This is a genomic window from Paraburkholderia dipogonis (assembly GCF_046027395.1).
In the GTDB taxonomy this organism is placed as follows: Bacteria; Pseudomonadota; Gammaproteobacteria; order Burkholderiales; family Burkholderiaceae; genus Paraburkholderia; species Paraburkholderia dipogonis_A.
On sequence record NZ_JAQQEG010000035.1, the window covers coordinates 1 to 57,671 of the forward strand.

Genomic DNA, 57,671 nt, shown 5'->3' on the forward strand with positions numbered 1-57,671 from the left:
GCCCGAAGTGCCCGAAGTGCCCGAAGTGCCGGAAGTGCCGGAAGTGCCGGAAGTACCCGAAGTACCCGAAGTACCCGAAGTACCCGAAGTACCCGAAGTGCCCGAGGTCCCCGACCCACTAGACCCACCAGAAGTCCCCGACCCCGACGTACCGCCCAAACCGCCCCCGCCGAGCCCGCTACCTGGGGTGTTAAGCGTCGATCCGCAACCGTACAGCGCGAGTAGTGCAGACGTGGCAACAGCGATGGCTGTCCGACCGGCAAATTTCTTCATGATATCCCCGTTGAACGACTATTGGTGGGGACATTGCTGCAAGTTGCACGCCAATGTAAATTATGGCTTGATCACGCGTCCGGAACGCAGATACATCGAAAAAACAAAACAAAACGAGAATTTACCCCGACGAAATCGCGGTTTCGTCTCAATGGCGAATCCATGTTCCGCCCGCGTGCTACGTAACGTGCGCGCCCGACGTAACGGGCAAAACTGTCACCAATCACCAGCCGGCACCGTCACATAACAACAAAGCCCGTGACGCAAAGCCGAAAAATCAAAACGCAGCTGTATAAATCGCCAAAGCATCCGCCTCGCTAACCGGCCGAGGGTTATTCACCAGCAATCGCGTCTGCAACATCGCATCGCTCGCCATCCGCTCGAGCCCGCTTTGTTCGATGCCGACATCGCGCAAACGCGCTGGAATCGCCGTCGCGGCAATCATCTGTTCGAGCCGTTCGATCAGCGCCTGCGTCTTGCTCTCATCACTCCCGGTCAAACCCGGCACGACCACCTCGGCGAGTTCCGCGTACAACGGCGCCGCCGCTTCCGCGTTGAAGCGCAACACATGCGGCAACACGAGCGCGTTCGAAAGACCATGTGGCACGTGATAAATGCCGCCGATCGGATACGCGAGCGCATGCACCGCGGCGACCGGCGAATTCGCAAACGCCTGGCCCGCGAAGGTTGCGCCGAGCAGCATCGCTTCACGCGCGTCGCGGTTGCCGCCATGCTGGCAAGCCGGCAGTAGATTGCGCGACAACAGTTCGAGCGCCTTCACCGCAAGCATGTCGGAAACCGGATTCTTCAGATGCGCGGACGTGTACGCCTCGATGGCATGCACCATGGCATCGACGCCGGTCGCCGCAGTCGCAGCAATGGGCAGGCCAAGCGTGAGCTCAGCGTCGAGAACTGCCAGATCTGCGATCAGTTGCGGCGCGACCACGCCCATCTTTTTCGCTTCGCCCACCGTCACGATCGACACGGCCGTCACTTCGGAGCCGGTGCCCGCAGTAGTCGGCATCTGCACGAGCGGCAGACGCGCTACAGCGATCTTGTTGACGCCGTACATCTCGCTGAGCGCCTGCTGTTGCTGCGGCGCGAGCACGGCGATCAGCTTCGCCACATCCATCGACGAGCCGCCGCCGAGCCCCAGCACGATTTCGGCGCCCGTAGTCCGTGCACGCGACGTCGCTTCGAGCACGATGTGTTCGGGCGGATCGGCGATCACATCGTCGATCACGGTGGTGTCCCAACCGTGCGCCGCGAGGTCGGCGAGCGCCGGGTTCAGCAACCCACTCGTGTGCAGAAAACTATCCGTGACGACGCACAGACGCGTCAGCGCCGGAAATTGCGCGCGCAACAAAGCGCCGACGCGGCGCGCCGCACCGAACTCGACGACGAGCGCCGGCACCGTCTGAAACCGGAACGCGTTCATCATGGCGCGTCTCCGGGCACCATATAGCTTTCGACTTCACGCCGGTCGAGCAGCGGAATGATGGTGCCGAAGCCGAGTCGCTGGAAATGCTCGGTTTCGCGATGATCGGCGAGACCGTCGGCGTCGCTGTACTTCTCGAGAATCACGAAGTGGTCCGCCTCGAGCGGCGAGCGGAAGAATTCGTAGTAAAGGTTTTTCGGCTCTTTCCGGGTAGCCGCGGCGAGTTCCGTGAGGGGCTTCACAATCGCGTCGCCGTTGCCGGGTTTGGCGAAATAATGCGCGATCACTTGCAGGTAAGCATCGGCCATCAATCACTCCAACAGATAGGGTACGTCAACGTTTCAGCGTTTCAACGTTCAGGATCCAGATTCCACAACTCGCTGTCGCTGGTCGAGATCGCGACGGCGCCGTTCTTCAACGCGTCGAACACGTCGCCCTTATTGCAGACGAAACCCGACGTGACGATCGGCGGCAGGGCCTTGCGGTCCTGCTTCGACAGATGCGAGAGCATGGGCGCGGGCATCAGTTGTACCAGATTCGGATCGCTTTGCTCCAATGCCTTGACGCTGCGCGGCCACGTGGAGCGGTCCGTCACGAAGACTTTCTGCATCGTGACGAGACCGGCCCGATTGCCGCGCTGAATGGTCGCCACCCGGGTCGAGACGAGACTGGTCACGCCAATGTCCGCCAGATACTCGACACCGCCTTTGTCCTGCGAAAGCCCGTCGCAACTGTCGATATTGACGATGACGTACTTGCCCGCTTTCGTCAGCGCCGCCACCACCGGGTGCAGTCTGCGCAAATCGACGTTCGCGACGATGGTGATCTCAGCGGCGCTTTCCAGAAAGGTGTCGATCTGCTCGACGCCATACAGCGTCGCGATGACGGGGTGGCGCGTGAGGCGCGCCCCAAGTGACTTGTCCATGTGATTACTGCTTCGCGTCTTGAGCTTGCTCGTCAGTCAGGCCAAGCTTGCCCGGATTGAGAATGTTCTTCGGGTCGAGCGTGCGCTTGACGGCCTGCAGAACGGGAAATGCGCTACCGAGCGATTCGCTCATATACGGCGCGCGCAACAGGCCGACACCGTGATGGTGGCTCAACGCTGCATTGTATTTGATGAGCACCGCGTTCGCGGCATCCCACGCTGCGCGATACCACTTCGCGCGATTCTCCACTTCGACTTCGCCGCGTAGCGAGAAGTAGAGGCACGCGCCATCCACATAAGCGTGCGACTGGTGCGCCGAACCGGCGAGCGTGCCGGGCACCGCGTTGATCGCATTCACCACGTCCGTATAGATGCCCGGCAGGTCTTTCCACGGCCCCGCCATTTCCAGAGTGTCGGCCACGAAGCCGGGGCTGCGCTTGAAACCTTCCGCGCTCTTGCCCGTGAGGTAACGCGTGTCGAGCCACTTCTCGAAGATGACCTTGTCGTCGAGACGCTCGCCCAGTTCCGCGCAGACGCATTCGCTGATCGTGAGCACGGCTTCGACGATTTCGCGCGGGCCTTCGTCGGCGACCAGCAGCACGTTCGATTCAGGCAGGCCGAACTGCACGCCGCTTTCGAGTTCGTCGTACAGACGCAAGGCGGCCGGATTCGCGCCGCGTTGCATGATCTGGCGGCACGCTTCGAGGCCGATCGCAAACGTCTTGAAACCATAGGCAATCGCACGGCCATAGTCCGGCAGTCGATGAAGCTTGAAACGCACGCGCACGATCACACCGAGCGTGCCCTCCGAGCCGATGAAAAGCTGCTGCAGATCCGGGCCGAGCGCCGCGCGCGAATAACCGCCCACGCTGACGAGACTGCCATCGGCGAGCACCACGTCCATGCCGAACACCATGTCTTCGATCTTGCCGTAGCGCGTGGACAGTTGGCCCGCGCCGCGGCACGCCACCCAGCCGCCGACCGTGCTGATCGCGTACGACGACGGCCAGTGGCCCATCGTCATGCCGTAGTCGCGCTGAATCGTTTCTTCGAAGATATCGCCGAACATGCCGGCTTCCACTTCGACGATCTGGCTGTCGTTGTCGAAGCCGATCAATCGATTCAGTTCGCAGACGTCCAGCACGATGCCGCCGCGCACCGGCAGCGCCGCGCCCGTCACGTTGCTGCGGCCCGCCGACACGGTCACCGGGATCGACGCCGCATTGGCGATGAACATGACCGCCTGAATCTGTTCGACCTTCGACACGCGCACGATCACCGCGTGTGGCGTGGCCGGCTTGCCGGCGGTCTCGGTCACCATCGAACCGGCCCACCAGTCGCGCGTCCAGGCCACCACGTCCGGTGCGAGCGTGAGCACGTCATCGGCGACGGCGCGCAGCGCGTCGACCTGTTGCGCGCTCACTTTGACCGGATCGCGTTGCAGACCGGCTTCGCCCGTGGTGTCCTTGAGCGTCGCAGCATAAGCCGGCGGCGTGTGCGCGCCGACAATATAGTTGCCACGGTTGTAGCCACGCTTGATTGCTTCCTTGCTGATCATTCGGTTTCTCCCATAAGAACAGACTTTTCGTGTTCGACGGCGGCGACGTAGTCGCTCACCTGCTTTGCGACGACCGTCCCGGACAAGCCGAGCTCCGTCTGTAAAATTTCGCCGACGCGCGCGGCGGCGCGCGCCGAAGCATCGCGCGCCATCAGGCGTGCGCGGATGCGGCGCGACAGTACGTCGTCCACGCTGCACGCGAGTTCGTGTCTGATGGCGTAAAGGACTTCGGCTTCCGTGTACGGCAGGCCGTCGACGATCGGCTTCAGCAAGCTCGCATCGCTCTCCAGAATGTCGGTGACGAAGCGCGCCTCTGTGCCGTAGCGCTCGCCCAGTTGCGCCGACAAACCACCCGACGCGACGATCGCCTGCGAGTCGTAACCGGCCGCGCCGAGCAGATAGGCGGACTTCGTGCGGCATTTCTCGCGCTTACCGATCACCTTCTGCGCGGCATCGATGGTCTGTTCGGCCATGTGCCGCGAGGTTGTGAGCTTGCCGCCGACGATCGTGACGAGACCATCCGGTGCGATATGGATCTCATGATTGCGCTTCATTTCCAGCGTCTTTCCGCCGGGCGGCCCGACCAAAGGCCGGCAACCGGCGATGCTGCCCACCGCGTCTTCGGCGCACAGATCGGTCTTCAAGGCGGAGCGCGCGCCTTCGATCAGGAAGTCGAGTTCCTGACGCGTGCAGCAGACGTCGTCGAGATTGCCGCGATAGTCTTCGTCGGTGGTGCCGAGATAGGACACGTTGCCCCAACGCGTGATGGTCGCGCGACGGCTGCGGCCTGGCACGGGAATCGTCACTGTGCAGTCGTTGCGAATCTTCAGCCACGGAATCGCGACGTGCACGCCCTTCGCGGGACGAATCTGCAACGCCGCCGGATCGTCCTTCTTGCGGCCGTTCCAGTCGCGCAACCACACGCCGGTGGCCATGACCACCACCCCCGCGCGCACGCGTATCTCGCGCTCATCCGCCTGCACGATTACGCCGTCCACACTGCCATGTCCGTTGCGCGTGATCTCGACGGCCTTCGCGTGATTCACGACGGACGCGCCATGAAACGCCGCCGTGCGCGCGAGATTCAACGTGAGGCGCGCGTCGTCCACGCGGGCGTCGAAATACATGAAGCCGCCGGTGAGGTTCTCTTCGTTGAAGGTCGGGCAGTGTGAGAGAACTTCGGCTTTGCTCAGCTTCTGGTGCAGGATGCCTTCGCGCCAGCCGCCGGCAATGTCATAGGTCCACAGCAGACTCTCGAAGGCCTTGGCGAGGCGCTTGTCGAACACGCCGTCTTTCTCCATGACGGGGAACAGAAACGGCAGGCGTTGCACGAGGTGCCGCGCGTTTCGGCGCAGACGCTGCCGTTCCAGCAGCGAGTGACGCACAAGGCCGAGATTGCCCTGCTCGATATAGCGCAAGCCGCCGTGCACCATCTTCGACGACTTCGACGACGTGCCCGACGCGAAATCGCTCTTTTCCAGCAGCGCCACGCGATAGCCGCGCAGGCTCGCGTCGAGCGCAGCATACGCGCCGGTCACGCCGCCGCCCACGATCACGATATCGAATGCCTCGCTGCCGAGCCGGTCCAGCTGCTCGGCGCGCACCATGCGCAAAGGCTCGGTGCCGGTCATCTCCGAGCGTTCTTTCGAAGCCTTTCTGGAAGGAATAAACAACATGTGTCAGTCCCCACAACCGTTATCGAATGCATTTGCATGAGCGAGTTCCGCCGCGACTCTTGCCTGCCATGACGCGCGCCGCTTCTCGCTCGCCGCGGAATTTGCCGTCGGTTCGAACACGGCGTCGGTGACGGTGGTGGTACGCGCATGTTGCAGCGAATCCCACAGCAAGCCCGACGATCCAGCGAGAAACGCGGCCCCGCGCAGACTCGCGCGATCGCTTTCATGCATGCGCCGCACCGGCATGCCGCTCAGGTCGGCCTGGATTTGCAGCAGCGTGTCGCTGCCGGAGAGTCCGCCGCCGACTACCAGTTCGGACGCGGTGACATCCGCGATCGCCTGGTTCGCGTCGATACACAACGCGACCGAGTGCGCGATGCCCTCGAGGATCGCGTAGGCGATTTCGGCTTGTGTCGTGGCAATGGAAATGCCGCTTAGCGAGGCGCGCGCGTTGGGCTGCAACTGCGGAACACGCAGGCCGGTCAGGGCCGGCAGGAAGGTGACGCCGCGCGACGAATCGACCGTCGCGGCAAGCGCGCTGATTTGCGTGGGATTGTCGAACCAGTGCAGCTTCTCGCAGATCCAGTTCAATGCGGAGCCGGTCGTGGGTACGAAGGTTTCGAGCGAATAGTGCGAGACATTGTGCTGGCGGCGCGCCGTCATCGTCAAAGTGCCGTCGTGCGAGGTCTCGGTCGCACGGGGAATTTGCGTGCCGACCAGCATATCGACGAAGCTGCCCGTGCCATGCACGCACATCGACTGGCCGCGATCCAGGCAGCCGAGGCCGACCGCGCCCGCGAGCTGGTCGCCCGCGCAGGCGAGAATCGGCACGTCGATACCGAGCACGTCGGCACGTGTTCGGCCGAATTCATCGGCATCCTGACGAAGTACCGGCAGCAACGTCTGCGGAAAACCGAGGGCGTCGATCCAGTCGAGACAATAGCGATGCTCGTCGAGCAGATAGGCGCTCGCGGAGGTTGCGTTGGTTGGCGTCGTCACACACAAGCGTTCGGTGGAGAGATGCCACAGCAACCAGGTGTCGATCGTGCCGAACGCGAGGCGGCACTCGCGATTCGCGAGAATCACGGCGGGTGTCGTCTGCAGATGATGGACCGCCCACAGATAAGGCGAGCGCACGCCGGCCGGGCGGCCCACGCGTTCGATCAACGTGCGGTCCCACGCTTCGGCAAGCCGGTTCAGTTCACCCGCGTGGCGCGTGTCCTGCCAGACCATCGCGGGCACGAGCGCGCGGCCGGTGCGGGTGTCCCACAGTACGGCGGTCGCACGTTGCGTCGCGATGCCGAGCGCGACCACATTCAGTTGCTCGGCGGCCGCGCGCGCGAGCGTCGCGCGGCACACGGAGATCGTTTTCTCAAGAATGAGGTTCGCGTCCTGCTCGACCACGCCGGGCCGTGGACTGTCGATCTGCAGCGGCTCATACGTGAGGCAGGAGACCTGGCCGTCGGCGGCCACCACTGCCGCGCGCGTGCCGGACGTCCCTTCGTCGATCGCGAGAATAACGTTTTGATTGGTGGTCATCGCTGGGATTTCTCGATTGCCGGGTTCATGAATACGGATGCCTCTTCCGCGTCGCTTTGGAATTGCGGCGCGCCGGGTTCGTTGTCGGGCGTGATGGTCGTGCGCGTCGGATCCCACTTGACAACGAAGCAGATCACGCTTGCCACCAGAGGCACGATGGCGAGTATCAGGAAAGTTTTGTCGAGGCCGTAATGCTCGCGAAAGAGCGGAAACACCAGCAGGCCCAAGGCCGCGCCGATCGAACCGAGCGCGCCGATCACACCGTTGGCGCCGGCGCGAATCTCGCTGCGAAACGACAGCGAAGAGAGACTCTTGCCGTTCGCGCCGGGCCCGGACGAGTGAAATAGAATGAACAGCGACGGTACGATAACCGCAAGCCACAGCGGCATTTTCGAGCCGAACAGGCCAAGCACGAGCAGCATCACGAAGACCGCCGCAAAGCCGAATGCGGACGCGCGCCGCAAGCCGAAGCGCTTGCCGATCACTGGCGACATGAAGCCGCCGAAGATGCCGAACACGTTGAACAGCAGCGCACCGAGCGTCGCGTAGACGAAATCCTTGCCGAATAGTGCGGCGCTGATGAGCGGCAGATACCAGCCGATCGCGAAGTACTGGATGGACTGCCCGACCTGAACGGTGGCGGCGAGAATAGTGCGCGGCAGATAGACGCCGCGAAAGATCAGCGCGACATTTGCGAGTCCGCGCGTGGCCTGGTTCAACACCGGCACGCGTTCCGCGAGGGGCGCGGCGGCGAAAGGGCGGCCGTAGATGCGGCTCATCGCCGTGGCGGCTTCCACGAGGCGCTCCTTGCGCGCGAGCCAGATCGGACTCTCGACCAGAAACACCAGTTGCAGCACAAGGATCGCGAGACCGAAGACAGCGGTCGCGGCCACGGAGTAACGCCAGATCGAATCACCCACGTGCCACGAGTTGAACAGCAACGCGAGCAGCAGGTTCGAGCAGACGGCCGTGTACCACATGCCTTGCCACGCATTGAGGCGGCTCTTCAGTTTGACCGGCGTGAACTCGGCGAGCATCGCCATGGCGATTGCGAAGTCGATACCGTAGGCCATGCCGACGAAGAAGCGCCCCGCCAGAATGACTTCGAAACCCGGCGCGAACACTACCAGCACCGCGCCGATCACGGCGAGGAATTTGGCCAGCACTAAAGGACGGATGCGCCCCCATCGGTCGGCCATCCAGCCGCCGATCGGATTAAACGCAATAGCCACCCACGACGCGAACGACGTCATGAGCGCAATTTGAGGCGCGCCGAGATGAAGATCTCGCGTCATGGGCCCGAGGCCCGCGCTCAAAGCGGAATTGGAGAATGCGTCGAGAAACAGGCCACCGAGCGCCAGCCACCAGATAACGCCGGCTCTACCGGGAATGCCTGAACATGAGTCGATGAACGAAATGACATCGTCAATGCCACGAATCTTTAGCGCGACTGTTTGCACAATCGGTCTCCTTTAGTTTTTCTGTAAGAGGCCGTTGCTGTTCGCGATGCAAATCGTTTACGCGCAAGAGACCATCTTACAGATAGTCTCTTATCTAGATCTGCAGGCAGACTTTATGATGCGTCTCGAAAAGTGTCAAGCGTTGTCGCGCAGAGTCGAACGCAGTTGTTTCAAGGAAAGGCAGGGATTTCCACTATTGCCTCACGGTTTGAAATGACACGGTTCGGTGGGGATAGTACGGATGCCTAACCTAATTTAACGACTCTTGCCCGGAGCGGCAAACATCGGCCGGTCGTCCTTATGCATTCGGAATCATCAGACAAAGCTATTGGAAATTGTAAGGTTATTCCAAATCTTGATTGAGAATGATTCGCGTTTACGTTAGATTGGTGCCCTGTCCTTTTGAGAAAACGGAGCGAATCTATGGCTGAGGTGCTCGTCCGGCGAGAGCCTTCAACAGCGATGCCGATGTCGGTTCTCAGCGCCGGAAGCGCCTGTCCGCCTGCTTCTCGGCGTGCGCGCAACCAGGAGCGTCCGGTCGATTGGGAGAAGGGCACGCTGCTCGACGTGCTGATCGACAACCGCCCGATGCTCGTCAATCTGGCGCGCGGCTTCGTGGGTTGCGCGAGTCTCGCGGAAGACGTGGTGCACGACGTCTTCATCAAGCTGGTCGACTTTCCGGATCAGGACGCGGTGCGCCAACCGGTCGCCTACGTGACGCGCATGGTGCGCAACGCGTCGATCGACGCCTTTCGCCGCCAGAGCCTCGAAAACACTTATCACGCCGACGAAGACGACGGCCTGCACGTGCCATCGCCGGAACCTTCGCCGGAAGCGGCGCTGCTGGTGCGCGACACGCTACGGCACGTCTGCAACGCGCTCGAGCAATTGCCGCCGCGCAGCCGCGCCGCCTTCGAAATGGTGCGCCTGCGCGAGGAAACGCTGCAGAGCACGGCGCGCGCCCTCGACGTCTCGCAGACGCTGGTGCATTTCATGGTGCGCGACGCCGAGAAGCATTGCGCCGATTGCCTCGACGCCTGCAATCGCGGCGTGGCCGGCCCTGCGTTCTGCAGCGGCCGCGCGCGCCGGCGGTAAAAAAGCGCGCGCATCAAACGTCAACTGAATAGAAGCGGTGCGCGAGCGAGTTGCGGGCGCCGCCGTGCCGGGACATGCCAGCGTGCTGTCTGTCCGGGCGCTTCCTGACCTTTCATCGACAGAGCCTTTCATCATGACGCAAGCACAGCAACTTTCCAGCGCGGCAGCCGGCGACGCGGACGACCTCGTCTACACCGTCGTCATCAACGACGAAGAGCAGTACTCGATCTGGCCGACGTTCCGCGACGTGCCGGCCGGCTGGCGCGAAGTAGGCGTGCGTGGGCCGAAGGCCGAATGCCTCGCGCACATCGAGACTCTGTGGACCGACATGCGTCCAGCCAGCTTGCGCCGACATATGGACGCGGCGGCCTGAAGAACGTGATGGCCTAAAGCACGCGCAGTGCAAATGAGCGGGTCGGCCATGTGCCGGCCAGGCTGCCTTAGCAAAAGGATTCAGAGTATGACCATGCTTTCGATGCCGCTGCCCACGCTCGCCGATTTATCGATCGAGCCGGGTTTGCCGACTGTCGTCTCGCCGCGCGTGGGCGCGGAGATTTCATTGGAGGAAGCGGCGCCGCTGCTGCATGCGATCGTCGACGATACGCTCGAACGCGCGGGCGGCGTGCTGTTCACCGGTTTTCGCGTGACCTCGATCGACGCGTTTCAAAGTTTCGCGGGCTCGTTCGGGCATCCGTTGATCGGTTACGAGTTCGCATCGACGCCGCGCAGCCAGGTGGAAGGCGCGGTGTACACCTCGACGGAATATCCGCCGCATCGCTCGATTCCTTTGCATAACGAGCAGTCGTACACGCGCGAATGGCCGTTGCGGATCTGGTTCCACTGCGCGTTGGCGGCGCGCACCGGCGGCGCGACGCCGATCGCCGATAGCCGTGCAATTTATCGAGCGCTCGATCCGGCGCTGGTCGAGCGCTTTACGAAGCGTGAGCTGCTCTACGTGCGCAACTTCGGGCAAGGGCTCGATCTGCCGTGGGAGCAGGCGTTCGGTTCGGACGACCCGCGCACGGTCGAGCAGATTTGTCGTGCGCGCGGCATCGAATGCGAATGGCGCGACAGCGACGATGGCGAACTGCTGCTGCGCACACGCGAACGCTGCCAGGCGGTAGCGCGCCACCCGCGCACCGGCGAGCCTGTCTGGTTCAATCAGGCGAATCTGTTCCACCTTTCGTCGCTCGATGAAGATATGCAGGAAGCGCTGATCGATTCGGTCGGCCTCGAGAATGTGCCGCGCAATGTGTATTACGGCGACGGCGAACCGCTCGAAGCGGACGCGCTCGCGGAAATCCGCGGCGTGCTCGATCACCAGCGGATTGTGTTCCCGTGGCTGACCGGCGACGTGCTGATGCTCGACAACATGCTCACTGCACACGCGCGCGATCCATTCGAAGGGCCGCGCAAGGTCGTGGTCGCGATGGCGCGCAGCTACAGCGAGGCCGATGGCGAGAAACGGACGGCCGCGCAATGACGAAATCGCCGGGCGCGGCACTCGCGGCGCATTCGCTGACGGTCGGCTACCGCGATCACGTCGTGCTCCACGGTCTGAACCTGAACATCGCCGCCGGCCGCGTCACGGCGCTGTGCGGGCCGAACGGCTGTGGCAAAAGCACGCTGCTGCGCACGCTAGCTGGCTTGCAACCGGCACTGTCCGGCAGCGTCGATGTCAACGGCGTGCCACTCGCTTCGCACCGGCGCCGCGTATTGGCGCGCACGCTCACCATGCTCGCGCAGTTCAACCAGATCCCGTCCGGCCTCACCGTGCGTGAGCTGGTCGCATACGGCCGATACGCGCACGGCGGCTGGCTGCGCGGATTGTCGCGCGCCGATCACGCCGCGATCGACGAAGCGCTCGTCACCAGCGGTCTCGCCGACGACGCCGCGCGCGACGTTGCCGCGCTCTCCGGCGGCGAACGGCAACGCGCGTGGATCGCGATGGCGCTCGCGCAGCAGGCGCCGATCGTGCTGCTCGACGAACCGACCACGTATCTCGACATCCATCACCAACTGGATATTCTGCGCGAATTGCGGCGCCTGAATCGCGAGCGCGGCCTCACGATCGTGTGGGTGCTGCACGATCTGAATCAGGCGGCGGCGTACAGCGACGAAATCGTACTGATGCGCGCCGGCCGCATCGTCGCGCAAGGCTCGCCTGATGCGATGCTCGACCCGCGTCATCTGAACGAGACCTTCAGCGTGCCGATGCTCAAGATCGCGCATCCGCAAACGGGCGCGCCGATATGCGTGCCGGCGTATGAAGGCGACGCGGCTTCGCTTCGCGAAGAAGCCACGAGCAAGGACCTCGCCGCATGACGACGCTTGCAGCACGCAAACGCCTGCGTCGTAGCCCGCCGGCGATGGACAGCTATCGTGCGCCCGTGAAAAGCCGCGTGACCACTATCGGCACTGCGCTCGTTGCGTTGATCGTCGTCGTGGCTGTGATGCGGCTTGCGCCCGGTTTTCGCACATGGTTCGCCGCGCCAGCGGGCAGCGATGCCGCGCAACTTGCCGGCATCCTGTTGTTCGACCTGAGCTTGCCGCGCATTCTGGCGGCTCTGGTGGCGGGCGGCTGCCTCGCGGTGGCCGGCACGTTGTTTCAATCGCTCACGCGCAATCCTTTGGCTTCGCCCGATCTGCTCGGGATCACTGGCGGCGCGCAACTCGGCTTGCTCGCGGCGATGCTGGTGCCGTCGCTGGCCGGCGTGGCGTCCGTGCCGCTGCTGTTCGTGTGCGGTCTCGGCGCCGCCTTGTGCGTTGGTGCCGCGGCAGGCGGCTGGCGCGCGACGCCGCTGCGGCTCGTCCTCGCCGGCAGCGTCTGCATGCTGCTGTTCTCCGCGCTGACCACGCTGATTCTCGCGTTCTTCGAGCAGAGCATCGTCGGCGTGTCGTTGTGGGCGAGCGGCAGTCTGTATCAACCCGGTGCGGCGGGTTTGAAGATCGCCGCGTCGTGGCTCGTGTTGCCGCTGATTGCCTTGCCGTTCGTGATTCGTCCGCTGGACCCGCTCGCCCTGGGCGACGACGCGGCGGCAGCGGCCGGCGTTCGCGTGGACGCCACGCGACTCGCTGCGATGGTGGTGGCGGTGGGATTCGCGAGCGTCGCAGTGAGTGTCGCTGGACCACTCTCGTATGTCGGCCTGATCGCACCGAATCTGTTGCGACAGATGCGTGGCGCGAAATCGTCACGCCTGGCCGCGCTCGTGCCCTTGTCCGCACTGGTCGGCGGCGCGCTGGTGCTCGTCACCGATAGCGCCGTGCAGGCGCTCGATCTCGACGCGACCCTCTCGACCGGCGTGGCGATTGCGTTCGTCGGCACGCCGTTGATGCTCGCGATGATCCGCAGCGGCGCCGCGTGGTCGGGCGCATTGCATGCGGGTCAGGAGCGTGCCGTCGTGCGAGCGGGTACGCGCTTCGTGCGCGTGATGGATGCGTGGCCGTGGCCGCTGACCGCAAGCGTGTTGGTGCTGCTCGGTATCGTGCTCGTGTGCGCGGGCGCATCGTTCGGTCCCACGACGATCGGTGTGCCGCGTTGGCTCGCCGCGTTCGATCATCGCGACGAACTCGCGAGGATGCTGCTCGATCTACGTTTGCCGCGTCTCATCTGCGCGTTGCTGGCGGGCGCGCTGCTCGCCGCAAGCGGGGTGTTGATGCAAAGCATCGTGCGCAATCCGCTCGCCGGACCGGAAGTGCTCGGCGTGACCCAAGGCGCGGGCCTCGCGACGCTCGCGGCTCTCGTGATGTGGCCGCTTGCTGCACATTCGACGCTGGCCGTCGCTTCGCTCGCCGGCGGCGGTGTCACGCTGGCCTTGACGCTCTTGCTGAATCGCCGGCATCGCTATACGCCGCTCGCGGTCGCGCTGACGGGCATCGTGATCGGCACGCTGTGGACGACGCTGTCGCAATGGCTCATCACGCAGCAAAGCGTGCAGCCGGCGCGCTTCGTCGTGTGGCTGGTGGGCGGCACGTATGGGCGCAGTTGGGGCGAAGTGACGACGTTGCTGCCGTGGTGCGTGCTGGCTGTGCCGGTGTTCGCGCTGCTCGCGCGGCCGCTCGATCTGCTTGCGTTGGGCGATGACCAGGCTGCCTCGCTGGGGTTGCCGATCGGCGTGCTGCGTCCACTGGTGCTGACCGTGGCGACGCTCGCGGCCTGCGCGGCGGTGGCCGCGGTGGGGCCGGTGGGCTTCATCGGTTTGATGGCGCCGCATCTGGCGTCGATGCTCGGCGCGCGTGCTCATCGCACGCGCTTGTGGCTGGCGGCGGCGTGCGGCGCGCTGGTGCTGGTCGTCGCCGATATCGCGGCGCGCACGCTGCTGGCGCCGCGCGAAATTCCCGCCGGCGTATTGACCGCGCTGATCGGCGCACCTTATCTGCTTGGGCTGCTGATCGTGGAGGCTCGGCGCGAGAAGCGGGGCAAACGGTGATGCGCAAACTTGATCACGACGAGCGCGCGCAGTGCTTCGCGGGTTTTGCGCCGGAGTCGATCGCGCATTACCTCGAACACGTGTGGCTCGGCACGCCGAACGCGATCGAGGAACCTGCACTCGCCGGCGATCCAGTCGCTTCGCTGAGCGTGATCCCCGTCAGCGAACTGGTTGAGCATCGTGCCGCATTGCTCGATGCAATGGTCACGCTCTACGGCGGTGAGCGCGAAACGCATGCACGCGCGTTGTTGTCGCAATGGACCAAGTACTACTTCGGTTTTACGGCGACGGCCGGATTCGTGTCGGCAGCGTTGCTGCGCCGGCCGCTTGCGATGTCGTCGGATAAAACTTATGTCGTGCTGCGCGATGGCCTGCCTGTTGCCGCGTATTTCGAGCACGACGCTTTGCAGCCGGTTGAGTGCGACCCGGCACGCCGTTACGCGCCGCTCGTCAATCATCTGAATGCGGTGATCGAGACGCTGTGTGCGATGACCAAAATCGCACCGCGCGTGTTGTGGAGCAACGCGGGCAATCTGCTGGACTACCTGTTCGAACAATGCACGCCGCAATTCGATCTGACCGACGACATCGCGTGGCTGTTCGGTCCGATCGCCGCCGATGGCGAGTCCAATCCGCTGCGTCTGCCTGTGCGCCCCGCAAAACCGCGTGCCGCGAGTTTGCCGAATCCGTTCAGCGCACGGCGCGTGTGCTGCGTACGTTATGAAATTCCTGGAGAGACGCAACTGTGTGGACGCTGCCCCCTGCTGTTGACGATGAGCGATGCGGAAATCGCATTGCAGGCCGCTTCGCATTGACGTCAATGACACCAATGACACCGACGACGCCATCGGCGCGGTGGTCGCGCCGCACGAAGAAAACCCTCTGGTTCCGGCAACTTTGCGTGAGTACTGCGGTGGCAGCGACGCTGTTTTTCAACTCGTATGCGTTTGCGCAAGGTAGTGGTGGCGGCGCCCCCGCGGCGGACCCAAGCGCGGCTCACGCAAGCACCGCGCAAGCGCATCAGCAAACCTGCACGCCGCTCGCCGACAACCCGATCGTCTCGCAAACAAGTCCGTCGCTGCCCGCGCATCCGAAACGCATCGTCGTCCTCGAATTCATGTTCGCCGAAGACCTTGCGGCGATCGGCATCACACCGGTCGGCATGGCCGATCCCGAGTATTACCCAGTGTGGATCGGCTATGACAATGCGCGTCTTGCGTCGGTGCCCGATATCGGCACGCGGCAGGAGCCGAGTCTGGAGGCGATTGCAGCGGCCAAACCGGATCTGATCCTCGGCGTCGGTTTGCGCCATGCCCCGATTTTTGCGGCGCTCGAACGCATCGCACCGACCGTGCTGTTCAAATACGGCCCGAACTTTAGCGAAGACGGCGCCCGCGTCACGCAGCTCGATTGGGGCCGCAAGATTTTGCGCACCATCGGCTGTCTCACGGGACGTGAGGAGGCGGCGCGCGCCGTCGAAGCCAAAGTAGACGCAGGTTTCGCCCGCGACGCGCAGCGTCTCGCCGACGCAGGCCGTCGCGGTGAACAGGTCGCGTGGTTGCAGGAATTGGGCTTGCCGGACCGTTATTGGGCATTCACCGGCAACAGCACGGCGGCGGGTGTCGCGCATGCACTCGGGCTCAACCTGTGGCCCGCAGAAGCGACTCGCGAAGGCACCGCGTACGTGAGTTCGGAAGATCTATTGAAGAAGCCGAAGCTGACCGTGTTGTTCGTCAGCGCGACTGAAACGGATGTCCCACTCGCCACCAAACTCGACTCGCCGATCTGGGGCTTCGTGCCGGCTCGCAGTGCCGGGCGCGTTGGACTTGTCGAAAGGAACATCTGGGGCTTTGGTGGGCCGATGTCGGCGCTGCGGCTTGCGGACACGATGACTGATACGCTGCTGTCGTTGCCGGCACCAGGCGTTAAGCATCAGGAACGCTAACTCGACGCAGGTCGACCACATAGCTGCTCGGGTATGATGTCTCGACAGCTGTTTGCCAATCTGTCGTCGAGGTATTGTTGAATGAATAACTACGCATTCCGCCTGTTAAACGTGTTTGCCGAATCCACTTTCGGAGGTAATCCGTTGTGCGTGTTCGAGGACGCGCGAGGCTTGAATGAGTCGACAATGCTTGCTCTCGCCGCTCAATTCAACCTTTCCGAAACAACGTTTGTTTTACCTTCGGATCGTGCAAGCGCGCAGGTTCGGGTCTTCACCCCGGGCTATGAAATGCCATTTGCGGGACATCCGGCGCTCGGTACGGCACACGTGGTGCGAGACATCTTCCAGACCGGTGACAACCTGACTCTCGAGTTTAAGGCGGGGGTTGTACCCGTGACCGCGCGCGATGACGTGTGGACTTTCGCGGCGCCGCATGCAGGCAAGCCGAAGACCGCAGCCAGTACGCTGACCGATGGAGAAATCGCATCGCTATTAGGCCTGAGCGAAGATGATTTACTGACCTCGCCAATATGGGTCAATACCGGTTCAGATCAGTTGCTGATCGCTGTCAACAGCACGGAAGCGGTTCGCCGTGCACGGCCCGACAGCGCACGGTTGGATAGTTGGCCGAAAAGCAGTCTCGGCCGAAAGACTGCATACGTGTTCGCATTCGATTCCGCCCGGCCGGGAAGCGTGCTATCGCGCTATTTCTTTGCGACGAAGAGTGGCGGCTTTTCGGAAGATCCGGGTACGGGTTCGGCATGCGCAAACCTGGGCGGCTGGTTGCTCGCCAACGAGAGTAAATTGCCGGCGGCGTTCGAGATCGAACAAGGTGAAGCGGTCGGGCGTCCCAATCTGCTGCATCTATCTGTGACCGAGAGTGGCGAAATACATGTTGGTGGCCGTGTCATCGAGATTGGGCGAGGCGTAATCGCCCTATAGCCCGTGCGCAATCCGACCTGTTTGTTCGGGTACGAATACGCTGCCACGTCTCGCGCGATAATTTTTGCCCGCCATGCCGACTCAGCTTTCCCCCTGAATCCGCTGCACGCGCATACGGCCCGGCGGCTCAAAGTACGTTCCGAATCGCACCAGTCCAGCCTTCTTCAGGTGACACGTCATTTCGTAACTCACCGACACACCGGGATCGGGGTTGTCGATGTATTCCACTTCGATCGACCGGATGCGCGGTTCGTACACAAGCAGTGTCGCCTCCATCTCCTGCTTGAGGAGATGAGCGGAAGCTGGCAGCGCCTTGTAGATGTTCGTCAGATCCGGAAGTCCGTAATCCGGCAAGTGCTTGAGCGCGCCAGCCCTTGAGTTGAGGATGCGTCGTATATTCTGCTGAACGCTCAGTATCTCGAGTGTCCTGTCATCGTAGGCGTTCAGGGGTTCACCGTCGATCTGGCCCAGCAATTTGTCGTACAGCGAAGCGCCGACTGGCATCGCGTTCTCCGTCAGGTAGCGGACGCAATCGGATCGTCAGCGGTCACGGAGGTCCGCGGCTGCGCGCTCGCGCAGTGCGGGGTGAGCTTGTGAAGCAGATGGGTGGAGTTCCGCAGCGTCATGATCGTTCGGAAAAAATCGGGAACCCGAAGCCTGGCCGGCTGCGGGATATGAATAAGAGCCGCCAGCCCGTGCAAGGCGGCCTGGCGAAAAAGAGGCTGATGCACATCCTGATCCGGAGATCAGGTGGCCCTCGCCGTCTTCTCTGAGAGTTTTACGAGCGTTCGTTCCAGCTGTCGGCGTGAATGATGTTGCCATCCTTGTACGACCATGTGATCTTTTCGTAGCGCAGCTCGACGTCTTCGAGGTGGTTGTGCTTCTCAAATGCCGGATTCTTGATGTCGAGCATCTTCGGCTTGACCGCCACGACCTTCACGTTGTCGAGCTTCGTGTTGAAATACTCCTTCTCCTTACCCGCGTCATCGATCTTGTACCACTTGATCTCAATCGACTTCAGCGTCTGGCCACTCGTCACTGCCTTGTAAAGGTACGGCGTCGAGGCGTCGGTCTCCTTCGTGAAGGTGATCGGAGCGTGCACACGCGTGCCCGTCAGCTTGCCTGTATTCGAATCGGTTGGAATATTGACGCTGTGATCGAGCGCAACCACTTCGACGCTGCCTTCGCGGCCCTGAACCGTGACAGAGCCTTTGACGTCGGCGCCGCCATCGTCCTTGATCCACATGTATGCCGGAATTGCCATTCTTCTTTCTCCTTCGGTTTAACTGCAACAATCGTCCGGAGTCGATCCCCGGACCGCGAATGTCCCAAAGCCATGCTTCAGGTCCGGACTGCTTCCTTCGAGCGACGTGCTCGTGTCCTGGTCAGGTGCCGGTGGAACCCCCTCTGGCGACTTTCTTCGAGACGTCCGGCACCAGTGTGATTTCGACACGCCGGTTCTTCGCACGTCCGGCGTCGGTTTCGTTGTCGGCAATTGGGCGCGTATCGCCGTAGCCCTGGATCGCGAACTGCGTGAGCGGAATGCCCGATGCTTCAACCAGCCAGTCGCGTACCGCTTCGGCGCGTGCCATTGACAGGGTCAGGTTGTTGTCGGCATCGCCGACGTTATCGGTATATCCGGCGACCAGAATCCGCTTATCCGGATGCGCCTTGATCATTTCCAGCGCGCCGACGATCGCACGGGTTGAACCTGCCTTGAGTTGCGCTTTCCCGCTGTCGAAGAGCGACATGCTGTCGAGTGTCACCACTGCTGGCGGCGGAGCCGGCGCCTGATACGAGGCGATCGCGGTGTTGAGGACTGGCATGAGAGCCGCCCCGCGGTACATGCCGAACGACAGGTGCAGCGGAACGCCGAGGCGCGTGTAACGGTCAATCCGGTCGCGGTCCGCCACGAGCGCCTGCAACGCGTCGCGGCGCGCGGTGTCATACTCGGCTGGAGTCGTGAAGTACCGGCCAAGGTCGGCGTCGACGTGCATGAGCAAGGCCTGGTTGTTTTTTGCCGAACCCCAGATGGCCAGCGCACCGACGCAGGCGAGGAGGGCGATCGCGTGAGCGAGCGCAGCCAGACGCGGCGACACCCACGGCCGCCGTGGCATGCCTTCGATCAGCGGTTGCGGCAACGGCCACGGCGCGGGCGAGGCAGCCATCGGCGGGGGCAGGATTCGCGAGTGTGTGTGAACGTCCTGCGCCCATGGCGAGCGGGGATCGCTCGCCGGGCCGCAATCGATCCAGCCGGCGCCCAATAGCTGCCATGCCGCCGCTGGCTGCGGTGCGTCGGTGAGCGGGCCAGTCACGACGCGCTGCGTCCAGCCGATGATCGATGCGAGACCCGCCGCGCGAGCGGCGGGAGCAGGATTGCCCCCGGCCTGCTGGACCTGCGTTTCGGCGGATCGCAACACCGCTTCGAAGCGCCGCGCGTCCGTCAGTCTGCTGGCCGACGACACGCCATACCATTGTGGATTCGCGGCGGGCGATGCGGTGAGCCGCTGGTAGATGGCAACGTAGCCGGGCAACTGCGCGCCGAGCATTCGTGAAGCGTCGCTTGCTGCCTGGCGTGCGACGCGCAGCGCCTGCGTGAGCGCGTCTTCGCTGGCATGCGAGGCAGGTGCGATGGACAGCACGACACCATCCGGTGCGCGACCATCGCGCCATTGTTTCACTGCGACCGCGACGCGCGGCAGGTCGCGCGGGTTGTTGACCCGCAACCAGATCGCTCCGTCGCCCACTTGTGCCAGCCGTTCCTCATGACCCGCGCGGTTGAACAGCTCCCGGAGCGCATCTCCCGTAACCAGCACAAGCGGCACGCGAGTGCGCAGACTCTGGGGCAGATCGGCAGACGTGGCACCTAACGCGGCAAGCACATGCGCGCTTTGTGCGCGGGCCCGGCTGCGTTGCAGCGTACGAAGAGCGACTGCGGCGAACGCGATCAGTCCCGTGCTCACGGCGACTGTCCAAGCCACGCCTCGGTCGACGGGAAGAACCAGAAACAGTATCGCAAGCGCCAACACAGCCGCAAAAACGACCATCGCGCGAAACGGATACCCCATACGCAACTCGAACATCACGGCTTCATTGCGGACACGGACGACACCAGATGGGCGAGTTGCGCATTGAGCGCCTGGTCCCAGATCAGGTAGACGAGGACAGCAACGATACAGCCGAGCGCGGCGATTGCCCACGGCGACAGGCGATAGAACCAGTCCCTCATGCGTCGCCCAGGGCGATCGGCGACGAACGTGCGCCTGACGGCCGGCCGCAGCTTCTCCAGCCGGGCGTCGAGTGTTGCAATCAACGTCGCGCGCTTCGCTTCCCCTTCACGCGCATAGCGGCCCATGAAACCGAGCCCAAGGACGGCCGCGTAGCATTCGAGCAAATCGACATTGGGCGATGCCTCACGCAAGCGCTCCGCGAGCCGGTCAAAGACGTGATCGCCGGCGTCGAACTTGCCGAACCGCTCGACTTGCAGCGGGTGAGCCTCCCAGCTGGACCTGTCTTCTATCGACGCATAGCGCAATACCGCTTCATCGAGCAACCCGCACTGGGCGTATTGAGCGTCTTCCCGCAGGTCGGCGGCGAAGCCGCGCTGTTCGAGTGAGGCGGAAAATGCTGCCATCAACTGCACGCAGCGCTGGCGCAACTGGTCCACGCGGTCTGTCGTGCCACCCTGCGCGAGCGTGCTGACCAGCAATGCCGTGTCGCGCAACAGATCACGAATGCCGGCGCCGGCTGTCCGGTCGAGGACCGGCTGGGCATCCATCAAGGAGACTTTCTTCAGGTTGCTTGTGAGCGTTGTCATGAGCGCATCACCGCGTAGAGTTCGAGCGATGGATCGGCCACCGTTGTCGGCAGATAGATCTGGCAGGCACGGGCGGCCAACATCTTGGCGTGCGCCGGATTGCCTGGGTCGAGGGCGAAATACAGGTTGTCCAGACGGACCGGAATCGCGGCCGGCACACGCTGGACCGCCTTCAGCGGAATGCCCGCAAGCGCGGAATTGACGATGTGCTCGACGTCGTCCGGCGCGCCGATCTTGCAGAGTTTCGGAAATTGCTCGGCCAGCTCAAAAGGCGCGCCCGTTGAGTTGACTGAGAGGTAGTAATCGGCGCCGGCGACGAGGCGTTCGTCTAGAAACTGGCCGGACCACGTGGTGGGACTCTTACGCGTGAGGTTGATCGATATTACGCGCGACGGAATGATCGAGTCGAGCAGATCGCGGATCAGTGTCTCGAGCTTTGCGAAAATTCCGTCGGCCTGTGCGTGGTCGTACGCCGGGATCTCGTTCAACTGAGCGCCTGTCGAAAACGTCATCAGCACGCTGGCCAGTTGCGCGAGCGTCGAATAGAGGCGCTCGGGCGGCTGACTTGGGTGCGTGCCGAAGAACCGCAGTTGTGGCCAGTAGGTGTGAATGCAGTGCAGCAGCCAGAACAGCGATACGTCGGCGACGCCATATTCTGCGACGGCGCCCTTACGCTCGCTCTTGCGAGCACTCAGTGCAACGCTTTTTGCCTGCAGGATGTCGGCAAGACGCTTCGCCCGCTCGACGTGCAGCGAATGACCCGCGAGCGTCAGACACGGTGGCACGTAGCGATGGTCGACCCGCAAGTGACCGCCCGTGCCACGTGTAAGGCGCGCGATCGCGCAAACCGTGTCATCCGCGTGCGGTTCGAAGTCGAACAGTAGCCGCACCGCGTGGCGTTCGGCAGCGATTTCCGCCTCGTCCGTGCCGTTCAGATCGGTAACTTTCACGAATTCGCGGTAAGACCGACGTGGCCGAGCGAGTGTCGTTTCATCGAAGCGGCAGTTGCTCCCCGTGGCGTTCATGAGCGGCAGTGCCGCCAGCACCACGACGCTTTGCGTATCGGCTGGCAGAGCTTGCGTGAGATCACGTGCGGAAGGCAGTGCGTCGCTCACCGAGGTATCGAACAACGTACCGTCGGGAAAACAAAGTTTCAGGCACGTGAGCTTGAGCCGTGCATTGGGCAGCGCTTCCTCGTCAATCGCCACATCGAGCGTACCCCACGGCTCGGCGATCGCTGCGGCGGCGAACTGGCGGTGCACAAAATCCGTCCACCGGTCTCGCTGCTGGAATTGCTGCTGGTTGAGGATCAGGCCTTCGTACCAGAGCGGTTTGTTGATCCTCATGACTATGGTCTTCTCTGATTGTCTTTTAATCTGGATTGCGGATTCTATGCGCTGTAAAAGGCGCGGGTACACATTTAATCGTTAATTCAATAGTGAAGTTCTGAGGTGTGTAGATCAATCGTTCCATTGATATTAATCGGTTCTTCGATATGGTTATATTCAGAATAGGTATCTCCTAATTAGGAGGGTGAAAATCAGAATTTTCGCGCGACATGTGCGCCATATCCTGACAGATGGGCTGTCGGCGCCGGGGAATGAAAGAGGCAAATAGTCTTTCGGTTCTTGGCATTAATTGGGATTGTGGATTTTTGTAAAATTGGTGATTTCCAGAAAATCAAAAATCCGTTGACTTGACGATCTGGTGGCGTGTTTAATATCCATCGAATTAAAAACAATCGCATAGTTGAGGGCCGCGCCATGGGTGCCTGACAGCGTCATTCGAAAGCGGAATGCAGTTGCCGCCTCGGGGTGACGACGGAGATACCTCAGCGCATGGAGCGTTTTTGCAATACCACGGTGACCATCTCATTATCAGGACTACATATGGACAGCTTCCAGCGCGAAATCCCGAAGTCTCGCGTCTCGATCACATTGGATCTCCACACGGGCGGTGCTCAGAAGAAAGTCGAGTTGCCCCTCAAACTGCTGGTCGCTGGGGACTTCAGTGCCGGCAAGGAGCAGGCGCCGCTTGCAGAGCGCCGGAAGACCAATATCGACAAGAACAACTTCGACGCTGTCCTGTCCGACCTGTCCCCGGAGCTTCGGGTTATGGCCAGGAACACGTTTGCCGAGGACGGCTCCGAGCTTCCGGTATCGCTCAGTTTCAGATCGATGAAGGACTTTGAGCCGGAGCAGGTGGCACGTCAGATTCCTGAACTGCAGGCGCTACTGGCAATGCGCAATCTGCTGCGCGACCTGAAGTCGAATCTGCTCGACAACGGCACGTTCCGACGCGAGTTCGAGAGGATTCTGAAAGATAACGCGCTCTCGCGGCAGTTGCGCGGCGAGCTTGCACAGATCGCGACGGCGGCCACGCAGTCAGAAGGTCGGGCGTAAGGCCAGAGCGGCCTTTACTGCATTCCGGACAACGAGTCATACGAGTCCCGATGGGACGGTAGCGATAGGATCCAACATGTCACGTAATGAATCCGAGCAACGCGGCACGACTGAGGCCGTCGTGCTGGTTAGCAACAGCGTCTATGAATCGCTGTGCGGCAAGATCAACCTGAAGCCCGTGAGCGCGGCGCGCCCGCTCGAGGCGTTCCGGGATCATGACCTGCTCTCCGAGTCGTCGGCCGACGAGCGGCTGGCGCGGGCAATGAGCGCCTTCCTGCAACTGGTGGGCGAAGCAAGCAGGCCTGTCGATCGGCTGGACAAGTCGTTGCTCGATTTTCACATCGGACAGCTCGATCGCAAGATCAGCCGTCAGCTTGATGCCGTGATGCATACGCCGGAATTCCAGGCGCTGGAAGGACGCTGGCGCGGGCTCAAGATGCTCGTGAGCCGCACTGATTTTCGCAAGAATACCCGCATCGAAGTGCTCGACGTATCGAAGGACGCGTTGATCCGTGACTTCGAGGACACGCCCGAACTTGTCCAGAGCGGGCTGTATCGCCTCACCTACGTCGAGGAATACGACACGCCCGGAGGTCAACCTATCGGCGCACTGATCAGTGATTTTGAATTTGCGAATTCGCCGCAGGACATCGGTTTGCTGCGCAACATCTCGAAGGTGGCCGCGGCCGCGCACATGCCGTTCATCGGCTCCGTCGGGCCGGCGTTTTTCGGTAAGCAGTCAATGGAGGAAGTGGCTGCGATCCAGGATATCGGCAACTACTTCGATCGTGTCGAGTACATCAAATGGAAGAGTTTCCGCGACACGGATGATGCCCGTTACGTGGGTCTGACGATGCCACGCGTGCTGGGCCGTCTGCCATACGGCAAGGACACGACGCCGGTGCGGGCGTTCAACTACGAAGAGGCGGTCAAGGGTCCGGACCACGACCGCTATCTGTGGGTCAACGCGTCGTTTGCGTTCGCCGCGAACATGGTGCGCAGCTTCACCAGCAATGGCTGGTGTGTGCAGATCCGCGGTCCGCAAGCGGGCGGCAAGGTCGAGGATCTGCCAGTTCACCTGTATGACCTCGGCACGGGCTACCAGCCCAAGATTCCGACCGAAGTGCTGATCCCCGAAACGCGCGAGTTCGAGTTCGCCAACCTCGGCTTCATCCCGTTGTCGTTTTACAAGAATCACGACTTCGCGTGTTTCTTTTCCGCCAACTCGGCGCAAAAGCCAACTCTGTACGAGACGAAGGAAGCGACGGCCAACAGCCGGATCAACGCGCGTCTGCCATACATTTTCCTGCTCTCGCGTATCGCGCACTACCTGAAGTTGATCCAGCGCGAAAACATCGGCACGACCAAGGACCGGCGTCTGCTCGAGCTTGAGCTGAACAACTGGGTCAAGGGACTCGTCACCGAAATGAAGGATCCCGGCGACGAACTGCAGGCATCGCACCCTCTGCGTGAGGCGCAGGTGACGGTCGAGGACATCGAAGACAACCCGGGATTTTTCCGCATCAAGTTGTTCGTCATTCCGCACTTCCAGGTGGAGGGCATGGACATCGGACTGTCGCTGGTGTCGCAGATGCCCAGGGCGAAGAACTGATCGGTTGTAGCCGATGTAGCCCGTCGGGCGCGAACGCACGCGTCCCGATGGCGTCGTCTTTGAGGTCACACGTGTTCAATGGAGTCGTTGATGGGATCGATGGTGTTGCCGTCCCAGGCCTACGAGGTCAAACTCGCGCCGCATCCGGCGCCGTTCTCTGTGCTGAAGTTCGAAGGCGACGAAGGTGTCAGCCGCCTGTACCGCTATGACATCGCGTTCACGAGTAGCGTCGCCGACATTGCGATGGACCTGGTGTTGGGGCGCCCTGCGCAGTTCGTGATCGACCCCGTCGATCCGAACGCCGACTATCTGCACAGGATGTTTGGCGAGCATGCGTCGAAGTTCAGCGAGATGCCACCGGCGCGCACGATACACGGCATCGTGACGCAGTTCGACCAGTTCGACACCTCGGCGGACGAGACGCGTTACCGGCTCGTCATCGAACCGCGGGTGGCCGATCTGGCTCGCGCGGTGACGAGCCGGCTGTTCCAGAAGCAGTCGGTGCAGGAGATCATCGCCGACACGTTGCGTCATTACGGGTATCGTGAAGGCGTCGACTTCAAGTTCAACTTGCGTGGGCAGTATAGGCGCCACGACTACATCACCCAGTATCACGAGACGACTTTCGCCTTCGTCCAGCGCATTGCGGCTGATGAAGGGATCTGGTTCCGCTTCGAGCAGGCGAAGGACCACGAAGTCATTGTCTTCGGCGATGACCTCGACGCGTATGCCCGCAACCAGCGCACCGTGCCGTTCCGGCGCCATGCCGGGCTGAGCAACGCCGGAACCGAGTCCGTGAGGTCGGTTGAGCGCCGCATGCGACGCGTGCCCGAAGCGGTCCGCCTGAACGACTACAACCATCGTCAGGCCGGCGTGTCGCTACTCGTCGAACGGAACGCGGCGCGTGATGACAAGACCACGAACGCAGTCGACTATCGCTGGGGCGAACACTACAGCACGCCTGAAGACGGGCAGCGCATCGCGCAACTGCGTCACGAGGCGCATCTGGCGCAGCAGATCACCTTCGAGGGCATAGGCAATGTGTTTGCGCTTGAAGCAGGTGAGGTGCTGAATCTTGATCAGCAATTCGCCGACGCGCCGCACGGCCTGTTCATCGTCTCCGTTTCTTCCAGTGGCGGCCGCAAGCAGGCGTATTCGAATACGTTTGTCGGCATCCCGTCTGATCGGGTCTGGCGCACGCCGGTTGTTCCGGCTGCGCGGCCGGTCATCAACGGCATTTTGCCGGCACGTATCACGTCGCCGGGGGATTACACGCGGGCTTATCTGACTGAGGAAGGCTGGTATGTGATCAGGCTGCCGTTCGACCTCGATACGTGGAGTCCGGGTGGCACGAGCCGACCTGTGCGGCTCGCGAAGCCCTACAGTGGTGACAACTATGGCCATCACTTCCCGCTTATCGATGGCGCGGAGGTGGCGATCATCCATACGGACGGGGATCCGGACCGGCCGGTGATCATCGGTGCGATGCACGACAGCCTGCATCCGGATCTCGTCAACAACCTCAACCACACCCGCAACCTGATTCGTACCGCCGCGCAGAACGAGATGCGCATGGAGGATAAGGCGGGGAATGAGCATATTCACCTGACCACGCCGTATCAGACAAGTGAGCTGAATCTTGGGCACATGGTGGATGGGGAGCGCCAGGAGCGGGGGCAGGGAGCGGAGTTGCGCACAGACGAGCACATAGCCGTGCGGGGTGGAAAGGGCGTGCTGCTAACCGCAGAAGCTCAGCCCAACGCGACGGGCCAGCAACTCGACATGCCGGGAGCAGACGGCACGCTCCGCCTGGCGGTGGAGATGATGCGCTCCCTGAACGACTCGGCCAATGCGGCGAAGGCTTGGCTTGCCGAGATCGATCAGCAGCGCGCTCTCATCGAGCAGAAGCTCGCGAACCTTCAGAGACCTGTGATCATCGCCGGCGCGCCTGAAGGCGTAGGCATTGCGAGCGGCCAGCACATGCAACTGGCCGCGCGCAACCAGATGTTCGTGACGGCGGGAGACGGCCTGGATATCGGTGTGTTCAAACGCATCACCGCTGCGGCGGGCGAAGCGATTTCGCTCTTTGCCGCGCAGCTTGGCATCTGTATTTTCGCGGCCAAAGGCAAGGTGCAGGTCCAGGCGCAGGGCGATGCGATGGAATTGATGGCGCTCAAAAACGTTGCGGTCAGCTCATCCGCGGGCGAGGTGATCATTACCGGTTCGAAAGGCATCACGTTAGGTGACGGCGCTGGCGCATACGTGAAGATCGTCAACGGCAAGATCGAGATCGCCAGTCCAAGCGGGCAGATCGACGTCAAGGGCAAGCTGAATATTGCCGACCCGGCGGGTGGCAATTTCACGTTCCCCAATTGGTCCGACGTGCCGCTCAAGGATGTGAAGGGGAATATGAACTTCGGGTTTTCCGAGTAAGCGCAGTCATGGCAAATACGACACCGGCGAATCCGCCCAGCACTCCGTTGAAGCAACTTCGCTTCGCGTTTCCGTTTCGTAAGAAGACACAAGGCAATGCCGGCTCATCCGCTGACTTTACCAATGAGCACGATTTCCACGAAATACTGAAACAGGAACCGTCGGGCTCCTATGCGCTAAGCGGCAAAGGGATGTGGCATGGCGGCATTCATGTTAGCGAGGCCGGCGCGGGTGGAGCTTTGGACCTGGGATATGGCGTGCGATGCATTGCCGACGGTGACGTAGTTGCGTGGCGTGTCGACCGTGCCTACCCGGTCAGCGAAATTCCTGCCCAGGACGACAAGCCGGCCATTAGCGCACCGTATAGCACGGGATTCACGCTGGTACGTCACGCGATGGAGTTTCCGCGCGGCACCACGCTGAAGTTTTTCAGCCTGTACATGCACGTGCAGGATATTGCCGGCTATGAAAGTGAAACGTCACAGCCGAGGCCGGCCTATTGGTCGACCCAGTTCAAGGTCACTGAGTTTGCCAGAGACAAGCCTCACCCCGGCCAGAACGGGCAGGTGGCATCGGCCGAACAGCAAGGGCTAAGAATACGTGCAACCAGGCCGCACGGTACGGTCCTTGGCATCTTGCCGCAGGGAGCACGGGTCAGCATCGGCAAACGCGACGGAGACTGGGGGCAGCTAAAGGATACGCATGGGTCGCAGCTGTTTGCGCCGACGACGGGCGGGGTTGTGGCTGCGAATGCGACAAGTGGATGGATCTTCCTGGGCCCGGAGAACGGTGGTCCCGTTGTCGAGGAGATCATGCCGGACTCGTCGCTTGATTGCGTGATGGTGCCATCCACGCCCGTTCATATTAATGCAGGTGAACTGATCGGTCATCTTGGGCGCTATGACTCGTTGAGTCAGCAGACCTCGAACCGCATGGTTCACATTGAGGTGTTCTGTGACGACAGTATCAAGTCGTTCATGGAGCAGGGTCGAACGTGGATTAGCAACAACGGGGCGCATCCCGACAGATGGCGGCAATTGGGTCTGTCAAGCGATCCGACAATCTGGCGTGTGGATAAAAATACGACGCTGTATAGATTGGCAGAGCATCAGGGTCAGGATGCAAAGCAAACGGGCGAGATTGTGGTCACGGCGCTCGCAGAGTTGGCGAAGCGTAGCGAGCAGCCTGTCGACACACGGCCGGGTTCAGACGGGTTGAAACTGCACTGGTGGCATGTTGATAGTGCGGACGTGCAGGGCAAGGCCGTTGATGGGTGGGTGCGTGAAGAGAACTTTGCAGGCGGTCAGGTGACGCGCGAGTTTGCGCAGAAGTGGGTGGACTTTCAGACTCTGGACGATGCGCATGACCCGACGCATACGATGTTTGCAACCACGAATGCGTTTGTCGATTATTCGATTGGCGCGGATGTGGCGGATGTAGGCTCGTGCGACAAACTGAGTCCGCTGATGACATCGATCTATCGAGCGTTATATCCGACTGGAGACGGTAGCACCGCTGCTAACGAGCTTTGCGCCACTGCAGAGAACCTGTGGACCACCTTCCGTGCGTCGAGGCTGATCGTGAAGCACGAGAGCGAGTGGGCAAATCCAGGCAAGTGGACGCAGCTCATTGGGGAGATCGAAAAGCAGACCGGCCCGCAAGCTCAGCACGAGGCGGAGCAGAAACGGATCGAAAGGCTTGTTTGGTGGGATGACGTCAAGAGCCAGTTGAATGACCTGCCTGGGTCGGACGTGTTTCATGTGCATCCGATCGCTTTAACGGGGAATTTCCGAACGAGTGGTTTTCAATTCACTTTGGCAATGATGCAGCACATGTTTCCACACGCAGATAATGTGACGCTGCAGGGGGTCATTGACGAACTGAATACTCATATTCTCCTGTTTAAACTCGATAATCCGAAACGGCGGAATCATTTTTTTTGTCAAATTCTACAAGAAGTCGGTGCCGGGTTAACGCTACATAGCGAAAGTCTAAATTATGCCGCTTCTGCATTGGTCACCGGAACATTTTCGTATTTCATGGCGCATCCGGAGGAGGCTCAGATCTATGGACGTACGAACCAACATCCCGCAAACCAGGAAGCTATCGCCAATCGGGTCTACGCGGGTAGGGACGGAAATGGGGCGCCCGAAAGTGGCGACGGATGGCGCTACCGAGGCCGAGGCATGATTCAACTGACCCACAAAGGTGGCTATAGCAGGTTCACGACCTGGCACACGAATAATGGCGAAAATTGGCCGCAGGATGCCAGCATAAATTTTGAGTCGGATCCTGATTCGGTTGGAGAAGTTAAGTATGCGGTCCGGTCCGCCTGCTATTTTTGGGTTGTCAATCGACTCTTCGTTATTGCGGATGGCGGATCGACTTCCGACGTGGTTGATCAAATTACCCAAAAAATCAATCCTGGGCTATTTCATGGAATGCCAAATCTGACGAAAACAGAAAGCATTAATGGGCGAAGACTTCATTTCCATGAGCTTGATAGCTGGGGAGGATTGCAGTGAATTTCACGAAATTCCTATATTTGCTCCTCGCTTTTATTCTGTTTGCCGAGACGACGTTGATCGCAAGCGCAAGATCGAGGGACGAAGAATCGCTCTGCGTCGGCGCTGAGGACGTCTATTTCACCTGCGAGTTGGAAGGCGTACGCAAAACTGTGTCGATATGTGCCGCTCGAAACACCTCTCCGGACAACGGCTACGTGCAATATCGATATGGAACCAAATCAAAAATTGACTTTAAATACCCATTGGCTCGCCTGCCACCGCGAGGCAGGATTTCATTAGTTGATGTCTCGCGGCTCGCTGAGGGAATGGGAACCCACTTAAAATTCAAAAGTGACGATTATGAATACATCGTTTCGAATGCGCTTGTCCCTGGTGAAGTTTATGTTGCGAAAAGCGGTCAAATAGTTTTCGATAAGATTTGCAAGGGTGGTAGCTATATACCTTTTTCAAAGAAATCCAGAGAAGGGTTGCAGTGGGGAGTTTTGGATGTGATTGATGACCATGATGGCCACTAGCGGAAAGTTTTGTATCGATGGAACACTTGACGAATGAACGGGGCGGGGAAAACTGACATGCGAGGGCGCACCTATGAAGCATTGGTTATCGCATGCGTGTCGATTGCGTCGACCTCTGCGCAAGCGAGCGTTGATACAAGCGTCGAGCAGGAAAAAATAAACTTTCGAGGTGGTTCGTCCATAGTTTTCTCTCAGCCATTAAAACATAACGAAGCAAAGAAATTTGGACTGGGATGGAAGAGAGCGGTCTTCCTTGAGACGACGGGAAACCAGATTCCGCTCTTTCAGATGGAATATTTCGCTTCGGCGACGGGCGGGTTGATTTTTGCCGGAAGCCACTCTCTGAGAATTTCTCCATCGGGCGACTACGCAGTTCTGGACGTCGTGCGAGGCGGGGTTGTAGATCCTGGCCCTTCGGGAACGCCCGAAGAATCAAGCAGACAATACTGTCCAGTGCTCAATACTGCATCAGGATGCCTTGTTAGCATGCAAACGGGCGAGCTTTGCGGTGGAGATTGGTCCGGAAACGCTGATAAGTGGCTCGTCACTGGGTATGGATACGATGCCACAGAGGCGATGGTTGGATACGGATTCTCTAAAGCAAGCGACATGTGGGGTCAATTTTCAAAGTCCACTACATTGAATGGCACTGCGAGGATTAAGCAATATCTCGTCGATAATTTGGGCGTGGTCAACATGATGGCATGCGAGCCGCCAACTGCAAGCAACCGGAATTCCTACACCTTAATCGCTCGCCAGCTGATAAAGGAAGGCGATCGTGCCGATGCTGCATACATTCTGAAAAGGCTTGGAGTTGCAGCCAATTGACTCAGGGGGCGTTTTGAAAAACCTAGCCCACGAAGGCGACCACACAACCCATGGCGGAACGATCCTCAGCGGTTCAGACCGCATCAACATCAACGGCCGCCGGGCGGCGCGGATTGGCGACATCGTTTCGTGCCCAATCCACGGCGACAACGAAATCATCGAAGGCAGCGCCGGCATGACAGACGCCGGTGTTCCGGTTTCGCGGGACGGCGATCGGACCCAATGCGGCAGTTTTCTCATTGCTACATCAGATGGCGCGACGGTCCGATAAATGCCAATTGACTTTGCACGGGTACCACCGCAGGTCGCAATACCAGAACCGCCCCGACCATCGAAACTTCTGTGGGCAGTGCTGTTCGCTGTGGTCATCTGCCTGGGCGCCGCGCTGGCGATTTTTCTTTGGCCGGCAGGAAGGCCGACGACCACCGCCTGGTTCTGGTTCTGCGTGTTCGGCTATCCGATTCTCGCGTATGCGTTTTTGCTGTGTTGCCATCTCGGATATTCGTACGCACGACGCAGCGCAGCCATTGCAAACAATCGGGTCAGCGAGGCAGCGGAACTGAAATGCCATACGCAGGCCAGCGCGCCTCTCGCGGTGCTCGGCCACGCATGGTGCTTTTCCTGCGACGATCAGGAGAACGCCATTGAGGGACTGGTCGACGGCACTGTGACGATAGGCGCCCGATCCAGTCGCGCAGTACCGGGGCTCGATATCAAAGCACGATGGCTGGAAATTCCTGGAAAGCCGTTCTACGCCGGAAACGAACTGACGGAACACGCGCGTCATCGGGTGGTGTCCGACTGGCTGCTGAACAAGTTAGTTAGCCAAATTAGTACCGAACTTATTGCGCTACCAGGTGGCACCGCCGTTCAGGTCGATCTGCGCGTGCAATCGGCATTGGATCTGGAGGACGTGCGCGCCCGCTTGCAGGAATTGCTTTCAGCCAGGGCGCCGGCTCTGCAGGTGAGAGTCAAGGCAAGTGGCGAGCACCTATCGCTCCTACAGACGGACGTGTGGCATGACGACATGAGGCCAGGCACGGCGCATTTGCTGCTCGCGATCCAGTTGCGTAAAGCGGTCAGTGAACGATTGCAGGACGGCGTCGCCGAGACCGGCGTTGCGCTGCTGCTGGGCCATCCGGGCATCGTCCGAAACATGCCTGCCAATGGGACGTCGCTATGTTTGCATCGCCCGGCTATCGGAGCGTCAGACGCAGTGAGCACGGCACTCGAACTCGCCGCGCGTTGGGGGCGGGCCGATTCGACTTACATCCGGACGATATGGAGTCACGGCCTCGCCAATGAACTCGTGCGTTCGCTCAAATCATCCCCGCAGTTCAGCAACCAAACTCGATGGATTGATCTTGGCGCAACGGTTGGAACGTGTGATGGCGCGGGTGCTTGGCTCGCAACGGTCTTGGCCGCGGAACATGCATCGCTCACTGGCGATCCGCAATTCGTCATCACCCAGGAGGGCAGCGACATGATTGCCCTCGTGTGCAGAAAGCAAATATGAACGAACAGAAGTCGCCGCTCGTACCGATCTTCGTCGGCATCGCAATTGGCATCGTTTTCGTTGCATTGGGCATTGCCGTCTGGGTCGAGGGGCCCGGTCGCGGATGGTCGCGCGATACACGGATCATCATCGAGTTGAGTTTGTTATCGGGCTTGCTTGTATCAGTCATCCTTGTGAAGTACTTCGAGGCTGTCCTGTTGTGGATAGCGTCTATGCGTGCAGCGAGGTGGCTCGCACAGTACGATTGGAAACGGCAAGCTCACGGTCGCGGTGGACAAGCCGATCCGTCTCAAGAAGGGATGGGGCGATCCGATGCGTTGCGCAATGCGCTTCGCGAGCGTCACGGGTGGCGCTGGCGATACCGTGACCGGTGGGTGGTGGTCGCTGGGGATGAGCCGAGCGTCAAGCGCCTTGCACCCGGCCTCGCGAATAGCGGCTACATCATCTCCGGCGGCACCGTCCTGCTTTACGCGAAGCAGACCGGCGACCAGTTGGATACCGCGTGGCTCGACCAGATCCGCCGTCTGCGCCAGCGTCGCCCAATCGACGCTATCGTTGGCGTCGTGCGGGCACAAACCGCCGGCAATTTCCCATTCGACACGGAACGCATGACCCGGCGTCTGGTCCGCCACGCCCGCGCGCTGCGCTGGGCGGCGCCTACCTATCTATTGAACGCGACAGATTTTGCCAGCGACACCACTGGCCCGGACGAATCGATTGGATGTGCATGGTCAAACGCGTGGACTCGTCTGGAAGAGATCAATGCCTCATTGCGGACGCTTTCGACCGAATTGGCCGATGCCGGCGTCGTCCGTCTCACGAAGGGTCTGTCAGACCGGTATGCGGGCGAACTGTCCGGACACATCTCGCGATACGAATGCTCGTTGTCCGAGTTGGCCGTGCAGATCGGCCAGTCGCGTATCTGGCGGAGTGCCGTGCATGGCGTGCTCTTCGCGCCCCTGTTCAAGGAGCGCACAGCAACAACTCCTGAAGCTACCGCTGCCGCTGCATCGGCCCATGTTGAGGAACATGACTTACCCCGTGCCGTCTGGCAGACGATCGCCGAGCATAGCCGCCGCATCCATGGTCGCCGCGTCGGTTTCTCGTTCTCGACAGCTGCCGCGTGGATGACGACCGCGCTGGTCGGGCTCTGGATCACGGGCATCATGCTTTCGGGCTTCACCAATCGGTCGACAATCGCGCAGGCCGCCAACGCGGCTTCGAGACTCTCGACCGCACAAGATCCCGCGCAATCCGCCCTAGCCCTCGACGCCCTGCAAAAGCAACTCGACACCCTCGAAGTGCACCAGCACGACAGCGCCCCTTGGTACAGCCGCTTCGGCCTGAACCGCGACGCCGAACTTTTCGCCGTCCTGTGGCCGAGCTACGAAAGCGGTGCCGCTCGAATCGTCGTCGCCCCAATTCGCACGATGCTGGAGGGACGGCTGCGGCAACTCGCATCGCTGTCGGATGCGGAAATCGCGAGCGGCGGCGATGCAGAGATTAAGTCAGCGTACGACGCGCTCAAGACATACCTGATGCTCGCCAAGCCCGAGCACGCGGACGCAAAGTTTCTGACTCCGCAACTCATCGCGGCCGCAGCGCCAGCGCGACCGATCAATGCATCCCTGAGCGAAGGCGCATGGCAGGATCTGCGCCAGCGACTGATCACGTTCTACGCAAACCATCTCGCACGACGCAAGGCAGCCAACGGCCTGTCGCTCGCGATCACCGCCGACACGGGGCTCGTCGCCGGGGCACGCCAGACGGTGATTGGTGTGAGAGGCATCCGGAACTCGACCGATTCGACCTATCAGCAGATTCTTGACGACGCAAAGCCCAAGTATCCACCGGTCTCGCTCGCGACACTGCTGGCACACTCCAGCAGCCGTGGCCTCTTCAACACGACGGCCACGGTGCCTGGCATCTTCACGCGGGCCGCCTGGGAGGAACGCATCTCAAAGGCAATCGACGAAGCGGGCGAACAGCACGGCATCGTAGGCGACTGGGTGCTTTCCGACACCCGAGCTGACGCAACGCCGGCTTCATCGCTAAAAGCCGAACTGCAGCAGCGCTACTTCGACGACTACGGGCGCGCATGGGAGCAGTTCCTCAACAGTGTCCGCTGGCAACCCGCCACGACGCTTTCGGGCACCGTCGACCAGTTGACGCTGTTGGCCGATCCTCAGCGCTCGCCGCTCGCGGCCTTGATGAATGTGGTCGTGTATCAGGCAGGAGCGGGTGCGACCACGCAGTCGCTGTCGGACACGCTGATCAACAAGGCACAGCAATTGGTCGGCGCCGCCGAAGCCGCCGGCAGGGCGAAAGACCCATCAAAATCGGGCCAGCCGCAAAACACCGCGCCGCTTGCGTCCGCATTCGGTCCGCTCCTGCGCCTGGCCGGCAGTGATCTGGTTGCTCCGGTGAACACCAACGGCAACGCTATCGCCGCAGCACAAGCGGCCGCCACCAGCGAGCTCAGCGTGCCACGCTACATGGAACGCGTCACAGCGATGCGACTGAAACTGCAGCAGATCATGATGGGCAATGATCCGGATGCGCTGTCGCGTGCGGCCGCACAGGCCGTGCTGCAGGGCAAGACCTCGGATATCGCCGACAGCCGCGACTACGCGAGTCGAGTGGCCGCAAGCCTTGGCCAGCAATGGGCGGGCTTCGGTGATCTGTTCCAGCAGCCGCTCGACCAGACGTGGCAGGTCGTGCTGCAGCCGGCGGCGTCGAGCCTGAACGACACGTGGCGCACCGGCATTCTCGCCGACTGGAACCGGAACTTCGGCGGTCGCTACCCATTCGCCGACTCCGACAACGACGCATCGCTGCCGGAAATGGGCCGCTTCATGCGCCCCGACAGCGGCGTGATTAGCGAGTTCGTAACGACGCAGTTGGCGGGCGTCGTCGAGCGGCACGGGGACCGTTGGGTGCCCGCGCACGGATCGGGACATAACTCGCTGACGGTCGACCCGGCCTTCCTCACCGCGTTGAACACACTCATGCGCGTTTCGACCTCGCTCTTTCCGTCCGGCGATGCGCGCGTGCGCTTCGAACTGCGTGCGGTGCCGACGCCGGGCGTCACCGATATGACGTTCGTGCTGGCAGGCCGGGAACTGCACTACTTCAACCAGAAGGAAGAGTGGACGCCGTTCATCTGGCCGGGCGATGCGCTGGAGAACATTTCGCGGATCGAATGGCAGACGCAGGAGGGTGGACTGCGATCGGCGCTCGATAAGCCGGGCCGCTTCGGACTGATCCGGCTGCTCGAACGCGCGACGGTCACCCCGCAGGATAACGCGCGCTACCTGCTTGCCTGGACACCGGACCAGAGTCAGGGCATTCCGCTGAAAGTGCAATTGCGCAGCGAAGCGGGCGCGGGGCCGCTCGACATGCTCGCCCTGCGGCATTTCTCCTTGCCGCAGCGGATTTTCGTGACGGGTTTGTCGCAAGGCGCACGTAGCCAAGCCCTCAACGGGCCGCCGCCGCTGCCCGCCGCGATGCTGGAATCCGCAAGGCTTGCGGAGGTGCCGCTTCCTCTTGGCCTGCCCGGCGGCGCCAGCCAGGGCGGCCATGTAGACAACGTCTTCACGGATGCAGGCGCCCGTCAAACTCCAGTGGCCAGTGGTCCAGCGCAGACCCGGCTGCTCACGCCCAAAGTCACGGAAAGGCGGGCGAAGCCTGCGGTCAGCGAGGCGGCGGCGACATCGTCGGCGTCGACGGAATCCAGCGAGGGAAGACCGCTGTCTGATTCGAAACCGCCTCGGGTCGGCCGGCTTAAAGCGGGGGCGAGCAATGCGAGTCGCCTGCTGGCCAATGCGTTTGTATATTGAGGTCCACCGGTGCTGACTCATTTCGTCAAGAATCTGCTGGGTACGAGCCCAGCTCCTTCGTTGCCACCAGCCCGAGCCGATGTCTGGTCGTCGTGGCTCACGCCGTTTCCCGGCGAACTGCCCTGCGGCCGCGATCCCGGCTACGAGGATGCGTTCTTTGAACTGAAGGACGAAGCCGCGAAGCTCACAGGCATCGATGACGCCCTGATCGTGCGTTCGTGCGAACAGTTGATCAGGGAAACGGGCAAGGACCTGCGCGTGGCCGGCTACTACACGTTCGCGCGATTGCGGCAGGACGGGCCGGCCGGTTTTGCGGACGGCCTGGAATTGATCGCGGCGCTGGTCGACCGCTTTGGCGTCGCGTTGCTGCCGGCACGTGCCGAAACGAAGAAGGGCGCGCTTGAAATTCTCGCGACCACGCGGATGGTCGATCTGCTCGAAAACCGGGGCGAATTCGCGCCGATGGACCTCGAGCGCGCGATCGCGGCGCTCGATCTGCTCGTCACGCATACCGGCGAGTGGCCTGAAGCAGCGCGCCCGAACTTGCAACCGCTCGTCGCGCGCTTCGCAAGACGCAACGGCGAGTCGCCGCGCAGTGCCGAACATGAGGCGGACTCATCCCAGCAACAAGCGCAAGGTGCCACGGGCAAAACCGCCGGCACCGTATCGTCGACACGCGATCTACTGGATCAGGCACGCACGATGGCGACATGGCTGCGCGATCAGGAAAACGGCTACCTGCCGTCAGTGCGGCTGGTGCGCAGCGTGCGCTGGGACACACTGCACGAGGTGCCGCCCGCCGACGCGCAGTTCCGCACGCGCCTCGTTCCACCGCGCACGGAACTGCGTCAGCAGATGAGGCGGCTCGTGCTGCAGAAACACTGGCACGAACTGCTTGAACGCGTCGAAGGGGCGTTCATGGAAGGCGTGAATCATCTGTGGTTCGACTTGCAATACTTCCAGCACATCGCGCTCGATCATGTCGGCGCGCCGTACAACACCTGGCGCGAACTGCTGCGGGCCGACTTCGCACTCTTCCTCGAACGCCTGCCCGGTATAGAGCGTCTCGCGTTCAACGACGGCACGGCGTTCGCGGATGACACCACGCTCGAATGGATCGCGCGACACGCAGTCGTACGCGACCTCGAAGCGGGCGAGACCGTCGCACCGTTGCCGGTCTCGGCCGATAGTGACGATCGCCCGACCGGCGACTGGCCCGAGATCGAGGCACAGGCGAGGGATCTTGCCGCAAGTCAAAGTCTCGAGGTGGCGTTTGCGTGGCTGGAATCGCTGCCCGGTGTCAGGACCGAGCGCCAGCGCTACCTGCAACGTTTCGTCATGGCGCGCCTCGCCGATCATGCAGGCCGCACCGATGCCGCCTTGCCGCTGCTCGCCGAACTCGACGCCGCGACACAAAACATACCGCTCGTGCGCTGGGAGCCCGCGCTCGCCTTTGAGGTGAAGCACCATCTGATCAGGGCGCTCAAAGCCATGAGCAGCCGTAAGGACGCCGACAGGCCGACGCTCGCACGACGTATCGACCAACTTCATGGCGAGCTGACCGTGCTGGACCCCGCGCGAACCCTCGCGCTATAACAACAACGATTCTCCATGGACCAAGACGATTCGATCCTGCGCTATTACGAAGCGGAAATGCGCTACCTGCATGAGTCCGGCAAGGAATTCGCGCGGGCGCATCCCGACCGCGCACGCATGCTCAATCTCGATCGCGTTGGCGATCGCGATCCTTCCGTCGAACGCCTGTACGAAGGCTTCGCATTCCTGACGGGGCGTCTGCAGCAGAAGCTCGACGACGAACTGCCGGAGCTGACCGAGGGGCTGGTGAGTCTCCTGTGGCCGCACTATCTGCGTATGATTCCATCGCTGTCGATCGTGGAACTGTTTCCGCTCGCCGAAAAGCTGCAGAAGACCGAAACGGTGCCCGCCGGGGTGCCGGTGCGCTCCGCGCCGATAGCGACGCCACCGACTCCTGGCGTGGCAGGCACGATACCGAAGACCGTGCAATGCATCTATCGCACGACCCAGGCGGTGACGCTCCAGCCTCTACGTCTGACGGACGCGGGACCGGACGTGCGCCACGACGGCCGCTCGGTGATCCGGCTGCGTTTCGGGATCGACCACTCGGCGCGGCGTGAAGCCACCGATCTGTCGAGACTGCGCCTATACCTGAACGCGGATCTGCCGACGGCCTTCGCGATGCACCTCGCGCTCACGCGTCAGGTCGAATCGATTTCCTGGCGCATTCACGAGACGCACCAAGACCGCGCGGCCGGCGAGGCACGGCTGCTTGAGGGCGTGAGCATCGAACCCGCGGGCTTTTCCACTGAAGAACGCTTGTGGCCAAAAGCTGAGGCCGCGTTTTCCGGCTATCAACTCCTACTCGAATATTTCACTTTTCGTGAGAAGTTTTTGTTCGTTGATCTGTGTGGTCTGGATGTCGCCAAACTGCCGGCAAACGCGTCCAGCTTCGAACTGGAGATCGTGCTCAAACGCGCTTACCCGTCCGATCAGCGCTTCACCGCGGAGAACGTGCGGCTCTTCTGTACGCCGGTCATCAACCTGTTTCCGCTCGACGCCGAGCCGATCGACGTGAATCACCACGAGACGGAATACCGGGTCGTCGCCGCCGGCCACCAGGGGGCCCATGTCGAAACCTACTCGGTTGACGCGATCGAGTCGTTCGATCATGCCAACGCCGAGCGTTACGAGTATGTGCCGTTCGCGACGTTCCGGCACCGTGGCGGGATGTTGCGCCATGAGGCACCGGAGCGATACTTCCATACGCGCGTCAGGCAGGGCGTGACAGGCCTGCATGACACGTGGGTCATCCTCGGCGGCCACGCGTGGGAGTCGATGGCGGATCTGCCAGCAGAAAACCTGTCGCTACGCGTGACGGGCACGAACGGCATGCTGCCGAGAAAGGGCCTGCGCGAAGCGAGCATCAACCAACTGGGCGAGAGCACGCCGAACGTGGCGGCCGTGCGTAATCTGGCGGCGCCGACGCTGCCGCTCTATCCGCCTACAGGCGACCGCTTCCAGTGGCGGGTGCTGTCGCATCTCGCGCCGAACTTCCTGTCGATGATGGACGCGGAAGTGCTGCGCGGTGCACTGGCGCTCTATGACTGGACCAATGATGAACTGAACCGCCGCCGCCTCGCGGGCATCCTGCACGTCTCGGAGGAACTACTGGAGGAGGTCTCGGGTGGTTCGGTCGAGCGGGGCGCGTTGATCGAGGTCACGCTCGACAGTCACGCATTCGCGGGCGAAGGCGACGTAATGCTGTTCGGCGAACTGCTGCACCGCTTCTTCGCGCTGTACGCGGAAATCAACCTGTTCACAAAGCTTGCGATTGTGAGCCTGCCGTCGCAGCAACGCACCGAATGGCCCCGCAGCAAAGCGCTGCGCTCCGCGCTATGAACGCGAGAGATTTGCCCAACCTGGAGCCGCTGGTCGCATCGCTGCTCGCACGCGCTCCGTTGATGAACTTCATGCAGTTATGTCAGCTGCTCGAAGGGCGCGTGCCGGAGCAACCCGGCTTCGGCACGCGTGACACACCGGAGCACGAGCCCGTGAGATTTCGCCCGCGAGCTCGCGTCGGATTTCCAGCCGGCGAAATCGCCTCAGTCGAGTTAGGCGAGGAGGGTGTCACATACGGACCCAACGCTCCGCCGACCGTGCGCACGACGTTCATGGGCCTATACGGCGTGGATGCCGCGATGCCCTCGCACATGATCGACGACATCGTGCTGCGAACCGAAGGACACGACGCGCTCGAAGCGTTTCTCGATCAGTTCAATCATCGGATCGTCACGCTGCTGTACCGAGCGTGGAAAAAGTACCGCTATCCGATTGGCTTCCGTCCAGGCGGCACCGATGCGCATTCGCGCAAGTTGCTGTCCCTGGCGGGTTTCGGCTGGGGGGAGAAGCCCGCGCGCGCCGGGCTGCCCGACTCGCGCGTGCTGGCGCTTCTGGGGCTGCTGATCCAGCGCACACGTACCGCTGAAGGTCTTGCCGGGGTCATCGCACTCGCCGTGCCCGGCGTCGATGTTCGCGTCGACGAGTTCTTCCCGACACTTAAGGGCGCCGGCAAGCCCCGACCGCTCACGTCTGCGGGCAGTGCTGACGGCGCACAAAGCGAGGGCCGGCGCCGGGGCCTCGGTGGTGGCTACGTGTTGGGCAGGCGTCTCACGTACAGAAGCCGGGCCGCCCGCGTGACATTGCGGCCAGCGAGCGCGGAACAGGCCCACGACCTGTTGCCCGGAGCGTGGCTGCATCGCGAGTTGATGGCCTTTATCCGTCTGTACGCGGGGACGAAGGCCGACGTGTTCCTGCGCATGGAAGTATCGTCGCGAATCGCACCCGCACCGAAAATCGGCGCAGCGGCGGAAGGCCCGGCGCCACGCCTTGCATGGACGACCATTCTGCCGTCAGACGATGAACGTTTGATCACTATTCCGCTCGGTTGCTACGAAGCGTTTCCGGCGCCGGGAGCGAATCCGTTCCTCGCGTCGCGTGCCTGATTCTGGAGTACCTCTATGCCTATCCGCTTGGCCACGATAACCATGACCCTCCTTGCCGCCAGTCTGCTGCTGAGCGCATGCGGCGCATGGCAGACCGTGTCGGACTCGACTTCGAGCGCGTATCACGCGGTCTTCTATAAACAGGTCAAGGTGCTGAACGTCGATCTGACCGCGCGCGCTTCAGTCAACCCCGATGAAGCGATGCACTCGACTTCAGTGGCTGTGCGCGTATATCAACTCAAGGATCACAAGCTCTTCGACAAGGCCTCGTATGACGATCTGCTGAAAAATGACAAGACCATGCTTGCGCAGGATCTGCAGGCCAGCATTGCGACGGTGGTCAACCCCGGCGCATCCGCCAGTGTGTCTCAGCCGATGCGGCCGGAGACGGAATACGTAGGTATCGCCGCTTTCTATCGCGCTCCCGATTCGAATGGGACTTGGCGTCGTGTGATTCCGAAGAAGAAGCTGTCAGCGGATGCGCCGCTGAAGCTGGAACTGGTCGATCGGGAACTGGTCGCGTCCGACGACGTTGCAAAAGAAAGGCCCACCCAGTGATGCCGTTGGCATTTGCACGCCATACACCAACGAGGAAAAATGTTTACGAAATCGATGGGGCTGCCGTCCCAAGCCTATGAGGTCAAACTCGCGCCGCGCCTGACGCCGTTCTCGGTGCTGTCGAGGACAGCTTCTGTCGTAGGACTGATTCTGTTTGCTCCAAAAGTGGTGGCAGCCGACGCTACCCTTTGCCAGTCTCACGAGGAGGTGTATTTCAGTTGCCCTACTCGCGGGAAGATGCTCTCAGTCTGCGCGTCAGGAAACATCTCGCCGGATAATGGATATGTTCAATATCGCTTTGGCCGAGTTGACCACATCGAACTCGCATATCCAGAAAAACCATATCCACCTCGCAAACTGTTCTCGATCAGCGATATATCGGGTGGGAACTTAAGTTTTACACACTTTAAATTTAGCTCTGGAAGCTATCACTATGTGTTGTATCAAGGCGATCCAAGGGGGATTTATATAAAGCGCAATGGAAAGGTGGTTTCAAACCGAATCTGCGATCCTGGAACTTATCAGCCGATCAGCCCTCGAGCATTTAGAGGAGTCAAAACTGTGCCGGCCATTGACGATATCGATAACTAGCCGAGCCTCGTGCGCTGGAACTTCCGCCTGAAGTCGAACGTCTGGCCAAAGGCAAGGCCCGCAAGCCGTACGCATTCGGCGTGAAGGTGCCGATCACAACGACTCGCGAGGAACGACTGTGGTTGGCCACAACCTCCGGATGATCCTGACGAAGTTGCGGCTTTTGCACTTCTTCATTCTCACTGCTTTGCTTGAGCGCTGCATTGCCGCCGACGTGACAGCGTGACGTCGGCCGCTTGGGAATTGAATTGTTCAGCGTCAACTACATAGCCACGGCCGGGCTCAGCACCGCTTGTGCCGAACCATGCGTCTCACTGACGATACTGCCGTTCTCCAGCTTCAACACCCGATCCGCGAGATGGAAGTACCGGTCGTCATGGCTGATCACCAGCACGGTCTTGCCGCGCGAGCGCAGTTCCGGCAGCAATTGCTCGTAGAACACCGCTTTGAACTGAGGATCCTGATCCGCGGCCCATTCATCGAACAGATAGAAAGGCCGGTCTTCCAGATACGCGACCACCAACGCGAGCCGCTTGCGCTGCCCGGTGGAAAGCGCTCGCGTAGAGAACGCACCATTCACGACCTGCACCTTGTGATCGAGCGCGAGCTTCGCGACCAACGCGTTGGCGCGCGCATCCGCCTGCGCGCGCGAGGCGTCATTCGGATCGACAATACCAAGCAGCGCGTCGAACAGATGGAAATCGTTGAACACAGCCGTGAAGCGCTGACGGTACGCGGCGCGCTCGGCGAAGCCGACCGGCTTGCCGTCCAGTTCGATCGTGCCGTCTTCGGGTTCGTAGAGACCAGTCAGCACTTTCGCGAGCGTCGTCTTGCCGCTGCCGTTGCCACCGACAATAAACACCAGCTCGCCCGGCCTGAAAGTCAGATTGACCGGCCCGACGCGGAACATCCGCTCGTCACGCTCATGAAAGTACGAGTGCGTGACGTTGCTAAGCGTAAGCGTCCGATACGGCGCGTGCGAAGCGTTTTCATCGGGCGGCGGCGAAGTGCGCAACGCGCCGAATTCGCCCATCACCTTCTCGATGCGATCGAGCGAGACGCGCGCCGCATTTAGCGTCGGCACATTGTTGAGCAGGCCGTCCAGCGGCAGCAGCATGAACAGGAACACCACCACGTAGCCCGATGCCGACGTCGCATCGGCGTGCACGCCGAGTGCCGGCCAGAACGCGGCGACGCCCAGAAACACGTAAAACAGAAACACGATCCAGCCGACCCCGACCGCATAGGCGCTGAACGCCTTACGCCGATGGTCACGCACTTCGTCAATAGCCGAGCCCAGTTGGCCGTCCACGAACTGACGCGATCGCGCCTGATGCAGCTTCAGTTCCTTTGCGCCGGTGAAGAGCGCGCCGAGATAGCCGAACAGTTTGTCCTGCGAGCGGCCCGCGGCTTCGAGTGAGGCGATCGCGCGCTTGTCGCCAGCGTGGTAGCCGAGCGAGCCGACCAGGATCGCTGCCACCGCGAGCACGCAGACCGGCCACGACAGCCACGCCAGATAACCGAGGCAGCCGAACACGATTGAGCCATGCATCACCAGATTGGGCAGCGCGAAGAACAGCATCGACACGTTGGTGGCGTCGTCGGTCAGCACGGACTGCACGGGCGCCGCGCCGATCCGTTCGACATCGCGCAACTCGGCTTCGGCGACGCGCCGCGCGACGTGTTCGCGCAACTGCGCCATCGTGTCCTGCGAGAGGCGCGCGAACAGCACGCCGGTGATCACGCGCGTGACGAGTGCGACGACCGCGCACAACGCGAAACGCATCGCGAGCGACATATCGGCGGCGCCCGTTTGCGACAGCGCACGGCTCAAGGTCGCCACGAGCAGCACGCTCGCGATGCCGTTCAGCACGCAGGCAGTCAGCGCGATCGCGAAAGAGCCGCGAGAACGCTTGAGCAGCGCCACGATCAGGCGCATGGCGGGTTTGCCCGCGGGGTTGGAGGGAGGTGAAGCAGACGAGGGTGGCGCGTCGTAGCGCTCGTTGGCAGCGGTCATCGGCAATGTGTCGCAGTGGGTCGCAAATGGATCGGCGAATGGCGGCGCATGCGTGCATGCGGCCATTCAGCGGGGCGCAAAGACACGCCCCTCGCTTGATAGACGAATGGGCGAAGCAAACATTTACCGTGCGCGTTCATCTGCCACATCAAAAAGATGCAGTCCAAATAAAAACAACCCACGCGGTAAAGATTTGCGATCGCGGATCGTCACACCAATGAAGCGGCCCATTGCGGCCTGCGACTTGGCCAAGGCGGCCAGTTCTAACGGATTTCATGCCCATGACGAGCTTCCCGATTGCGTTGCACCACCAGATCCGCGCCATGGCGCGCATCGATCCCGATGCGCCCGCGCTGGCGTCCTTCACGCCGCACACCGTGCGGCTGACGCGCGGTGAACTGGATAGCCGCGCGGCGCGGCTTGCGGCGCGACTGCGCGCGGCGGGTGTGACGACTGAAGTGCGCGTGGGGGTTTGCGTCGCGCGGTCCTGCGATCTGTTCGTCGCCTTGCTCGCTGTATTGAAGGCGGGCGGCGTGTTTGTCGCGCTCGATCCACGTCATCCGGCGGCGCGCCTCGATTGGGTCGCACGGGATGCGGGGCTCATGCACGGCATCGTCGACGGTTCCGCCGATGCGGCAATGCGCGCGCGTTTCGCGCAATGCTTCGACGTCGCAAGCGCTGCTGCGACAGAGGTGACGGCGCCTCCTTTCGACGGCGATGGAGAAGACACGCCGGTGCATCCACGCGCGGCAGCCTACCTGATCTACACGTCGGGTTCGACCGGCACGCCGAAAGCCGTGGCCGTCGAACACGGACCGCTTGCCGCGCACGGTGAAGCGCTCGCCGACTCGTTGCCGATCGGTGCCAGTGACCGCGTGCTGCATTTCGCCTCGGTCAATTTCGACGTCTCCATCGAGGCATGGCTAGTACCGCTTGCCGTCGGCGCTAGCGTGGTGATCAGCGATCCGCCGCCGTTCGCGCCGGAAACCACGCATGCGTTCATGCTGCGTGAAGGCGTCACCAATACGACGCTGCCGCCCGCTTATGTGCGCGAGTTCGCGAACGTTTGCGAGCGCCTCGGCGTGCCACCTTCGCTGCGCACGTTGCTGTTCGGCGGCGAGGCGATGTCGCAAGACAGTTTCGACGAGATTCGCCGCGTGTTCCCGTCGGTGCGTCTCGTCAATGGCTATGGGCCGACCGAGGCGGTGATCTCGCCGATGCTGTGGCCCGTCGATCCGGGTATGACGCCGGCGCTCGAGGAAGGAAATGGTTTTGCCTCGCTGCCGATCGGCTGGCCGATCGGGCGACGCGTGGCGCGCATCGACGGCGCGGCACAACAGGGCGAAAGCGGTGAACTGCTGCTCGGCGGTGTGTGTCTCGCGCGTGGCTATCACGGTCGCGCGGCGCTGACGGCCGAACGTTTTCTGCCGGATCCGACCGGCGAGCCGGGCGAACGGATTTACCGCACTGGCGACCTCGCGCGTGAGCGCGCGGACGGCTCGTTCGACTATCTCGGCCGCATCGACGATCAGGTTCAGGTGCGCGGCGTGCGCGTCGAACCCGGCGAGATCGCGGCTTGTCTGCTGACGCATCCAGCGGTGGCTGACGCAGGCGTGCTGGCCGAATCTGCTCATGGCCGAACGCAGCTGATCGCGTGCGTCGTGCTGCAAGACACCCTCGACGATGCCGCGCTGCAAGCGCATCTGGCCGCGCATTTGCCGCAGGCCTGGATGCCGCATCGTCTGGTGCGCTTCGAGCGTCTGCCGTATACGTTGAACGGCAAGCTCGATCGCGCCGCATTGCGCGACTTCATTGCAACGGCGCCGGCTGTCGTCGATGCGAATCACGTCGCGCCTCGAACCGCCACCGAAACGCGCCTCGCCGCGTTTTGGCAAACCCTGTTGAACGACCCGGCGCCGATCGGCTGCGGCGACCGCTTCTTCGCACGCGGCGGTGATTCGCTTGCGGCGATGCAATTGCAGGCGGCGATCCGTATCGAATGGCGTGTGAATCTGCGGCTCGACACATTGTTCGACGATCAACCGATCGAAACGCTGGCGCGTCTGATCGACAACACTGAGATTGAAGCGTTGGTGGGTTCGCATGCCATTACGGTGGTGCAGACCACCGACGCACCGTTCGTCGACCGCGCTGCGTCGTTCGCGCAACAGCGGTTCTGGGTGCTCGCGCAAACGCAGGACGCTGGCGCGGCCTATCACGTTGCCGTGCAATGGGAGGTGCAGGGCGCGCTCGACATCGGCACACTGCAACGCGCGCTCGATTGTTTGATCGCGCGTCATCAGGCGTGGCGAACCACGCTGGTCGAGTCCGACGACGGTATCGTCGTGCAGCATATTCACGCGCGCTTGCCGGTGGCGATCGCCCAAATCGACTTGCGCGGCGATGGCGAGGCCGAACGCATGTCGCGACTGGCAGCGTTCACAGAGCAACATGTCGGCGCGGCCTTCGATCTGTCGAAAGGTCCGCTGGTGCGTGCCGCCCTTGTTACGCTCACTGACAACACGCAGCGCTTCCTGTTGACCACGCATCATTCGATCTGCGACGGTTGGAGTTCTCGCTGCGCCTTCGACGAACTGCGGGCCGCCTATTCCGCTTTCGCGACGGGAAGCGAGCCGCAATTGCCGGCGTTGACGGTCCAGTACGCCGACTATGCGCAATGGCAACGCGACTGGCTTGCTGCCGGCGAAGGCGAAAGGCAGCTTGCATACTGGCGCGACGCATTGCGCGACGCACCCGAAGCGCTAGCATTGCCGCTTGACCGGCCACGCTCGCCGGAACACGACTATCGCGGCGGCCGCCTCGCGCTGCGTTTGCCTGTGGCGCTCTCCGAAGCCGTGCGTGAAGTTGCGCGACGCACGCAGGCATCGCCGTTCACGGTGCTGCTCGCCGCCTTCGACGCCTGGCTTTACCGATTGACTGGCGCGACCGACGTCGTCGTGGCCGCGCCGATCGCGCATCGGCAGCGGGCGGAGACCGCGCCGCTGGTGGGTCTTTTCCTCAACACGCTTGCGCTGCGCGCGCGTGTCGCGCCGGACCAATCGTTCGCCGCGTTGCTCGACGGTGTACGCCGTTCCGCGTTCGATGCGTTCGGACATCAGGATGTGCCGTTCGACCAGGTGCTCGACGCCGTGAAGCCGCCGGTGCGGCGCGGCGACGCGTGGCTCAAGGTCAAGTTCGCGCAGCAGTTCGATCTGGAACTGTCGGCTGAATTGCCGGGCGCTTCGGTACGCATGTCGCCGGGTTTGGATCTCGCCGCCCGTTTCGACTACGCGCTCGATTTCACCGATGACCCGCGCGGCATCGCACTGGTGGTCGCTTATGCGCTCGACGGTATCGACGAAGCGACCGCTCAGGCGTGGCTGCACAGCTACGCCGCGCTCGTCGCCGATGCCGTGCGCGATCCGCAACGCAAGATTGCCGAACTGGATTGCGCGGATAGCGCGGAATATCGTGCCGCCCGACGTGGCCGCGAGTTAAAGCCTGCGGCTGACAACGTGCTCGCGCTGTTCGCGCGGCATGCGCGTGAAACGCCGCATCGGGTGGCGCTCGCGGATGCCGACACGCAACTCACTTACGCCGAACTCGACGCGGCGTCGGACCGTATCGCGCTTGCTTTGCGCCAACGCGGGGCGGACGTGGAGCAGTCGGTGGCCGTGTGTATCGAGCGTTCGGTGCGCTTTGCCGTCGCGCTGATCGGCGTGATGAAGTCCGGTGCGTATGTCGTGCCGCTCGATCCTGCCGCGCCGCGTGAGCGTCTGACTGCTTCGGTTGACGCGTGTGGCGCGCGGTGGATTCTGACAACGAGTAAAAACGTCACGACTGCAGGCGCAGCGACCGCGCTCGATTTCGATACGCTCACGCAGGCTTCATCGCCAGCGAGCGTGGGTGACGCAACCGCAACCGCAACCGCAACCGCAACCGCAACCGCAACCGCAACCGCAATGCGCGCGCCGCTATTGGCGAACCAAGCCGCCTACCTGATCTTCACCTCAGGGTCGACGGGCACGCCGAAAGGCGTCGTCATCTCGCATGGCGCATTGGCCGACTATGTCGAAGGCATGCTGGACGAACTCGCATTCGCCGACGACGCGTCCATGGCAATGGTCTCCACCGCCGCCGCCGACCTCGGCCATACGACGCTATTCGGCGCGCTGTGCTCGGGCCGAACCCTGCATCTATTGCCCGCGCAATGCGCATTCGATCCCGATCGCTTCGCGCATGAAATGCGTACGCGCAACGTCGGCATTCTCAAGATCGTGCCGAGCCACCTGCACGCGCTGCTCGACGCGCAGCATCCGGCTGACGTACTGCCCGCGCATGCGCTGGTGACAGGCGGCGAAACGCTGCCGTGGTCGCTGGTCGAGCGGATCGCGGCACTGAAGCCGGCCTGCCGCGTGATCAATCACTATGGCCCGACCGAAGCAACGGTAGGCGCATTGACGTGCGACACGTCTTCGCCAGCGCAAGCCGCATTGCACGCGCTGAGCGCGCACGCCGTGCCGCTCGGTCTGCCGTTGCCGAACGCCTATGCCTGCGTGCTCGACGGCCACGGCGCGAGCGTGCCGCCGGGTGCAATCGGCGAGTTGTATCTCGGCGGACCGGGTTTGGCGCGCGGTTATCTGAATCGCGCCGCCGCGACCGCTGAGCGCTTCGTACCGAATCCGTTCGCGCCGGGTGAGCGTCTCTATCGAACGGGCGATCGCGTGAGACTGCGCGCTGATCGTCGGCTGGATTTTCTGGGCCGGCTCGACGACCAGGTAAAGATTCGCGGCTACCGCGTCGAACCTGGCGAGGTTAGTGCGGGACTGCGCGCACTCGACGGCATCGCTCAGGCCGAAACGCTTGCCGTGGAGCATGAAGGGCGTTTGCGTCTGGCATCGTTCGTCGCCTTGAAGAGTGGTGCGCGTTTCGACGAAGCCGCGTTGCGCGCGGCGTTGAGCGCGCGCTTGCCGGACTACATGGTACCGGCCGTGTTGCAGCATGTCGCCGTGTTGCCTGTGACCGCCAACGGCAAGGTGGATCGCACGGCATTGCGGGCGCTGGCGGCTGCACCGGCGCCGTCAGCGGCCGCGGGCGATGCGCCGCAAGGCGCAACGGAAGAAGCCCTTGCGGCCGTCTGGAAGGACGTGCTCAAAGCCGAACGCGTGGGCCGCGACGACAACTTCTTCGAGCTCGGCGGCGATTCGATTCTGGTGTTGCAGGTGATTGCCCGTTCGCGCAAGCGCGGCGTGCGCTTCACGCCGAAGCAACTGTTCGATGCGCCCACGCTCGCGCAACTCGCGCGTGTCGCCACGACGGTGGATGTTGCTGCGCAGGCTGCATCGGGCGCATCGAAGGCGCAAGCCGCGCCATCCAAACTCGAGCAGGCCACCACACTCACGCCCGCACAACTGCGTTTCTTCGCACTGGATATTTCGCGGCGTGGTCACTGGAATCAATCCATCGAAATCGACACGCAAGCGCCGTTCGACTTCGACGCTTTCGCGCGCGCTTTCGAAACGCTGCTGACGCACCACGAAATTTTCCGCCAGCGTTTCGCACCGGTGGGTTCGCAAGGTGAATGGCGGCTGACTCTGGCCGAGCGCGCATTCGAAACACTGCCGCTCGCCGCAATTTCCGCACGCGACGAAGCCGACGCACTCGCCCAATTCGACGCATTGCAAAGCACCCTCGATCTGACACACGGCCCGCTCGTCTGCGCATTGGCCGCGCTGCTGCCCGACGGCACCACGAAGCTCTATCTGGCGATCCACCACATCATCGTCGACGGAGTGACGTGGCGTGTGCTGCTGGACGACCTCGACGCCGCCTATCGCGCCGCTTGCGAGCGTCGCAGCGTGCGCCTCGCGTCGACGGGAACGAGCGCGCAGGAATGGGCGGCACGGCTCGCGCGCGCCGCGCTCGACACCGCGAACTCGCCGTTTGCCGCCGAACTTCCATACTGGAGCGCGCTCGCCGCGCCCTACGACGACTTGCCGCTCGACCGTCCGCAAGCCAAGGCGACCAACGCCGAAGCGCAATCCGTGATCCAGACCATCGGCGCCGATCTGACGCGCGCCGCGTTGACGGAAGCGAATGCCGCTTACCGCACGCAGATGATCGAACTGCTGATCGCGGCGCTAGCGCAGTCGCTCGACATGCCCGTGTGTCGTATCGAACTCGAAGGCCATGGCCGCGAGGCTTTGTTCGACGACGTCGACGTCAGCCGCACGCCCGGCTGGCTGACGAGTCACTATCCGGTGCAATTCACTCTTGAAAATTCGCCGGCGGCCACGCTCGGCGCCATCAAGGACACGCTGCGCGCAGTGCCGAACAAAGGTCTCGGCTTTGGCGTGCTGCGCCACTACGGCGACACGGCGACGCGCGCCGCGCTCGCCGCCGTTCCGCGCCCGCATGTGACGTTCAACTATCTCGGCCAGTTCGACGCGCCGCGCGAAGCGGCGCTCGTGCCGCGTTTCGGCGGCGCGGGGCAAGAACGCGATCCGGCGGGTCCGATCGGCAACGCGTTGGCGATTCACGCCTATATCGACGGCGACGCCACGCGTACGCTCAAGGTCCATTGGGTCTACGGCGCGACGCAATTCGAGCGCGCTACCGTGGAAGCCATCGCGCGGCGCTTCGAAAGCGCGCTCGCGGAATTGACCGTCGCGTGCGCCGCGCGTCTCGCGCAACGCGGCGGTGGAGCAACGCCCGGCGACTATCCGCTCGCGCGCGCGGGTGGCTTGACGCAGGCCGCGCTGGAGCGCGTGCCGCTCGACTTGCGCACCATCGACGACATCTATCCGCTTTCGCCGATGCAGCACGGGATTCTGTTTCATTCGCTGTTCGCGCCCGAGCAACCCACCTACGTGAACCAACTGGTCGCGACGTTGATCGAGCCGGACGTGGAACGCCTGCGCGCGGCATTCGAAGCCGCCGTGCCGCGTCACGACATCTTGCGCACCGGCTTTACGCCGGATGAGGCGACACCAATGCAGATCGTGCATCGCCAGGCGCGCATGCCCGTCGAGATTCTCGATTGGCGCGAGCGCGGTGCAGGCGCGCATGATGCATTCGAAAGCTGGCTCGGCGCCGACCGTGCGCGCGGTTTCGATCTGACGTCGCCGCCGTTGATGCGCGTGGCGCTGGTCCGCATGACGGATGACGCATGGCGTCTCGTCTGGACGCGTCACCATTTGCTGCTCGACGGCTGGAGCACGGCGCGTTTCTTCGCTGACGTGCTGCGCGACTATATCGAGCCGCCGCGTCCGCAACCGTTCGCCGCGCCCGCGAAGACGCGCTATCGCGACTTTATCGCGTGGCTGGCCGCACGCGACGCCAAAAGCGAGCGCGGGTTCTGGTTGCAACGTCTCGCTTTGCTCGACGAACCGACGCTGGTTGCCGAACGTGAGTCCGCGAACGGCCGAGAGCCGCAGCATCTCACGCGGCGTGAATCGCTTGACGCGGCGACGATGGCACGTCTCACCGACAGCGCGCGCCGTCTGAAGGTCACGGTCAACACGATGGTGCAGGGCGCGTGGGCACTCGCGCTGCAACGGATGACGCATCACACTGCCGTCGCGTTCGGCGCGACCGTCGCCGGCCGTCCCGATGCGCTGCCGGACGTCGACACCGTGCTCGGTCTTTTCATCAACACGCTGCCGGTGATCACGGTGCCGTTGCCGCAACGCCGGGCATCGGCATGGCTGCACGATCTGCAGCGCGACAACGCCGCGGCTGCGGAGCACGCGCATACGCCACTCTATGAAATCCAGCCATGGGCCGGCCAAGGCGGTGGCGCGCTATTCGACACGCTGATCGTGTTCGAAAACTATCCCGTGGATGAAGCATGGCAAGGGCGCGACGAGCGCGCGCTCAAGCTGCGCGAGTTGCGCAATATCGAGGCGACCGATTTCGCGCTCACGCTGGTGATCGAGGCGGGCGCGACCCTCACGATCGATTACGGCTACGACGCCGCGCAACTCGATGAAGCGCGCGTCGCCGCATTGCATCGCGCGTTTGCCGCGTGCCTTGCGGGCTTGATCGCCGATCCGGACGCACCGCTCGGCACGATTTCGATTTCCACCGTCGACGAGCTGGCCGCGCTGGACCGCTTCAACTCGACCGCGCAAGCGTGGCCGCACACGCAACAGCAAGCGCTGCATCGCCAGTTCGAACAGAAGGCGCTGGCGTCGCCCCATGCGATCGCGCTCGAATTCGTCGACATGCGAGGGCGCACGCAGCAGATGAGCTACGGCGAGCTCGATGCGAACGCCGATCGCGTCGCCGCCTCGCTCATCGAAGCCGGCGTGCGCGCAGATACGGCAGTAGCGCTGTGCGTCGAGCGTTCGTTCGACATGGTGGTGGCGCTGATCGGCGTGCTCAAAGCGGGGGCGGCTTATCTGCCCATCGATCCGGACTATCCCGCGGACCGCATCGCGTATCTACTCAACGACGCGAAACCGGCCGTCGTGCTGACGCAGCCGCATCTGCTGGAACGCGTCGCGGCAGCGGTCGACAGCGCCCGCGTAACAGTCCTGAGCGTCGACGCACTACGCGGCGCCGACTTCACGCTCAGCGCTCCCGTGGCAGTCGCGCCCGATCAGCTGGCCTACCTGATCTACACGTCCGGTTCGACCGGCAAGCCGAAAGGCGCGGGCAATACACACCATGCGCTGGCGAACCGCATTGCGTGGATGCAGGACGCGTATCGACTCGACACCAACGACGTCGTGTTGCACAAGACACCGTTCGGCTTCGACGTATCGGTGTGGGAGTTCGTGTGGCCGCTCGCCGTCGGCGCGAAGCTCGCGATTGCGGCCCCCGGCGACCATCGCGATCCGGCGCGCCTCGTTGCAGCAATCGAATCACATCGCGTCACGACACTGCATTTCGTTCCGTCGATGCTCGCGGCCTTCGTCGCCCATCTGGAAGACTTCCACGCGGCGGCGCGCTGCGCAAGCATCGAGCGAATCATCGCCAGCGGCGAAGCGCTTGCGCCGGAACTGGTGGCGCGCGTCGGAAAACAATTGCCCCACGCGCGGCTCTACAACCTCTACGGCCCGACCGAAGCCTCCATCGACGTTTCGCACTGGACGTGCGGCGCGCGCGATGCCGATGCGACGTCCGTGCCGATCGGTCATCCAATCGCGAACTTGCAACTGCACGTGCTGGACGCGGCGTTGCAGCCGCTGCCGCAAGGCGCGATCGGCGAACTCTACCTGGGCGGCGTGGGACTGGCGCGCGGTTATCTTGGCCGCGCCGCGCTGACGGCGGAACGTTTCGTTCCCGATCCGTTCTCGCACGGCACGCGGCTCTATCGAACCGGCGACCTTGTACGCCGTCGCGCGGACGGCGCACTCGACTATCTCGGCCGCATGGATACGCAAGTGAAACTGCGTGGCCAGCGTATCGAGCCCGGCGAAATCGAAGCACTGTTGCGTGCGGCACCGGGCGTGCACGACGCCGTGGTCATCGTGCGTGACGAGCAATTGATCGGCTACGTGGCGTGCGGCGCGGACAACTCGCTCGACACGCAGACGCTGCTCGACGATTTGCGCGCGCAACTGCCGTCGTACATGGTGCCTTCGCATCTGATCGCGGTGGATGCGCTGCCGGTCACGCCGAACGGCAAATGCGACCGCCACGCATTGCCGGCTCCAGTGCGAGGCACCGCCTCAGAAAACGCCCTTGCGTTACCAGCCACCGACACCGAGCGCGAACTCGCCGAAATCTGGAAGCGGGTGCTGCGCATCGACACGGTCAACCGCGACGACGACTTCTTCGCGCTGGGCGGTCACTCGCTGCTCGCGACGCAAGCCAACGCGCAAGCGAATCTGCACTGGACGCTGATCCTGCCGCTACGCACCTTGTTCGACGAACGCACGTTGCAGCGCTGCGCCGCCGCGATCGATCGCGCACTTGCCGAACGCGACGCACACGGTGCAGGCGATACCGCGAGCGCGATCGATGCACTCCTCGACGAATTCGAACTGCAATAAGCCCAATACGCTGCCCAACACGTCGATTCGTCGGCCAGCCGACCCGTACTGAGACAACCCAGCATGACCACTGCCAAACCGGATCTGCTTTCCCTCGCGTCACGCTTCGCGCTGTTGCCTGATGCGCAACGCAAGGCCTTTCTCACGAAGCTCGACGCCGCCGGCATCGACTTTCGCGTGCTGCCGATTCCACCGCGCGCCGAGCGCACCGCGAGTGTGCCGGCTTCGTTCGCGCAAACGCGTCTGTGGCTGCATGCACGGATGATCGATGAACCGGCGGCGTATCACATCACCGAACGCCTGAGGCTCGACGGCGCGCTCGATGCCAATGCGCTGCGTCTTTCGTGCGATGCGCTGATCGCGCGCCACGAAGCGCTGCGCACGACCTTTACCGAAAGCGGCGACGGCGTGTTGCAGACGGTGCATGCGCCGTCGCGCTGCCCGTGGCACGCGAGCGACGTGAGCGCGTTGCCCGCGGATCAGCGCGAGGCGCGTGCCGCCGACATCGCACGGGCCGACGAAGCGAAGTCCTTCGATCTGTCGCTCGGGCCGCTGATGCGCGCGCACCTGATTCGTCTCGACGCGACCACGCACTGGCTCGCGCTGACGACGCATCACATCGTCTCGGACGGTTGGTCCGCGGACGTGATTCTGGCCGAACTGGCATCGTTTTATCGCGCGTATGCAAAGAGCGAAGCGGTGTCGCTCGCGCCGTTGCCGATCCAATACGCCGACTTCGCGCTATGGCAGCGCCGCTGGCTCGACGCGGGCGAACGGGAACGTCAGTTGGCCTTCTGGCGCGAGCGGCTGGATGCGAATCGCGACGTGCTGATGCTGCCGGGCGCGGCGCCGCGTCCGGCGCAGCGCAGCGCGCGTGGCGCACGGCATCGTTTCGTTCTCGATGCCGCGCTCGCGCAGCAAGTGAAGACACTGGCCAATGCGCAGCGCGCGACGCCGTTCGCGGTATTGCTGGCGGCACTGAGCGCGTTGCTCGCGCGGTCGTCGGGTGAAACGCAGATTCAGATCGGCGTGCCCGCGGCGAATCGCGAGCGCGGCGAAGTGGCCGGTCTCGTCGGCTTCTTCGTGAACACGCTCACGCTTGCGACGCCGATTCCCGCGACGCAGCCATTCGCCGCGGTGGTCGGCGCGACGCAGCAAACGCTGATCGACGCCCAATCGTATCAGGACGTGCCATTCGAACAGGTGGTCGAAGCGCTCGGCGTGGTGCGCAGCGCGAGTCATCATCCGCTGTTTCAGGTAATGGCCGCCTATGGTGCGCGGCGCCGTTTGCCGTCGCTCGCGGAAGTCCACATGACGGAGTTGCCTTCGGGTGCACCGTTTGCCAAGTTCGATCTGACGCTGAGCTTCGAGGAACGGGACGACGGTTCGATCGATGCCTACTTCATCTACGCACTCGATCTGTTCGACGCCGATGCGATAGAGCGCCTCGCCGCGCGATTCATCGAGTTGCTATCGAAAGCGACGGCAGTGCCTGCGACCTCGGTTGGCGATTTGCGATGGCTGCCGGAAGCGGAGCGCGCACAACTCGACGCATGGAATAGCACGGCGCTCCCGCATGAAACGGCATTCAGGCCGGTGCATCAGCGCGTGGCCGACCACGCCAGCGCGCGGCCGGACGCTCGTGGCGTCGCCGATATGCATCGCTCGCTCACGCGGGGCGAAGTGGATGCGCAAGCCACGCGTTTGGCGCAACGACTCGTTGCAGCAGGCGTGAGGGCGGAGATGCGGGTCGGCGTGGCGCTGAGCCGCTCGGTGGATCTGCTGGTCGGTCTGATCGCGGCGTTGAAATCGGGCGGTGCGTTCGTGCCGCTCGACCCGAGCCATCCGCGCGAACGCCTCGCGCAGATTCTCGACGATGCGCAAATCACGCACGTCATCACGGAACGCGCGAGTCTCGCCGCATTGCCGGAGTCGGATCGTCTGCGGTTGTGGCTGATCGACGAGGAACCGCAGGCTGACGAACCCTCGGCGGCGGAGGTCGAGTTGCCACGCGTGTCGCCGCATCAGGCGGCGTATGTGATTTATACGTCCGGTTCGACGGGCAAGCCGAAGGGCGTGGTGGTCGATCACGGTTCGTTTGCACTACATTGCGCGGCGATCGCGGAGCGCTATGGCGCAGGCGAGCGTGAAGTGTTCCTGCTGTTCCAGTCGGTCAATTTCGACGGCGCGCATGAAGGCTGGTTCTCGCAGTACATGTCCGGTGCAGCCGTGGCGATCACGGCGGACACGCTGTGGCCGCCCGCGCAAACCTGCCGGATGATGGTGCGCGAAGGCGTGACCATGACCTACGTGCCGCCCGGTTGCGCAACGCAACTCGCCGAGTGGGCGCTCGCGCACGGTGCGCCGCCCAGCTTGCGTTCGCTGACGGTGGGCGGTGAGGCCACCTCGCGTGAAGCGTTCGCGCTGATGCGCCGGGCGTTTCCGAATGCGCGCATCGTCAACGGATACGGGCCGACTGAAACCGTCATCACGCCGATGCTGTGGATGTTCTATCCGACCGACGACACCGCGAAGCTCGCGGAGAGCGCCTATCTGCCGATCGGCACGCTGGTCGGCGCGCGTTCCGCGCATGTGCTCGATGCACGCTTGAATCCGCTGCCGGTGGGCGTGATTGGCGAGTTGTATCTGGGCGGCGAGGGCGTGGGCGTCGCGCGCGGTTATCTCGACCGGCCGGCGCTCACGGCCGAGCGCTTCGTGCCCGATCCGTTCGGCGCGCCGGGCGCGCGGCTCTACCGTACGGGCGACCTCGTCAAGCGGCGTGCGGACGGCGTGTTCGACTTTATCGGCCGCGTCGATCATCAGGTGAAGCTGCGCGGCTTGCGGATCGAACTGGGTGAGATCGAAGCACAGCTCGCCGCGCACGATGACGTGCGCGAAGCTGTAGCGATCGTGCATGGCAAGGGCGCGCAAGCGGCGCTGGTGGCGTATGTCGAATTGAGCGCGGAAGCACGCGAACGTAGCACACGCGCGGATGCGGCCGAGCTCGACGCGCATCTGCGCCATACGTTGCCGGACTATATGGTGCCTGCGCATATCGTCGTGCTCGACGCGTTGCCGCGCAACGCCAACAGCAAAGTGGACCGCGCGGCGTTGCCGGAACCGCAGCGTGTCGCGCGTGCCTATCAGGCGCCTGCAGCGGGACTCGAAACCGCGCTTGCGCAGATTTTCCGT

The 57,671-nt window shown here is 62.6% G+C and carries 38 protein-coding genes (1 of these 38 running past the window's edge); 25 read left to right on the plus strand and 13 right to left on the minus strand.

Annotation, left to right across the window (positions count from 1 at the left end):
- A partial coding sequence (locus tag PQR32_RS30350; protein WP_408235797.1) for a hypothetical protein occupies positions 1-520 on the plus strand: 520 nt, incomplete at its 5' end.
- 30 nt (positions 521-550) lie between these two features.
- Here PQR32_RS30350 and PQR32_RS30355 read toward each other — a convergent pair.
- The 7 genes from PQR32_RS30355 to PQR32_RS30385 are packed head-to-tail and all read right to left on the minus strand — an operon-like array spanning position 551 to position 8,869.
- Positions 551-1,711 (minus strand): iron-containing alcohol dehydrogenase, encoded by a 1,161-nt coding sequence (locus PQR32_RS30355; protein ID WP_408235984.1) that lies wholly within the window; start codon positions 1,709-1,711, stop codon positions 551-553.
- Entirely contained in the window at positions 1,711-2,019 is a 309-nt protein-coding gene (locus PQR32_RS30360) for a putative quinol monooxygenase (RefSeq protein ID WP_408235800.1), read from the minus strand. The genes PQR32_RS30355 and PQR32_RS30360 overlap by 1 nt, the downstream gene beginning before the upstream one ends.
- A gap of 41 nt (positions 2,020-2,060) precedes the next feature.
- Positions 2,061-2,636, minus strand: coding sequence for a glycerol-3-phosphate responsive antiterminator (locus PQR32_RS30365; RefSeq protein WP_408235803.1), 576 nt, complete (start codon positions 2,634-2,636; stop codon positions 2,061-2,063).
- Between the two features lie 4 nt (positions 2,637-2,640).
- The gene (locus PQR32_RS30370; protein ID WP_408235806.1) at positions 2,641-4,194 is read right to left on the minus strand and encodes an FAD-binding oxidoreductase; all 1,554 of its coding nucleotides are present in this window, start codon (positions 4,192-4,194) and stop codon (positions 2,641-2,643) included.
- Complete coding sequence (locus tag PQR32_RS30375; protein WP_408235809.1) at positions 4,191-5,870, minus strand: glycerol-3-phosphate dehydrogenase/oxidase; 1,680 nt, start codon at positions 5,868-5,870, stop codon at positions 4,191-4,193. Before PQR32_RS30375 ends, PQR32_RS30370 begins: the two co-directional genes overlap by 4 nt.
- Positions 5,871-5,873: 3 nt before the next feature.
- A complete protein-coding gene (locus PQR32_RS30380) occupies positions 5,874-7,409 on the minus strand; it encodes an FGGY family carbohydrate kinase (RefSeq protein ID WP_408235812.1) in 1,536 nt (511 codons plus the stop codon).
- Complete coding sequence (locus tag PQR32_RS30385) at positions 7,406-8,869, minus strand: MFS transporter (RefSeq protein WP_408235815.1); 1,464 nt, start codon at positions 8,867-8,869, stop codon at positions 7,406-7,408. The genes PQR32_RS30380 and PQR32_RS30385 overlap by 4 nt, the downstream gene beginning before the upstream one ends.
- Positions 8,870-9,292: 423 nt before the next feature.
- Between PQR32_RS30385 and PQR32_RS30390 the strand changes: the two genes are divergently transcribed.
- The 8 genes from PQR32_RS30390 to PQR32_RS30425 all read left to right on the plus strand — a co-directional run bounded on the left by PQR32_RS30390 (position 9,293) and on the right by PQR32_RS30425 (position 17,281).
- Positions 9,293-9,964 (plus strand): RNA polymerase factor sigma-70, encoded by a 672-nt coding sequence (locus tag PQR32_RS30390; protein ID WP_408235818.1) that lies wholly within the window; start codon positions 9,293-9,295, stop codon positions 9,962-9,964.
- A gap of 133 nt (positions 9,965-10,097) precedes the next feature.
- On the plus strand, positions 10,098-10,337 hold the full coding sequence (locus PQR32_RS30395) for an MbtH family protein (protein ID WP_408235821.1): 240 nt from the start codon (positions 10,098-10,100) through the stop codon (positions 10,335-10,337).
- Between the two features lie 87 nt (positions 10,338-10,424).
- Positions 10,425-11,447, plus strand: a complete 1,023-nt coding sequence (locus PQR32_RS30400; protein WP_408235824.1) for a TauD/TfdA family dioxygenase — start codon at positions 10,425-10,427, stop codon at positions 11,445-11,447.
- Positions 11,444-12,289: an ABC transporter ATP-binding protein gene (locus tag PQR32_RS30405; RefSeq protein WP_408235827.1), complete on the plus strand. Its 846-nt coding sequence runs from the start codon at positions 11,444-11,446 to the stop codon at positions 12,287-12,289. The genes PQR32_RS30400 and PQR32_RS30405 overlap by 4 nt, the downstream gene beginning before the upstream one ends.
- Positions 12,286-14,394, plus strand: a complete 2,109-nt coding sequence (fhuB, locus tag PQR32_RS30410) for a Fe(3+)-hydroxamate ABC transporter permease FhuB (protein WP_408235830.1) — start codon at positions 12,286-12,288, stop codon at positions 14,392-14,394. Before PQR32_RS30405 ends, fhuB begins: the two co-directional genes overlap by 4 nt.
- Positions 14,394-15,209: a siderophore-iron reductase FhuF gene (fhuF, locus tag PQR32_RS30415; protein ID WP_408235833.1), complete on the plus strand. Its 816-nt coding sequence runs from the start codon at positions 14,394-14,396 to the stop codon at positions 15,207-15,209. The genes fhuB and fhuF overlap by 1 nt, the downstream gene beginning before the upstream one ends.
- Before the next feature lie 5 nt (positions 15,210-15,214).
- Positions 15,215-16,339 (plus strand): ABC transporter substrate-binding protein, encoded by a 1,125-nt coding sequence (locus PQR32_RS30420; RefSeq protein ID WP_408235836.1) that lies wholly within the window; start codon positions 15,215-15,217, stop codon positions 16,337-16,339.
- Positions 16,340-16,420: 81 nt separating this feature from the next.
- Positions 16,421-17,281: a PhzF family phenazine biosynthesis protein gene (locus PQR32_RS30425; RefSeq protein WP_408235839.1), complete on the plus strand. Its 861-nt coding sequence runs from the start codon at positions 16,421-16,423 to the stop codon at positions 17,279-17,281.
- 81 nt (positions 17,282-17,362) lie between these two features.
- Here the strand turns inward: PQR32_RS30425 and tssE are convergent, their stop codons facing one another.
- From tssE to tssK, 5 genes are all read right to left on the minus strand, one after another.
- On the minus strand, positions 17,363-17,785 hold the full coding sequence (gene tssE, locus PQR32_RS30430) for a type VI secretion system baseplate subunit TssE (protein ID WP_408235842.1): 423 nt from the start codon (positions 17,783-17,785) through the stop codon (positions 17,363-17,365).
- Between the two features lie 274 nt (positions 17,786-18,059).
- Entirely contained in the window at positions 18,060-18,545 is a 486-nt protein-coding gene (locus PQR32_RS30435) for an Hcp family type VI secretion system effector (RefSeq protein WP_408204441.1), read from the minus strand.
- Between the two features lie 121 nt (positions 18,546-18,666).
- Positions 18,667-20,364, minus strand: a complete 1,698-nt coding sequence (locus PQR32_RS30440; protein WP_408235844.1) for an OmpA family protein — start codon at positions 20,362-20,364, stop codon at positions 18,667-18,669.
- Positions 20,364-21,098, minus strand: coding sequence for a DotU family type IV/VI secretion system protein (locus PQR32_RS30445; protein ID WP_408235847.1), 735 nt, complete (start codon positions 21,096-21,098; stop codon positions 20,364-20,366). The genes PQR32_RS30440 and PQR32_RS30445 overlap by 1 nt, the downstream gene beginning before the upstream one ends.
- Positions 21,095-22,444 carry a type VI secretion system baseplate subunit TssK gene (gene tssK, locus PQR32_RS30450; protein ID WP_408235850.1) on the minus strand — a complete coding sequence of 450 codons (1,350 nt, stop codon included), beginning with the start codon at positions 22,442-22,444 and terminating at the stop codon, positions 21,095-21,097. Before tssK ends, PQR32_RS30445 begins: the two co-directional genes overlap by 4 nt.
- A gap of 543 nt (positions 22,445-22,987) precedes the next feature.
- Between tssK and tssB the strand changes: the two genes are divergently transcribed.
- The 14 genes from tssB (at position 22,988) to PQR32_RS30520 (ending at position 42,461) form a co-directional block, all read left to right on the plus strand.
- Positions 22,988-23,500 (plus strand): type VI secretion system contractile sheath small subunit, encoded by a 513-nt coding sequence (tssB, locus tag PQR32_RS30455; RefSeq protein ID WP_408235853.1) that lies wholly within the window; start codon positions 22,988-22,990, stop codon positions 23,498-23,500.
- 76 nt (positions 23,501-23,576) lie between these two features.
- Complete coding sequence (gene tssC / locus PQR32_RS30460) at positions 23,577-25,112, plus strand: type VI secretion system contractile sheath large subunit (RefSeq protein ID WP_408235856.1); 1,536 nt, start codon at positions 23,577-23,579, stop codon at positions 25,110-25,112.
- Positions 25,113-25,202: 90 nt separating this feature from the next.
- A complete protein-coding gene (locus PQR32_RS30465; protein WP_408235859.1) occupies positions 25,203-27,545 on the plus strand; it encodes a type VI secretion system Vgr family protein in 2,343 nt (780 codons plus the stop codon).
- Between the two features lie 8 nt (positions 27,546-27,553).
- A complete protein-coding gene (locus tag PQR32_RS30470) occupies positions 27,554-30,070 on the plus strand; it encodes a glycoside hydrolase family 19 protein (protein WP_408235862.1) in 2,517 nt (838 codons plus the stop codon).
- Positions 30,067-30,588: a hypothetical protein gene (locus tag PQR32_RS30475; RefSeq protein ID WP_408235865.1), complete on the plus strand. Its 522-nt coding sequence runs from the start codon at positions 30,067-30,069 to the stop codon at positions 30,586-30,588. The genes PQR32_RS30470 and PQR32_RS30475 overlap by 4 nt, the downstream gene beginning before the upstream one ends.
- Before the next feature lie 57 nt (positions 30,589-30,645).
- Positions 30,646-31,416, plus strand: a complete 771-nt coding sequence (locus PQR32_RS30480) for a hypothetical protein (RefSeq protein WP_408235868.1) — start codon at positions 30,646-30,648, stop codon at positions 31,414-31,416.
- Positions 31,417-31,429: 13 nt separating this feature from the next.
- Positions 31,430-31,687 (plus strand): PAAR domain-containing protein, encoded by a 258-nt coding sequence (locus PQR32_RS30485; RefSeq protein WP_408235871.1) that lies wholly within the window; start codon positions 31,430-31,432, stop codon positions 31,685-31,687.
- Complete coding sequence (locus PQR32_RS30490) at positions 31,688-32,932, plus strand: KPHS_23130 family T6SS system protein (RefSeq protein WP_500862392.1); 1,245 nt, start codon at positions 31,688-31,690, stop codon at positions 32,930-32,932.
- On the plus strand, positions 32,929-36,771 hold the full coding sequence (locus PQR32_RS30495) for an ImcF-related family protein (RefSeq protein ID WP_408235877.1): 3,843 nt from the start codon (positions 32,929-32,931) through the stop codon (positions 36,769-36,771). The genes PQR32_RS30490 and PQR32_RS30495 overlap by 4 nt, the downstream gene beginning before the upstream one ends.
- A 12-nt stretch (positions 36,772-36,783) precedes the next feature.
- The gene (gene tssA, locus PQR32_RS30500; RefSeq protein WP_408235987.1) at positions 36,784-38,367 is read left to right on the plus strand and encodes a type VI secretion system protein TssA; all 1,584 of its coding nucleotides are present in this window, start codon (positions 36,784-36,786) and stop codon (positions 38,365-38,367) included.
- Between the two features lie 15 nt (positions 38,368-38,382).
- Positions 38,383-40,209, plus strand: a complete 1,827-nt coding sequence (gene tssF / locus PQR32_RS30505; protein ID WP_408235880.1) for a type VI secretion system baseplate subunit TssF — start codon at positions 38,383-38,385, stop codon at positions 40,207-40,209.
- The gene (gene tssG, locus PQR32_RS30510; protein ID WP_408235883.1) at positions 40,206-41,312 is read left to right on the plus strand and encodes a type VI secretion system baseplate subunit TssG; all 1,107 of its coding nucleotides are present in this window, start codon (positions 40,206-40,208) and stop codon (positions 41,310-41,312) included. Before tssF ends, tssG begins: the two co-directional genes overlap by 4 nt.
- A gap of 15 nt (positions 41,313-41,327) precedes the next feature.
- The gene (tssJ, locus tag PQR32_RS30515; protein WP_408235886.1) at positions 41,328-41,870 is read left to right on the plus strand and encodes a type VI secretion system lipoprotein TssJ; all 543 of its coding nucleotides are present in this window, start codon (positions 41,328-41,330) and stop codon (positions 41,868-41,870) included.
- A gap of 39 nt (positions 41,871-41,909) precedes the next feature.
- Positions 41,910-42,461: a hypothetical protein gene (locus PQR32_RS30520; RefSeq protein ID WP_408235889.1), complete on the plus strand. Its 552-nt coding sequence runs from the start codon at positions 41,910-41,912 to the stop codon at positions 42,459-42,461.
- A gap of 262 nt (positions 42,462-42,723) precedes the next feature.
- Here the strand turns inward: PQR32_RS30520 and PQR32_RS30525 are convergent, their stop codons facing one another.
- Positions 42,724-44,478 (minus strand): cyclic peptide export ABC transporter, encoded by a 1,755-nt coding sequence (locus PQR32_RS30525; protein WP_408235892.1) that lies wholly within the window; start codon positions 44,476-44,478, stop codon positions 42,724-42,726.
- Between the two features lie 281 nt (positions 44,479-44,759).
- Between PQR32_RS30525 and PQR32_RS30530 the strand changes: the two genes are divergently transcribed.
- Together PQR32_RS30530 and PQR32_RS30535 are read left to right on the plus strand one after the other, a co-directional pair.
- Positions 44,760-54,479, plus strand: a complete 9,720-nt coding sequence (locus tag PQR32_RS30530) for a non-ribosomal peptide synthetase (protein ID WP_408235895.1) — start codon at positions 44,760-44,762, stop codon at positions 54,477-54,479.
- Between the two features lie 63 nt (positions 54,480-54,542).
- On the plus strand, positions 54,543-57,671 hold the 5' portion of the coding sequence (locus tag PQR32_RS30535; RefSeq protein WP_408235898.1) for a non-ribosomal peptide synthetase. The gene runs 1,896 nt beyond the window's last position; only the first 3,129 of its 5,025 coding nucleotides appear in the window; it begins with the start codon at positions 54,543-54,545; the stop codon falls past the right edge of the window.

Coding starts and splice junctions, on each gene's coding strand:
- tssJ (WP_408235886.1), top strand. CDS start 41,328: ATGCCTATCCGCTTGGCCACGATAACCATGACCCTCCTTGCCGCCAGT.
- PQR32_RS30470 (WP_408235862.1), top strand. CDS start 27,554: ATGGCAAATACGACACCGGCGAATCCGCCCAGCACTCCGTTGAAGCAA.
- PQR32_RS30405 (WP_408235827.1), top strand. CDS start 11,444: ATGACGAAATCGCCGGGCGCGGCACTCGCGGCGCATTCGCTGACGGTC.
- PQR32_RS30520 (WP_408235889.1), top strand. CDS start 41,910: ATGTTTACGAAATCGATGGGGCTGCCGTCCCAAGCCTATGAGGTCAAA.
- fhuB (WP_408235830.1), top strand. CDS start 12,286: ATGACGACGCTTGCAGCACGCAAACGCCTGCGTCGTAGCCCGCCGGCG.
- PQR32_RS30375 (WP_408235809.1), bottom strand. CDS start 5,870: ATGTTGTTTATTCCTTCCAGAAAGGCTTCGAAAGAACGCTCGGAGATG.
- PQR32_RS30380 (WP_408235812.1), bottom strand. CDS start 7,409: ATGACCACCAATCAAAACGTTATTCTCGCGATCGACGAAGGGACGTCC.
- PQR32_RS30425 (WP_408235839.1), top strand. CDS start 16,421: ATGAATAACTACGCATTCCGCCTGTTAAACGTGTTTGCCGAATCCACT.
- PQR32_RS30440 (WP_408235844.1), bottom strand. CDS start 20,364: ATGTTCGAGTTGCGTATGGGGTATCCGTTTCGCGCGATGGTCGTTTTT.
- tssE (WP_408235842.1), bottom strand. CDS start 17,785: ATGCCAGTCGGCGCTTCGCTGTACGACAAATTGCTGGGCCAGATCGAC.
- PQR32_RS30370 (WP_408235806.1), bottom strand. CDS start 4,194: ATGATCAGCAAGGAAGCAATCAAGCGTGGCTACAACCGTGGCAACTAT.
- PQR32_RS30365 (WP_408235803.1), bottom strand. CDS start 2,636: ATGGACAAGTCACTTGGGGCGCGCCTCACGCGCCACCCCGTCATCGCG.
- PQR32_RS30480 (WP_408235868.1), top strand. CDS start 30,646: ATGCGAGGGCGCACCTATGAAGCATTGGTTATCGCATGCGTGTCGATT.
- tssF (WP_408235880.1), top strand. CDS start 38,383: ATGGACCAAGACGATTCGATCCTGCGCTATTACGAAGCGGAAATGCGC.
- PQR32_RS30420 (WP_408235836.1), top strand. CDS start 15,215: ATGACACCAATGACACCGACGACGCCATCGGCGCGGTGGTCGCGCCGC.
- tssG (WP_408235883.1), top strand. CDS start 40,206: ATGAACGCGAGAGATTTGCCCAACCTGGAGCCGCTGGTCGCATCGCTG.
- PQR32_RS30490 (WP_500862392.1), top strand. CDS start 31,688: ATGCCAATTGACTTTGCACGGGTACCACCGCAGGTCGCAATACCAGAA.
- tssK (WP_408235850.1), bottom strand. CDS start 22,444: ATGAGGATCAACAAACCGCTCTGGTACGAAGGCCTGATCCTCAACCAG.
- PQR32_RS30495 (WP_408235877.1), top strand. CDS start 32,929: ATGAACGAACAGAAGTCGCCGCTCGTACCGATCTTCGTCGGCATCGCA.
- PQR32_RS30355 (WP_408235984.1), bottom strand. CDS start 1,711: ATGAACGCGTTCCGGTTTCAGACGGTGCCGGCGCTCGTCGTCGAGTTC.
- PQR32_RS30525 (WP_408235892.1), bottom strand. CDS start 44,478: ATGACCGCTGCCAACGAGCGCTACGACGCGCCACCCTCGTCTGCTTCA.
- tssB (WP_408235853.1), top strand. CDS start 22,988: ATGGACAGCTTCCAGCGCGAAATCCCGAAGTCTCGCGTCTCGATCACA.
- PQR32_RS30395 (WP_408235821.1), top strand. CDS start 10,098: ATGACGCAAGCACAGCAACTTTCCAGCGCGGCAGCCGGCGACGCGGAC.
- PQR32_RS30435 (WP_408204441.1), bottom strand. CDS start 18,545: ATGGCAATTCCGGCATACATGTGGATCAAGGACGATGGCGGCGCCGAC.
- PQR32_RS30400 (WP_408235824.1), top strand. CDS start 10,425: ATGACCATGCTTTCGATGCCGCTGCCCACGCTCGCCGATTTATCGATC.
- PQR32_RS30445 (WP_408235847.1), bottom strand. CDS start 21,098: ATGACAACGCTCACAAGCAACCTGAAGAAAGTCTCCTTGATGGATGCC.
- PQR32_RS30360 (WP_408235800.1), bottom strand. CDS start 2,019: ATGGCCGATGCTTACCTGCAAGTGATCGCGCATTATTTCGCCAAACCC.
- PQR32_RS30465 (WP_408235859.1), top strand. CDS start 25,203: ATGGGATCGATGGTGTTGCCGTCCCAGGCCTACGAGGTCAAACTCGCG.
- PQR32_RS30530 (WP_408235895.1), top strand. CDS start 44,760: ATGACGAGCTTCCCGATTGCGTTGCACCACCAGATCCGCGCCATGGCG.
- fhuF (WP_408235833.1), top strand. CDS start 14,394: ATGCGCAAACTTGATCACGACGAGCGCGCGCAGTGCTTCGCGGGTTTT.
- PQR32_RS30390 (WP_408235818.1), top strand. CDS start 9,293: ATGGCTGAGGTGCTCGTCCGGCGAGAGCCTTCAACAGCGATGCCGATG.
- tssC (WP_408235856.1), top strand. CDS start 23,577: ATGTCACGTAATGAATCCGAGCAACGCGGCACGACTGAGGCCGTCGTG.